Annotated in this window: 36 protein-coding genes and 1 pseudogene; 17 read left to right on the forward strand and 20 right to left on the reverse strand. The window is 67.3% G+C overall.

Features of this window, described 5'->3' with window-relative positions; all coding sequences use genetic code 11:
• Window positions 1-90: 90 nt before the first annotated feature.
• Window positions 91-720 carry a hypothetical protein gene (locus GGR89_RS20145; RefSeq protein WP_125977012.1) on the reverse strand — a complete coding sequence of 210 codons (630 nt, stop codon included), beginning with the start codon at window positions 718-720 and terminating at the stop codon, window positions 91-93.
• Window positions 721-916: 196 nt separating this feature from the next.
• On the opposite strand from GGR89_RS20145, the gene GGR89_RS20150 reads away from it, so the two are divergent.
• Entirely contained in the window at window positions 917-1,363 is a 447-nt protein-coding gene (locus tag GGR89_RS20150) for an RcnB family protein (protein WP_125977011.1), read from the forward strand.
• An 8-nt stretch (window positions 1,364-1,371) separates the two neighbouring features.
• Here GGR89_RS20150 and GGR89_RS20155 read toward each other — a convergent pair whose 3' ends face one another.
• Both GGR89_RS20155 and GGR89_RS20160 read right to left on the reverse strand, forming a co-directional pair.
• The gene (locus tag GGR89_RS20155; RefSeq protein WP_125977010.1) at window positions 1,372-2,718 is read right to left on the reverse strand and encodes an ATP-binding protein; all 1,347 of its coding nucleotides are present in this window, start codon (window positions 2,716-2,718) and stop codon (window positions 1,372-1,374) included.
• Window positions 2,715-3,431 (reverse strand): response regulator, encoded by a 717-nt coding sequence (locus tag GGR89_RS20160; RefSeq protein ID WP_125977009.1) that lies wholly within the window; start codon window positions 3,429-3,431, stop codon window positions 2,715-2,717. The genes GGR89_RS20155 and GGR89_RS20160 overlap by 4 nt, the downstream gene beginning before the upstream one ends.
• 159 nt (window positions 3,432-3,590) lie before the next feature.
• Here GGR89_RS20160 and GGR89_RS20165 point away from each other — a divergent pair, with 159 nt between their 5' ends.
• The 5 genes from GGR89_RS20165 to GGR89_RS20185 all read left to right on the forward strand — a co-directional run bounded on the left by GGR89_RS20165 (window position 3,591) and on the right by GGR89_RS20185 (window position 8,947).
• Window positions 3,591-4,076 (forward strand): hypothetical protein, encoded by a 486-nt coding sequence (locus tag GGR89_RS20165; RefSeq protein WP_125977008.1) that lies wholly within the window; start codon window positions 3,591-3,593, stop codon window positions 4,074-4,076.
• A 71-nt stretch (window positions 4,077-4,147) separates the two neighbouring features.
• Window positions 4,148-4,573: an EF-hand domain-containing protein gene (locus GGR89_RS20170; protein WP_125977007.1), complete on the forward strand. Its 426-nt coding sequence runs from the start codon at window positions 4,148-4,150 to the stop codon at window positions 4,571-4,573.
• Window positions 4,574-4,623: 50 nt separating this feature from the next.
• Window positions 4,624-5,679: a sensor histidine kinase gene (locus GGR89_RS20175; RefSeq protein ID WP_125977006.1), complete on the forward strand. Its 1,056-nt coding sequence runs from the start codon at window positions 4,624-4,626 to the stop codon at window positions 5,677-5,679.
• A complete protein-coding gene (locus GGR89_RS20180; protein ID WP_125977005.1) occupies window positions 5,676-6,416 on the forward strand; it encodes a LytR/AlgR family response regulator transcription factor in 741 nt (246 codons plus the stop codon). Before GGR89_RS20175 ends, GGR89_RS20180 begins: the two co-directional genes overlap by 4 nt.
• Before the next feature lie 68 nt (window positions 6,417-6,484).
• The gene (locus GGR89_RS20185; protein ID WP_209092429.1) at window positions 6,485-8,947 is read left to right on the forward strand and encodes a DUF6265 family protein; all 2,463 of its coding nucleotides are present in this window, start codon (window positions 6,485-6,487) and stop codon (window positions 8,945-8,947) included.
• A gap of 62 nt (window positions 8,948-9,009) precedes the next feature.
• Here GGR89_RS20185 and GGR89_RS20190 read toward each other — a convergent pair whose 3' ends face one another.
• Window positions 9,010-9,936, reverse strand: a complete 927-nt coding sequence (locus tag GGR89_RS20190; protein ID WP_206431279.1) for a LysR family transcriptional regulator — start codon at window positions 9,934-9,936, stop codon at window positions 9,010-9,012.
• A 106-nt stretch (window positions 9,937-10,042) separates the two neighbouring features.
• Between GGR89_RS20190 and GGR89_RS20195 the strand changes: the two genes are divergently transcribed.
• Window positions 10,043-10,867 (forward strand): oxidoreductase, encoded by an 825-nt coding sequence (locus GGR89_RS20195; protein ID WP_125977003.1) that lies wholly within the window; start codon window positions 10,043-10,045, stop codon window positions 10,865-10,867.
• A gap of 120 nt (window positions 10,868-10,987) precedes the next feature.
• Here the strand turns inward: GGR89_RS20195 and GGR89_RS20200 are convergent, their stop codons facing one another.
• From GGR89_RS20200 to GGR89_RS20250, 11 genes are all read right to left on the reverse strand, one after another.
• Window positions 10,988-12,424, reverse strand: a complete 1,437-nt coding sequence (locus GGR89_RS20200) for an efflux transporter outer membrane subunit (RefSeq protein WP_125977002.1) — start codon at window positions 12,422-12,424, stop codon at window positions 10,988-10,990.
• Complete coding sequence (locus GGR89_RS20205) at window positions 12,421-15,594, reverse strand: efflux RND transporter permease subunit (RefSeq protein WP_125977001.1); 3,174 nt, start codon at window positions 15,592-15,594, stop codon at window positions 12,421-12,423. Before GGR89_RS20205 ends, GGR89_RS20200 begins: the two co-directional genes overlap by 4 nt.
• Entirely contained in the window at window positions 15,591-18,707 is a 3,117-nt protein-coding gene (locus tag GGR89_RS20210; protein WP_241218031.1) for an efflux RND transporter permease subunit, read from the reverse strand. The genes GGR89_RS20205 and GGR89_RS20210 overlap by 4 nt, the downstream gene beginning before the upstream one ends.
• A gap of 8 nt (window positions 18,708-18,715) precedes the next feature.
• The gene (locus tag GGR89_RS20215) at window positions 18,716-19,861 is read right to left on the reverse strand and encodes an efflux RND transporter periplasmic adaptor subunit (RefSeq protein ID WP_125976999.1); all 1,146 of its coding nucleotides are present in this window, start codon (window positions 19,859-19,861) and stop codon (window positions 18,716-18,718) included.
• A 34-nt stretch (window positions 19,862-19,895) separates the two neighbouring features.
• On the reverse strand, window positions 19,896-20,717 hold the full coding sequence (locus GGR89_RS20220; protein WP_125976998.1) for a hypothetical protein: 822 nt from the start codon (window positions 20,715-20,717) through the stop codon (window positions 19,896-19,898).
• 105 nt (window positions 20,718-20,822) lie between these two features.
• A complete protein-coding gene (locus tag GGR89_RS20225) occupies window positions 20,823-21,296 on the reverse strand; it encodes an RcnB family protein (protein WP_164521910.1) in 474 nt (157 codons plus the stop codon).
• A gap of 80 nt (window positions 21,297-21,376) precedes the next feature.
• A complete protein-coding gene (locus GGR89_RS20230; protein WP_164521911.1) occupies window positions 21,377-22,003 on the reverse strand; it encodes a DUF4410 domain-containing protein in 627 nt (208 codons plus the stop codon).
• A 109-nt stretch (window positions 22,004-22,112) separates the two neighbouring features.
• A complete protein-coding gene (locus tag GGR89_RS20235) occupies window positions 22,113-23,468 on the reverse strand; it encodes an ATP-binding protein (protein WP_125976995.1) in 1,356 nt (451 codons plus the stop codon).
• Window positions 23,462-24,187, reverse strand: a complete 726-nt coding sequence (locus GGR89_RS20240) for a response regulator (RefSeq protein ID WP_125976994.1) — start codon at window positions 24,185-24,187, stop codon at window positions 23,462-23,464. The genes GGR89_RS20235 and GGR89_RS20240 overlap by 7 nt, the downstream gene beginning before the upstream one ends.
• 119 nt (window positions 24,188-24,306) lie before the next feature.
• Window positions 24,307-24,594: an EF-hand domain-containing protein gene (locus GGR89_RS20245; protein ID WP_125976993.1), complete on the reverse strand. Its 288-nt coding sequence runs from the start codon at window positions 24,592-24,594 to the stop codon at window positions 24,307-24,309.
• Between the two features lie 387 nt (window positions 24,595-24,981).
• Window positions 24,982-25,875, reverse strand: a complete 894-nt coding sequence (locus GGR89_RS20250) for an AraC family transcriptional regulator (protein ID WP_125976992.1) — start codon at window positions 25,873-25,875, stop codon at window positions 24,982-24,984.
• 195 nt (window positions 25,876-26,070) lie between these two features.
• Between GGR89_RS20250 and GGR89_RS20255 the strand changes: the two genes are divergently transcribed.
• Window positions 26,071-26,802 (forward strand): SDR family oxidoreductase, encoded by a 732-nt coding sequence (locus tag GGR89_RS20255; RefSeq protein WP_125976991.1) that lies wholly within the window; start codon window positions 26,071-26,073, stop codon window positions 26,800-26,802.
• A gap of 885 nt (window positions 26,803-27,687) precedes the next feature.
• On the opposite strand, the gene GGR89_RS20260 is transcribed toward GGR89_RS20255, so the two are convergent.
• On the reverse strand, window positions 27,688-27,861 hold the full coding sequence (locus GGR89_RS20260) for a hypothetical protein (protein ID WP_164542697.1): 174 nt from the start codon (window positions 27,859-27,861) through the stop codon (window positions 27,688-27,690).
• A 30-nt stretch (window positions 27,862-27,891) separates the two neighbouring features.
• Here GGR89_RS20260 and GGR89_RS20265 point away from each other — a divergent pair, with 30 nt between their 5' ends.
• From GGR89_RS20265 to GGR89_RS20295, 7 genes and pseudogenes are all read left to right on the forward strand, one after another.
• The gene (locus tag GGR89_RS20265) at window positions 27,892-29,421 is read left to right on the forward strand and encodes a ShlB/FhaC/HecB family hemolysin secretion/activation protein (RefSeq protein WP_167713061.1); all 1,530 of its coding nucleotides are present in this window, start codon (window positions 27,892-27,894) and stop codon (window positions 29,419-29,421) included.
• On the forward strand, window positions 29,418-43,829 hold the full coding sequence (locus GGR89_RS20270; protein ID WP_125976989.1) for a two-partner secretion domain-containing protein: 14,412 nt from the start codon (window positions 29,418-29,420) through the stop codon (window positions 43,827-43,829). The genes GGR89_RS20265 and GGR89_RS20270 overlap by 4 nt, the downstream gene beginning before the upstream one ends.
• 6 nt (window positions 43,830-43,835) lie before the next feature.
• On the forward strand, window positions 43,836-44,153 hold the full coding sequence (locus tag GGR89_RS20275; protein WP_125976988.1) for a hypothetical protein: 318 nt from the start codon (window positions 43,836-43,838) through the stop codon (window positions 44,151-44,153).
• A gap of 119 nt (window positions 44,154-44,272) precedes the next feature.
• Window positions 44,273-44,866, forward strand: a complete 594-nt coding sequence (locus GGR89_RS20280) for a hypothetical protein (protein ID WP_125976987.1) — start codon at window positions 44,273-44,275, stop codon at window positions 44,864-44,866.
• A gap of 1,077 nt (window positions 44,867-45,943) precedes the next feature.
• Window positions 45,944-46,852 carry an ArdC family protein gene (locus tag GGR89_RS20285; RefSeq protein ID WP_125976986.1) on the forward strand — a complete coding sequence of 303 codons (909 nt, stop codon included), beginning with the start codon at window positions 45,944-45,946 and terminating at the stop codon, window positions 46,850-46,852.
• Window positions 46,849-47,058 (forward strand): sigma factor-like helix-turn-helix DNA-binding protein, encoded by a 210-nt coding sequence (locus tag GGR89_RS20290; RefSeq protein ID WP_125976985.1) that lies wholly within the window; start codon window positions 46,849-46,851, stop codon window positions 47,056-47,058. The genes GGR89_RS20285 and GGR89_RS20290 overlap by 4 nt, the downstream gene beginning before the upstream one ends.
• A gap of 71 nt (window positions 47,059-47,129) precedes the next feature.
• Window positions 47,130-48,052: pseudogene (locus tag GGR89_RS20295) on the forward strand (nucleotidyltransferase).
• 42 nt (window positions 48,053-48,094) lie between these two features.
• Here the strand turns inward: GGR89_RS20295 and GGR89_RS20300 are convergent.
• From GGR89_RS20300 to GGR89_RS20310, 3 genes are all read right to left on the reverse strand, one after another.
• On the reverse strand, window positions 48,095-48,604 hold the full coding sequence (locus GGR89_RS20300) for a Ros/MucR family transcriptional regulator (protein ID WP_125976984.1): 510 nt from the start codon (window positions 48,602-48,604) through the stop codon (window positions 48,095-48,097).
• Between the two features lie 100 nt (window positions 48,605-48,704).
• Entirely contained in the window at window positions 48,705-48,920 is a 216-nt protein-coding gene (locus GGR89_RS20305; RefSeq protein ID WP_084584657.1) for a conjugal transfer protein TraD, read from the reverse strand.
• Window positions 48,921-48,933: 13 nt separating this feature from the next.
• Complete coding sequence (locus GGR89_RS20310) at window positions 48,934-49,257, reverse strand: conjugal transfer protein TraD (protein ID WP_125976983.1); 324 nt, start codon at window positions 49,255-49,257, stop codon at window positions 48,934-48,936.
• Between the two features lie 171 nt (window positions 49,258-49,428).
• Here GGR89_RS20310 and traA point away from each other — a divergent pair, with 171 nt between their 5' ends.
• Entirely contained in the window at window positions 49,429-52,452 is a 3,024-nt protein-coding gene (gene traA / locus GGR89_RS20315; RefSeq protein ID WP_125976982.1) for a Ti-type conjugative transfer relaxase TraA, read from the forward strand.
• A 2-nt stretch (window positions 52,453-52,454) separates the two neighbouring features.
• Window positions 52,455-53,165, forward strand: a complete 711-nt coding sequence (locus GGR89_RS20320) for a DUF6118 family protein (RefSeq protein ID WP_125976981.1) — start codon at window positions 52,455-52,457, stop codon at window positions 53,163-53,165.
• Between the two features lie 187 nt (window positions 53,166-53,352).
• On the opposite strand, the gene GGR89_RS20325 is transcribed toward GGR89_RS20320, so the two are convergent.
• On the reverse strand, window positions 53,353-53,853 hold a 501-nt coding region (locus tag GGR89_RS20325), incomplete at its 5' end, for a hypothetical protein (RefSeq protein ID WP_167713063.1).

Consider the following 53,853-nt stretch of genomic DNA (forward strand, 5'->3'; position numbering starts at 1 on the left):
TGCTCCTCGGTGAAACGGCTCTTCCTCATTCCTCTGCTCCTTCCTTGGGGCAGACTCTACATCAAAGCGAGGGAGCCAACCGGGGGCAGGTCAGGCGGGATTATGCGCGACGATTCCCGCGCCGTTGGAAACATGGCTTAGATGGTAGTCGGCTTCAAATGCGAGGCAGTCGTTGAGCTTGACCATCGCGCCCGGTCCGGCCCGCAGATAGCCGTTGAAGCCGGTGCCCCCCGGCGGAAATTGAATGCCATGCGTCCAGAGCATGTTGACCGACCCGTCGACGAACAGGCGGACCTTGTCGAGCCGTAGCAGGTCGATCCGTGCCTCCACGCCGCCATTGAACCCCAAGACATCGACATTGCGCGCCGGGGCCGTGGAGAATGGCTCGGCAGTCGACCCCTTCGCATAGGTAATCCCGCCACCGGCGCGAAGCTCGAGCGGGCCGTGCAGCGTCCAGGCGCGTTGCACCTCGAGCCTCGCCAGGCCGATGTCGCGGAAGTCGCGGTTGAAGTCGTTGCGTGGCGCATTGTACTCGCTGCGCACGACCCAGCTTCGTTCGTCGACCGAGAAGAACCCTTTCTTCTCGGCGCCGGCTGATTCCTGCGCCGCTGCGGGGGGCGACGCCGCCAGCGCAGCCAGTGCCGACGCGGCGGCCGTCCGGGCAAGGAGGGAAAAGCGGCCATTTGCCTGTGGCCGATGACGATCGATGATCCGATGCATAACACTTCTCCTGGACCCGGACAGTAGGCGGCCGGGTGCTCGGCAGGAGCACTAGGATCTGGCAGTAAGCACAACATTGCTTCGCCGTAACGGAGTGTACCCGCCGGCTCGGCGCTTACAAAAGCTTACAGAGGCACATTCCAGCGTTGCATTCGGGGGCAAGAAGAAGCGCTTTCTTCTTGCGGAGTCAGAGCACATGATCCTCGAAATCGTCATCGCCGGCGCGCGCCAGGCGGGCATGGCAGCGATGCTGCTAGCGTCGTCCGTTGCGAGTTCGCAGCCGGTGTCCGCTGCGCCGGTGCAGGTCTCCCGGCCCGCCCCGCGCGTGGTGGTCGTCGATCCTACCCGTCCCGGCTGGTGGCGTGGTCGGCCGGAATTCACCGTCTATGCCGGCCCGCGCCGAGGCTATTACTTCGCACCCGGCTATGGCTATTATCTGCCGCCGCGCGGGGTGTATGGACGCGTCTGGGTGGTGGGCGTGACCTTGCCGCCGCCGATGCGGCGCTATGTCGTCGTCGAGCCGCGCGCTTATGCGCTGCGGGTGCCGCCGGCGGGCTATCGCTGGTATTATGCGGGCGATCGCATCGTGCTTGCTGCGATCGCCACGGGCATCATCCTGGAGTCGGTGCCCGGCGGCTGGTAGCGGCGCGTTCAGCACGTCGCGCGGGGATAGTGCAGCACCACGCGGAGCCCGTGCGGCGTCGCCTGCTCGAACCGCACCGATGCCCGGTCGCGGCCGGCAAGCGCACGCACGATCGCGAGCCCCAGCCCGGCGCCGCCGGTCTCGCGGCTGCGCGAGGGGTCGAATCGCTGGAACGGCAGGCCCAGCCGCGACAGCGCCGCTGCCGGCACGCCGGGGCCGTCGTCCTCGACGGTGATCGCGACCGAAGCATCTCCCGCCGCCGCTGCCGTCACGACCACGCGGGTGCCGTGGCGCAGCCCGTTGACGATCAGATTGTCGAGCACCCGTCGCAGCGCCAGGGGGGTCGCGGCGATGGCCAGGTCGGCGGGCACCGGTGCCAGAGTCACGGCATCGCCGAGCTCGGCATGCGCTGCGACGATTTCGCCGAGCGCGGTCGCAAGTGGCACGGGCTCGGGCCGCGCCGGTGGTGCGCTGTCGCGATCGGCGAGGAACAGCGTATCGTCGATTAGCGCCGCCATCTCGTCGAGGTCGCGCACGGCGCGGTTCCGCTGCTCGCCATCGTCGATGAACTCGGCGCGCAGCCGCAGCCGCGTGAGATAGGTGCGCAGGTCATGCGCGATCGCGCCGAGCACCCGGGTGCGCTCGCCGACCAGCGCGCGAATCTGCGCTTTCATCTCGTTGAACGCGGCGGCGAGCGCGCGGATCTCCCGCGGCCCCCGCACCGGCAGGTCCGGCGCATCGAGATCGTCCGCGAATCGGCGAACGCCCCGCGACAGCTGCCCCAGCGGCCTCGTCGTCTGCCGTACCGCCAGCATCAGCGCACCGAGCAGCACCAGCGCCCCGGCCGCTCCCACTATCGCCCGGCCCTGGATATAGGCGCGCAGATCGTCCGAGGGCTGGCTGGTGAGCAGCAGGATCTCGCCGTCGCGCAACCCGATCGCCACGCGGATCGGCGCCAGGAAGCGTGCCGGTCGCGCCACATCGCCGATCCATCGGCCGATCCGCGGCCGCCGCCCGTCGACGCTGACCGCGCGGCCGTTCGCGGCGGCGCGATAGCGTGCGGCGAGCCCCTCCAGCTCGTCCGACGACCGCCAGCGTGGCGGAAGCGCGGACGCAAGCGATAGCGAATAGAGACCGCCATCGAAGGCGCCGACCAGCGCGCTCCGTTGCGCTGCCGGCGCGCGATCCAGCGCGTCGGCGATGGCGGCCGCTTCGGTGGGCTTCGGCAGACCATAGGAGCGGCCGGAATCGGACGATCGTGGCAACACCACCACCGCGATCACCAGCTGGACCAGCAGAAAGCCGATCAGCAGGATCGCCGCCAGCCGCAGCGAAAGGTTCGAGCCGATGCTCACAGCCGTTCCACCGCAAGGGTGAACTGATAGCCGCCGCCGCGCACCGTCTTGATGATGGTATCGCCGCCCGGCGCGCAGGCGAGCTTGCGGCGCAACCGGCTGAGCTGGACGTCGATTGCCCGGTCAAACGGTCCCGCGCTACGGCCGCGCGTCCAATCGAGCAGCTGGTCGCGGTTCAGCACCCGCTGCGGATGGGTGGCGAAACAATGCAGCAGGTCGAACTCGCCAGCGGTCAGTTCGATCTCACCGCCGTCCGGCGCCGCCACCGCCCGCGCGCCGACGTCGAGCGTCCATCCTCCGAAGCGATAGCGTTCGGTGGGGATCGGGGCGTGCACCCGGTGGCGCGGGCGGGTCCGGCGCAGGATCGCGCGCACGCGGGCGACCAGCTCGCGCGGGTTGAACGGCTTGGCGAGATAATCGTCCGCGCCGAGCTCGAGCCCCACGATCCGGTCGACATCGTCGCTTTTGGCGGTGACCATCAGCACGGGGATGTCCCCGGCCGCATGCAGGCGCCGGCAGAGCGAGAACCCGTCCTCGCCGGGCAGCATCACGTCGAGCACCGCGAGATCGACGCGGCGACGCTCGTTCAGCTGATCTAACTCGGCCGTCGTCCGGCATCCCACGGCTTCGAAGCCTTCGCGGTGGAGCAGGTCCACCACGAGCGCGCGGATTTCCCGGTCGTCCTCGACGACGGCGATGCAGCTGGTTTCCATGGCGTATCAATAGCGCCGCATGCGCTGCAGGTGAACGCGGCGAGGCGGCGGCGTTACACTCTGTTACCCTTCGTCACGCAGGGGTCGCAGGGGCATTACAGCCGCCCGCTAGACCCGATGCTAGCGGCGGCTTCCGTCGCCTGTGCAAGGAGTGACACGATGTACAAGCATGTTCTGGGCTTCGCCGCGCTCGCCGCGGGGCTGACGACCCTGGCCATCCCAGCCGAGGCGCAGGTGCGTCGCGGCCATGCCGTGGTCGGGAGGACCGCGTCGGGGCAGGGCTTTGCCCAGTGGCGATCGGCAACGCGCGCGCCTGGCGCGGCGACGGTCCGGCGTGGCCTGCAGTTGTCCGACGGACGCGGCTATCGGCACGAGCGGAGCCGCGACTATGGTCCGGGCCACGCTTCGGCGGATCGCAGCACCCAGTTCAACAATGGCCGTGGCGCCACCACGGCGCGCGACGCGAACTGGGGCGACGGCAGCTTCAGCGGCAGCCGCACGACCACGCTGAACAACGGCGACAGCTATCGCCGCACGACCAGCGCCACCGCCAATGGCGACGGCACAGCGAATTATTCCAGCAGCTTCACCGGCCCGCAGGGCGCGACCCGCACGGTGAGCGGCACCGTGCCCACCCGGCGCTGACTCTTTTCCCCCGCGGTCGCGTCTTCAGCCCCCTGGGCGCGGCCGCACCCACGCTTCGAGGCTTTCATCGCATGAAGACATCTCTGTTCCTTCCGATCGCCCTTCTGATGGCGAGCCCCGCACTGGCGCAGATGCAGCGCGATCCCGCTGCCGCGCTGGCCAATGCCGATGCCAATGGCGACGGCGTGACCACCCGCGAGGAGTTTCGCCAGTCGCGCGTCGCCCGGTTCGACAAGGCCGATCGCAACCATGACGGCGCGGTGAGCCATGACGATTTCAAGCGGCTGGCGCGGTTCCGGCCCGATGCCGTCGAGCGGCTGGACGCGCTGATTGCCGAGGCCGACGCCGATCACGACGGCCGGCTGACCCGCGACGAACTGGCACGGGCGCCGATGCCGATGTTCGATCGCGCCGACGCCGATCGGGACGGTAGGGTGACCCAGGCCGAACTCGCCGCGTTCAAGGCCAAGCTCGCCGCGCTGCGCGATCAGCGCTGATCGTCCCTTCCGCGGCGTTGGCGGTGATGGCATGATCGCGCGCGATCGTCATGCCCGAGCGCCGCCTTCTCCGCCTCGCCGCGATCTGGGTCCTCTGGCTTCTGGTGGCCCTGATCACCTCGGCGCAGACCTATGTCGCCGGCCTTGCCGCCGGAACGGCCCAGCCCTGGCATGTGGCGTTCGCCAACGGTGTCCTTTGGTATGCGCCCTGGGCGGTGCTGACGCCCGCGGTAGTGGCGGTGGCGCGCCGCTTCGCCGGCGAACGGCGCGTGCCGCTGCTCGCGGCGGTCCATCTGGCGGCAGGCACCTGCATCCCCGTCATGCACGCAGCGCTCTACACAATGTTGAACGCGGTGATCTACGGCAGGACGGCATGGGCCGCCTGGAGCACGGAGCTGCTGCTGCGCAAGCTGACGAGCGCTGTTCACGTGAACCTGATGATCTACGCGATTCTCGTCGGCATCGTGCTCGGCGCCCGTGCCTATCGGGCGCTGCGCGACCGCGAAGTCGCCGCGGCCCGCCTCCAGGCGCAGCTTGCCGAGGCGGAGACGGCGGCACTGCGCGCGCAGCTGCAGCCGCACTTCCTGTTCAACACGCTCAACGCCATCTCCGCCTTGGTGCCCGACGACCCGGTGACCGCGCAGCGGCTGATCGCGCGGCTCGGCGATCTGCTGCGGCTGTCGATCGACGCGCGACGCGCCGAGCAATCCCCACTCGCCGACGAGCTCGAATTCGTCGACGCCTATCTCGCCATCGAGGAGGCGCGGCTGGGCGACCGGCTCCGCGTCGTACGCCGTGTCGATCCGCAAGCGCTCGCGACCAACGTGCCGGCGCTGCTGCTCCAGCCGCTCGTCGAGAATGCGGTGCGCCACGGCATTGCGCCGATCGTCATGGGCGGCACGATCGACATCCGGGCCGCGTTGCTGGGCGATAGCGTCCAGATCGTCGTGGCGGACGATGGGGCCGGGGCGGGCGCGGTGGTGGAAGGGATCGGGCTGGGCAATGCGCGTCGGCGCCTCCGCCGGTTGTACGGCGAGCGGCAGTCGCTCGAGATCGAGAGCGCACCGGGAAACGGGTTCCGCGTGATGCTGGTGGTGCCGCGATGATCCGGACCCTGATCGTCGACGACGAACCGCTCGCGCGCCGCGCCATTCGCGCGCCGCTGGACTTGCAACCCGATGTCGAGGTGATCGGCGAGGCGGGGCATGGCGCCGCCGCAATCGCGGCGATCGAGGCTCTGCGCCCCGACCTGATCTTTCTCGACGTGCAGATGCCCGAGATGACCGGGTTCGACGTGATCGAAATGATCGGTGTCGATGCGATGCCGCTGATCGTGTTCGTGACGGCATTCGACGCCTACGCCCTCCGCGCCTTCGAGGCGGAGGCGTTCGACTATCTTCTCAAGCCCTTCGACGATCTTCGCTTTGGCCAGGTCCTCGATCGCGTCCGGCGGCAGCTTGCCGCCAAGGACGCGCATGGCGATCGGCTGCGATCGATGCTGCGGACGCTTGGCGAGGCGCCGAAGCTGGTGGTCCGCTCCCATGGCAGCGTCCGGCTGGTCCGGCTCGACGAGATCGACTGGATCGCCGCGGCCGGGGACTATGCAGAGGTGCATTGCAACGGGCGAGCGCTGCTCCTCGGCGAGTCGATGGCGGCGCTGGAGCGCAGTCTTCCGCAGGAGGCGTTCGCGCGCATCCACCGCTCGGCGATCGTGCGCCTGGACCGCGTGGCCGAGATACGTTCCGGGGCCCATGGCGACGGCGTGTTGCGGCTCGCCTGCGGTACGGAGCTGCGCTTCAGTCGACGCTACCGGCAGGCGATCGACGCCTATTTGGGGCGCTGATCCCGCCTGCCGAGGCGGCCGTCCCGCTCGCCGATGATGTGTTGCTTCCACCTATCGTTCCGGGCCGGATGTCGGTGCACCGGAACGGGAGGGTGAACATGGGGTGGGCAAAAGCGCCGTCTGCGCGGTTTCGATTTCTGACGGCGGCGCTCGCGCTGGCCGCGCTGTTCTCGACGGGACCGTCGGGGGCGCAACCCGCCGCGCGGGCGATGATCAAGCTACGAACCGAAGGCAGCCCGGCCCCGCGCGCGACAATCGCCGACATGGCGTGGATCGAGGGACATTGGATCGGCGAGATGCCGGACGGCCCGGTGGAGCATGTGGTGCTCAGCCCCCGCTTCGGCCACCTCCCCGGCTTCGTACGGGCGCTCGGCGACCGAAGCCCGGTGTTCTACGAGATCAGTGTATTCGCCGAGGCGGGCGATTCGCTGACGGTGCGGGTCAAGCACTTCACGCCCGAGCTTGCCGGCTGGGAAGCGCAGTCGGGCTATGTAGACCGCCCGCTGGTTGATCGCGATGCGACCAACTTCTACTTCGACGGGATCACCTTCTCGAGAACCGGGCCGGACAGCTTCACGGTCTATTTCCTCAATCGTTCGGAGGGCCAGGAACGCGAGACGCTGGTGATTCCCTTCCGGCGCAAATCCGCGTCCGCGGGCACGGAGCCTGGCGTACCGGCGGGCGCCGTGCAACAGCAGGGCCGGCTGGTCAACGAACAGCTGCAGTCGGCGAGCTTCGCCAGCAGCAGGATCGGCATCTCTCCGATCCGAAACGTCACCGTCTATCTGCCGCCCGGCTATGCGCAGGTCGATCGCCGCTTTCCCTCCCTCTATTACCTCCAGCACTTCTTCGAGGACCATCGCGAGCCCTTCGCCAGCCATGGCGCGAAGCAACTGCTCGACGCCGCGATCCGGGCGCATGTGACCGGCGATGTGATCATCGTCGCCGCTGACTTCTCCACGCCCGCAGGCAGCTCCTGGTACGTGAACTCGCCGGTGACGGGAAATTGGGAAGACTTCCTGGTGCGCGAGTTGGTGCCGCATGTCGACGCCACCTACCGCACCCTTGCCAGCCGCGATGCGCGCGGCGTGGTTGGGGACGGGGTCGGCGGCTATGGCGCGATCCGCTTGGGGATGCGCCATCCCGAGCTGTTCGGGGCAGTATATGGCATGCATCCGGTCGGGACGGGGCCCAGTATCCAGCCATCGCACAGTCGCCCCGATTTTGATCTGCTGGCACGCGCCCGATCGCTCGAAGACCTGGGCGACGACGGGTACTCGCGCATTTTCACATCGATCTACCAAGCCTTTTCGCCGAACCCTGGCCGGCCGCCGCTTTATTTCGATCCCCCGGCGAGACGGGTGGTCGGTCGGCTCGCCGTGCACAGCGCGGTCACTGCGCGATTTCATCAAGGCTTTTCGCTCACCGAGCTGCTGCCAGCCTATGCCGACAATCTGAAGTCGCTGCGGGGCTTCAAGTTCGACTGGGGGCGGCAGGACATGCTTGCCGATCACGTCTATGGCGCCCAAGCACTCTCGCATCGCCTAGCGGAGTTCGGCGTACCGCATGAAGCCGAGGAACATGGCGGCGGCTTTCGCGACCGGCATTGGGGCGAACAAGGGCGGTTCTACACCGACGTGCTGCCCTTCTTTGCGCACCACCTGCTGTTCGGCCCGCCCAGCACGGTGCAGGATCGGGCAACTGCGGCGCACGGCCGACTGCGCGAGGCACTGATCGCGAATGATCCCGGCATGCTCGCCGCGCCATATCGCGCCGATGCGAGGAGCATGCTCGACTATCAGCCGGCGCTGTACGGGAGGGCGCAGATCACCGCCTATCACCGCGCCATGGGGAAACGGCGTCGCGTGACCGGCTATGTGCCCGTGGCCACCGAAATCCTCGATCTTGGGACAGCCCTTGTCGAAACGGGCATGTTCACGATCACCTGGTCGCTGGCGACCGGCGCCACCGAGGAAGAGCGGGGCAAATATGTTCATGTGTGGGGCGTGGAGCCGGATGGCAGCCTGCGGCTCGAATCGGATGTCCGGGGGTATTTCCGCCGATTGCCGGACCCGGCCGCATTCTTCGTCGATCTGCCACAGGGCCATACATCGGCCGACCACCCATCCGCCGCCGATTTAGCGCTTGAACGGACGCTGCACGCCAGGAACGCGCGCAACGCCGTCGCAGTGCGGACCCACGACGCGGAAACCCAGATCGCGGACTATTCCGAGGATGCCGTGGTCATGCCGTTCGCGGACACCAACAAGACCGGCATCGCTGAGATCCGGCCCTATCTCCTAGCCTACACGGAGGCTGGCCGCGGCGCGACCTTCGGCTCGGTGCGCGTCTGGAATGTCGGCTTCGAAGATTTCGGTGCCTACGTGATCGAGTACCCGAAATTTCAGGTAAACTGGCGATCTTCAACCGCTTCCGGCGTCGTGAAAGGGGGTGGCCTGCGCCTCTGGCGCCGCCGCGCCGACGGGTCGCTTGCGCTATTTCGGCAGATCGGCACCCATGACTATCGATGAGTCACATCCGTCAGGCTTGCCTTCGCGCCAGCGACGTCGGAACGGATCCCGGGAGTGCCAGGTCAGGCAATCGGCGCAGGTTGGCGCAGATCGGAAGCGGCATTGCGGATCAGATCGATCACCGCGCGCGAGGCGGGCGCCATCTGCCGCTGTTGGGGGTAGCAAAGATAATAGCCGGGGAAGGGGACGGACCATTCCTGCAACAGGGGAACGAGCGCGCCTCGGGCAAAGGCGTCGACGACCGATTCTTCCTTGAGGAAGCTGATCCCGACGCCGGCCAACGCCGCCTGCATCATCACCGCGCGGCTGCTGGTGATCAGCGGCCCGTTCACGGCCACCGAGAACCAGCGGCCCTGCTCGAAGAACTCCCAGGCATAGGGTCCCGGTTGCCCGGGCCAGCGCCAGCGGATGCAGCGATGGTCGAGCAGATCCTTGGGCGTCTTCGGAGCGCCGTGCTCGGCGATATAGGCAGGCGCGGCCACGGCGAGCTGACGGATATCCCCGCCCAGCCGGAGCGCGACCATGTCCCGCTCGATCACCTCCCCGATGCGGATGCCGGCATCATAGCCGCTGCCGACGATGTCCAGAACTGTGTCGTCGATCGTGAGATCGAGCGTGATGTCGGGGAAGTCGCGGGCGAGCTGCGGCAGGATCGGCACCACGAAACTGTCCGCCGCAGCATGGAAGCAGTGGAGGCGAACGGTGCCCTTTGGCCGCCGGGCGGCATCGCGCGCCCTTGCGAGCGCCCCGGTCAAGCCATCGATCGCCGGGTTGATCTCGGCGAGCAGCGTCTCCCCAGCCTCGGTCAGCGAAACGCTGCGGGTGGTTCGGTGCAGCAGCCGGATGCCGAGCCGCTCCTCGAGGCCGCGGATCAGCTGGCTCAGCGCCGAGGACGACACCCCCAGCTGCTCCGCCGCCCGGCTGAAGCTGCGCTGCTCGGCCACGGCGGCAAAGGCGCGCAGGGCACCGAACTCACTGGGATGGATCATACGTCGCATCTCAGCATTGTGAAGCTGATCTTACAAGCCCGGGTAGCAAGCGCCCGATTATCCGACCCGGCTGAAAGGCTATGTCTGGCGGCGAAGGAGAACAGCTATGAAGACCTGGTTCATCACCGGCATTTCCCGCGGCCTTGGCAAGGCCCTTGCCCAAGCGGCGCTTTCGCGCGGCGACACCGTCGTCGGGACCGTCCGTGAAGGCGTGCCCGACCTCGTGGCGGGGAAGGGTGCGCTGCATGTCTTGACCGTCGACCTAACGGACAAGGCTGCGATCGCGCCGGCCGTGCGCGACGCATTCGAACGGACGGGCCGCATCGACGTGCTGGTCAACAATGCCGGGTACGGCCTGTTGGGGGCACTGGAGGAGGCGACCGACGCGGAGTTCGAGCGACTGTTCGCGGTCAACGTCTTCGCACCGTTCGCCGTCATCCGCGCCGCGCTACCGACACTGCGCCGGCAGGGCAGCGGCCATATCCTTAACATCACGTCGATCGCAGGCCGCGCGCCGGCGGGATCGTCCGGCCTCTATTCCGCAACCAAGTCGGCGCTCGAAGGGCTGACGCAGAGCTTGGCACAGGAAATCGCCCCCTTCGGCCTCAAGGCCACCGCGATCGCGCCGGGCGCGTTCCGTACCGACTTCCTGAGCGAGCATTCGATCCGGCGCAGCCAGGGCGGTGAGCAGTATGCGGAAAGCGTCGGAACCGCGGTTGCCCGCCTCAATGCCATGGCCGGCAGCCAGATCGGCGACCCGGACAAGGCGGCGGCTGCAATTCTCGAACTGGTCGACGCGGAAAATCCGCCGCTGCATCTGCTGCTGGGGAGCGATGCGCTGCGGCGCGCGCGCGAGAAGCTCGACACCGTGATCGACGAAATCGATCGCTGGGAGACGGTGACCCGCTCGACCGATCATCCGGTAGGATAAAGGCGTAGGCGGCTGGGAGCGGGTATCGTTGTGGCGAGTAAGTGGAAGTTGCAAGGTGCGCGGTTCTCGACGCCGGACCATGCGCCGGTGGGTGCGCGCTTGCACGTCCGATTACTCCGCTTACTCCGCTTGCGCAGCTCCCCAACCGCCACCAATCGCCTGGATCAGCGAGATCGTCGCCACCTGCCGGTTCGTCCCCGCCTGCACCTCGGCCTGGCGCGCGGAGAGGGCGGCGGTCTGGGCGGTGACGACGGCAGTATAGTCGGTCTGGCCGGCGAGATACTGGTTTATCGCGATTGCCTGCGCCTGGACCGCCGCAGTGGCGGCTGCGCCGCGCTCGTCGGCGACGGTGGCCAGCACCCGCACGGCTGCGAGGGCGTCCTCGGTCTGCTGAAACGCGGCCAGCACCGCCTGGCGATAGGCGGCCGCCGCCTGGTCATACGCGGCAAGCGCCTCCCGGACACGTGCCGAGCGCGCGCCGCCATCGAAGATAGTCTGGGCGGCGCTCGTGCCCAAGGACCACAGGCTGGCGGGGGCGGAGAACAGGCTGCCTAGCGCACCCCCGCTGGTCTGGGCGGACCCGGAGAGCGACAGGGTGGGGAAGAACGCCGCCCGCTGGACGCCGATCGCGGCGTTCGCCGCCGCGACGCGTCGTTCGGCGGCGGCAACGTCCGGGCGGCGCTGGACGATCGCGCCGGGCAGCACCGCGGGTACTTGCGGCACGGTGCGGTCCCATGCTGCCGGCGCGATCGAGAAGCGCGAGGGGTTGGCGCCGACCAGCACGGCGATGGCATGCTCGTAGATCGCCCGCTGCCGTGCGAGATCTGCCTGTTGCGCCCGGGCATTGCGGAGCTGGGTTTCGGCCTGGAAGACATCCGCCTGCGAGACGATGCCCTCGCGGAAGCGGTTCCGGGTGATCGTCAGCGATCGTTCGTAGGCCGCGCTGGTTTCCGCCAGCAAGGCCGCCTGGGCGTCGATCCCGCGCAGCTGGAAATAGTCGCTGGCCAGCTCGCCCTGCGCGGCCAGCGTCGCGTTGCGCAGGTCGCCCGCGCTCGCCTGCGCCGCCGCGCCGGCCTGCCGGGTGGCGTTGCCCACCCGGCCCCAAAGGTCCGGCTGCCAGGTCGCGCCGAGCGCCAGCGACGAGGTGGTGCCGCGACTGAGTGTCGCGGTGCCGCCCGATCCGCCCGGCACGATGCCGGTCGTTCCGCCGTCGAAGCTTTCGCTGCGGCTGGCGCTGCCATTGAGGTCCAGGCTGGGGAACAGGCCGGCCCGGCTTTCCCGCACCGCTGCCTGCGCCTGGCGATAGGCGGCGGCATAGGCGGCGACGTTCTGGTTGGAGATCGCGACCCGGGCCTCCAGCGCGTCGAGATCGCGATCGCCGAACAGTTTCCACCATTCGCCCTTCGCCACGTCGTCGGCCGGCGCGGCGCTGGTCCAGCCTGGCGCTTCCTTGAAGGTCGCGGGCAGCGCCATTGCCGGGCGCTGATACTCGGGCGCGAGCGAGCAGCCGGCCAATCCGGTCAGCGCGAGTAGCGGGAGGAGGGAGGCGCGGTTCATGCGGGCGAGGTTTCCTGTGGCGGCACGGTGCGCGCCGGGCGGGGGCGCTCGCGCCGGGCGAACCGGTCGAGCACGACATAGATGACGGGCGTGGTGAGCAGCGTCAGCACCTGACTGACCATCAGCCCACCGAAGATCGCTGCGCCGAGCGGCCGGCGCAGCTCCGCGCCGGCGCCGAAGCCGATCGCCAGCGGCACCGCGCCCAGCGCGGCGGCGAGCGTGGTCATCAGGATCGGGCGGAAGCGCAGCAGCGATGCCTCGCGGATCGCCTCGATCGCGCTCAGCCCGCGCGTCCGCTCTGCCTCGAGGGCGAAGTCGATGATCAGGATCGCGTTCTTCTTGACGATGCCGATCAGCAGGAGGATGCCGATTGCGCCGATCAGGTCGAACTGGAGGCCGAACAGCATCAGCGTGGCGATCGCGCCCAGCCCGGCGGGGGGGAGGGTGGAGAGCACCGTCAGCGGGTGAACCCAGCTTTCGTAGAGCACGCCCAGCACGATATAGATCGCAACGAGGGCGAGCCCGATCAGCAGCGGGATCGACGCCATCGAGCGCTGGAACAGCTGGGCGGTGCCGGCAAAACCGCCATGGACATCGCCGTCCTTCGCGCGGATCCCGCCCATTGCCTGCTCGACCATGCGCGATGCCTGGCCGAGCGAGATGCCGGGCGCGAGGTTGAACGCGATGGTGGCGGAAGGCACGCCCCCCTGGTGATTGACCTGCGCCGGGGCCGAGGCATCGCTCCAGCGCGCAAAGGCACCGAGCGGGATCATCGTTGCCGCCTTGGTGTTGACGGGTGCGCCGCCGGCGGCGTCGCGATTGGCGCTCGGCCCCTGCTGGCCGCTGCCCGTAAGCGGGCCGGTGGGAACATGGATGTGCGACAATCCGTCCGGGGAGGCCGCGATGCCGGGCGCCACGCCCATCACGACATGATATTGGTTGAGCCCGCTATAGATGATCGACACCTGACGCTGGCCGAAGGCGTCGTACAGGGTCTGGTCGACCGCAGCCGGGGTAATGCCCAGCCGCGCAGCGGTATCGCGCAGGACCTCGACATAGGCGCTCGCGGCGCCCGCGCTCATGTCGTTGTCGACATCGGTGACGAGGTCGGGCCGGGCGCGCAGCACGGCGGCGAGCTGGTCGGCGGCTGCTTGGAGCCGGGGAGCATCGGGGGCGGTCAGCGTATATTGATAGGTCGCGTTGGATTGCCGGCCGCCGGTGCGCAGATCCTGGACGGGGTTGAGGAAGGTCGTGGTGCCGGTGAACCTGTCGAGCGCGGGGCGCAGCCGTTCCACCACGTCGCGGGCCGAGGCCCGGCGCTCGCTTTGGGGCTTGAGCGTCAGGAAGAGGAAGCCGCCGCCGATGCGCTGGCCGCCGGTGAACGCCACGACGTTCGCAACCGCCGGATCCGCCTTGATCGTCGCGGCGATGCCGCGCAGCCGTTCGTCGAGGGCGCCGAACCCCATCGCCTGATCCGCGCGGACGGCGCCGAGAGTCGAGCCGGTATCCTCATCGGGGAACAGGCCCCTGGGGACGCCCGCCATCAATGCGACCTGGAGGAGCAGCGCCGCGATCAGCATCAGGATGGTGACGGCGCGATGGGCGAGCGCCCAGTCGAGCAGGCAGGCATAGCCCTGCTGCACCGCGCCGAACAGGCGATCGAAGCGGCTCTCGCGCGGTCGCCGCACCGGGCGCCCGCGCAGGAGCAGCGCGCTCAGCATCGGCGTGGTGGTGAGCGACAGCACCAGGCTGATCAGCACCGCGATCGTCATCGTCTGGGCGAATTCGTTGAACAGGCGCCCGGCCAGCCCGCCCATGAAGAGCAGGGGGATGAACACCGCGACGAGGCTCAGCGAGATCGACAGCACCGTGAAGCCGACCTCGCCTGCCCCGCGCAGGGCGGCTTCGAACGGCTTCATCCCGTCCTCGACATGGCGCTGGATATTCTCCAGCACCACGATCGCATCGTCGACGACGAAGCCGGTCGCAACCGTCAGCGCCATCAGCGACAGATTGTTGAGGCTGAACCCCGCCAGGTACATCACCGCCAGCGTGCCCGCGAGCGACACGATCGTCGCCACCGCCGGCACCACGGTCGCCCGCCAGGATTGCAGGAAGATCCCGACCACCGCGACCACCAGCAGCACCGCGATCACCAGCGTCAGCTCCACTTCGTGCAGCGACGAGCGGATGGTGATCGAGAGGTCGGCCGCGGGGTCGAGCCGGATGTCGGCGGGGATCGAGGCGCGCAGCGCGGGCAATTGCGCATTCACGAGGTCGATGGTGCGGACGATGTTGGCGCCCGGCTGGCGGCTGATCAGGATGTCGAGCGCGCGGCTGCCGTTGAAATAACCGGCGGTGCGGACGTCTTCCGGGCCGGTGCGCACCTTGGCGACGTCGGACAGGCGCACGGCTGCGCCGCCCCGCCAGGCGACGATCAGCCCGGTATAATCCTCTGCCCGCAGCGTCGGCGTGGCGGTGGTGAGCAGCCACGATGTCCTGCTGTCCTCGATCACCCCCTTGGGGCGATTGGCCGCGCTCGACTGAATGGCGGTGCGCACGTCCTCGAGCGGAATGCCGTAGCGGTTGAGCGCATCGGGATCGAGATCGACGCGCACCGCGGGCAGCGAGGCACCGGCCAGCTGCACGTCGCCGACCCCCGGCACCTGAAGCAGCCGCTGCTGTACGGTTGCCGCCACCGCATCATAGACCTGTGCCGGCGAGCGCGTGCTGGAGGTGAGCGACAGGATGAGGATCGGTGCGGCAGCGGGGTTGATCTTGCGATAGCCGGGGTTGGTCCGCAGGGTCGCGGGCAGGTCGCCGCGTGCGGCGTTGATCGCCGCCTGCACGTCGCGCGCGGCGCTGTCGGCATTGCGCGAAAGGTCGAATTGCAGGGTGATCTGGGTGATGCCGACGTTCGAGCGCGAGGTGAGTTCGGTGAGGCCCGCGATCGACTGGAAGCGCTTTTCCAGCGGTGCGGCGACGCTCGACCCCATGGTTTGCGGGCTGGCCCCGGGCAGGGTGGCGGTGACGTTGATCGTCGGCAGGTCGATATCGGGCAGCGGTGCGACCGGCAGGCGGAAGAACGCGACGATCCCGGCGAGCAGGATGCCGAGCGTGAGCAGCATCGTCCCCACCGGCCGGCAGATGAAGGGCGCGGCGATATTCATGCGGCGGGCACCGCCGCCGGCTCGCCACCGGGCCCTGCGCTCCAGCGCCTGCGCAGCCGCTCGAAGCCGAGGAAGATCACCGGCGTGGTGAACAGGGTCAGCGCCTGGCTGACGATCAGGCCGCCGGCGATCGCGATGCCGAGCGGCTGGCGCAGCTCAGTGCCGATGCCCTGGCCGAAGATCATCGGCAGCGCAGCCATCAGCGCGGCGAAGGTGGTCATGATGATCGGGCGGAAGCGCAGCCGCGCCGCCTCGCGGATCGCGCTTTCCGCATCCTTGCCTTCGGTCCGTTCGGCGTCGAGCGCGAAGTCGATCATCATGATCGCGTTCTTCTTGACGATGCCGATCAGCAGCACGATGCCGATGATCCCGATCACCCCCAGGTCATTGCCCGTCACCAGCAGCGCGAGCAGCGCCCCCACGCCCGCCGACGGCAGCGTCGAGAGGATCGTGACGGGGTGGATGTAGCTCTCATAGAGCACCCCCAGCACGATATAGACGACGATGATCGCGGCGAGGATCAGCCAGCCCTCATTGGCCAGGCTGGCGCGGAAGGCGTCGGCCGAGCCGATGAACGTCGTGTCGATCGTCGCGGGCATCCCGATCCGCCTTTCGACGCGCTGGATCTCGGCGACGGCGTGGCCGAGCGACTGGCCGGGCGCGAGGTCGAAGCCGATCGTCACGGAGGGGAACTGGCCGATCCGATTGACCGCAAGTCGTGCGGGATGGGCTTCGAACCGCGCAACGGTGGACAGCGGCACCTGCGTGCCCCCGCTGGTCGGCAGGTAGACGCGGCCGAGATCGACGGGCGCGGTGACGGCGCCGGGCGCGCTTTCCAGGACCACGCGATACTGGTTGGACTGGGTGAAGATCGTCGAGACGATCCGCTGGCCGAACGCGTTGTAGAGCGCGGCATCGACCGCCGCCGCGCTGACGCCCAGCCGCGCGGCGGAATCGCGGTTGACGGCGACGGTGATGCCATTGCCCTGCGCCTGCACGTCCGAGGCGACACTGGCGAGCGCGCGGTCGCTGCGCAGCGCGGCAACGAGGCGTGCGGACCATTGGTCGAGCGCCGCCTGATCGCCGCCCTGCAGGGCGAAGCGATACGCAGTGGGCCCAGTTTCCGTGTCGATGGTCAGATCCTCGACGGGCCGTACATGGAAGGTCAGCCCCTGCAGCGCCGCCGCGCGCCGCTTCAGGTCGCCGACCACCTGGTTCAGCCGGGCGCGATCGCCCTTGTTCTTTAGGTTGATCAGCATCCGGCCCTGGTTGGGCCCGGCATTCTGGGGATCGACGCCGATGGCGGCACTGATGCTCGCCACCGCAGGATCAGTGAGCAGCGCGCCGGCGAGTCGCTGCTGCATCGCCGCCATCGCCTCGAACGACGCGGCCTGATCGGCGACGAACACGGCCTGAAGCTGGCCGTTGTCCTGCTGGGGAAACAGTCCCTTGGGGATCGCGACGAACAGCAGCGCGGTGAGGCCGAGACTGGCGGCGAACACGACCAGCGTCAGCGTCTGCCGTACCAGCACCCAGTCGAGGGCCCTGGCATAGCCATTGGCGAGCCGGTCGAACTGGCGCAGCGTCCAAGTGGAGACATGCGAGCGGCGTTCGCCTTCGTCGCGCAGCCAGCGCGCCGAGAGCATCGGCGTCAGCGTGAGCGCCACCACCGCCGAGATCAGGATGGTGATCGCGAGCGTGACGGCGAATTCTCGGAACAGTCGCCCCACCACGTCTCCCATGAAGAGCAGCGGGATCAGCACGGCGATCAGCGAGAGGGTGAGCGAAACGATGGTGAAGCCGATCTCGGCCGATCCGCGCAGCGCAGCCGCCATCGGCCCGGCGCCGTCCTCGCGGTGGCGCTGGATGTTCTCGATCACCACGATCGCGTCGTCGATCACGAAGCCGCTGGCGATGGTGAGCGCCATCAGCGTCAGGTTGTTGAGGCTGAACCCCAGCAGCTGCATCGCGGCGAAGGTGCCGATGATCGAGAGCGGCACGGAGGCACTGGCGACCAGGGTGGCGCGGAGGTCGCCCAGGAAGAAGAAGATCGCCAGCATCACCAGCAGCACGGCGAGGACCAGCTCGACCTGCACGTCGTGGACCGAGGCGCGGATGCCGGTCGTCCGGTCGGCGAGCAGGTGCGCATGCACGTCCGCCGGCAGCGCCTGTTGCAGCGCGGGCAGGGCTCTCTTGATTGCGTCGGTGGTGGCGACCACGTTCGCCCCCGGCTGGCGGCGCACGTCCAGGACGATCGCGGGCTTGCCGTTCATGAAGCCGGCAACTCGCGCATTCTCCTGTGCCTGCACCACCTTGGCGACATCGCCAATGCGAACCGCCGCGCCGTTTTCATGCTGGATGATCTGGTCGCGATAGCTTTCCACGGTCTGCAACTGATCGTTGGAATCGATGATCCAGGAGCGCGCGTCGCCGTCGAAGCTGCCCTTGGCTGCGTTGACGCTGGCATTGGTGATCGCGGTGCGCAGCTGGTCGAGCGACATGCCGCGCGCGGCGAGCGCGGCCATGTCGGCCTGGATCCGCAGCGCGGGTCGCTGTCCTGCCCCTAATGTAACCTGGCCGACGCCGGACATCTGCGCGATCTTGGTGGCGACGCGCTGGTCGACCAGGTCCTGCACCTCGGGAATCGGCCGCACGGTCGACGTGAAGGCGAGCGTGAGCACCGGCGCGTCGGCCGGATTGACCTTGGCATAGCTGGGCGGGGCCGGCAGATCGTTGGGCAGCAGCGCATTGGCGGCGTTGATCGCTGCCTGCACTTCCTGTTCTGCCACGTCGAGTGTCTGGTCGAGCCGGAATTGCAGCGTGATGACCGAGCTGCCGACCGAGGAAACCGACTTCATCCGCGCCAGCCCCGCCATCTGGCCGAACTGGCGCTCCAGCGGCGCGGTGACGGTGGCCCCCATCACGTCCGGCCCGGCGCCGGGATAGCTGGTGGTGACCTGGATCGTCGGATAATCGACCTCCGGCAGCGCCGAGAGCGGCAGCGCGCGATAGCCGATCAGCCCGGCGAGCAGGATCGCGATCATCAGCAGCGTCGTCGCCACCGGGCGCTCGATGAAAAGCCGCGACGGATTGGCTCGGCCTTGATCGGCCATGGCGTTGCTCATTTGCGCGCGGCGTCCAGATCCGCCAGCGGCGCGACCTTCATGCCGTCGTCCAGCGCATCGGCGCCGGTGCTGACGACCGTCTCTCCGGCAGTGATGCCCGACAGGATGGCGACCTGGTTCCCGAGCGAAGGGCCGGTCTTCACGCGCTGCAGATGCACCACCTTGTCGCTGCCGACCACGAACAGGAAGTCGCCCTGGTCGCCGTGCCGGAGCGCGCTGACCGGCACGGTAACGGCATCGGCGATGGTGCCCGTCCGCACCGAGACGTTGACGAACTGATTGGGAAACAGCTTGGCGCTCGCATTGGCGAAGCGCGCCTTTGCCGTGACCGTGCCGGTGGCGGGATCGGCCTGGTTGTCGATCGCGAGCAGCGATCCTTCGGCCAGCGCCTGCGACGATGCCTGGTCGAGCGCGCGCACCGGCGCGCCTTGCGCGCGCATCAGCAGGCCGATCTGTGCCTGCGGCACCGCGAACGACACGTCGATCGGATCCTCGACCGTCACCACGAATACGCCATTGCTGTCGCTGGGGCTCACATAGGTGCCGATATCCGCCTTGCGCAGGCCGACACGCCCGGCGACCGGCGCGACCAGATCGGTGTAGCGCAGGTTCAGCCGCGCATTGTCCACCGCCGCGCGATCGGCGGTGACGGTGCCCTCGAGCTGGCGGACGCTGGCCTGCTGGCTGTCGACTTGCTGTCTTGCGATCGAATTTTGGGCGAGCAGCCGCTGATAGCGGGCGAGATCGAGCCGAGCGTTGGCAAGCTGTGCCATGTCGCGCGCCAGATTGCCCTGCGCCTGCGCAATCGCGATCCGATAGGGGCGCGGATCGATCTGCGCGAGGCGCTGTCCCTTGGCGACCATCTGGCCTTCCTTGACGTCGATCGCGAAGATCGTGCCCGAAAGCTGCGCCCGCACCGTGGCGGAGACCACCGGCTGCACCGTGCCGATCGCCGAGAGGGTCTGTGGCACGTCCTGCCGGGCCGCGCGGGCAACGCCGACCCGCGGCGGTGCGCCCGCCACCTGCTCCGACTTGGGGACGCGCACGAGCATCACCGCGCCGACGATGAGAAGGATCGTGACGGCGCATGCGATCAGAATGATGCGCCGGGACGTGCGGCGCGTGCGAGGCTGGTCGGTCATTAGCTGGGCGGTTTCCGGACTGGATCGAGCAGGATCAGGGGCGGGGAGGCTGCGCGGCGTCCACGGGGATCGTTTCGCCGCGCGGCGTGGCGGGGAAGGGACGTGGCACCGCGACGCCCTGTGGCGAGAGGCGAAACGCGAAGGGATAGCGCGTGCCGTTCCATTCGATCTGCATCCGGATCTCTGCCGGTAGCGGCATCTTCTTGTCGAAGGGGACCACCACGGCCCCGCCAAAGCTGTTGCCCGGGTCCACCGTCGTCGTCTCGAGCACGCTGCCGTCGATCCGGTCGAGCGTATAGTCCAGCTTGCGGTCGATGCCGTGGATCACGATCGCGCCGGCTGCCACCGCGGCGGTGGCGCCGATGATCCCCGGCGTATCGTCTTCCCATCGGATGGTGCGGCCATAGGCGCCATGCGGCGTGTAGACGCGCTGCTGATAGCTGTAGCTGTTCGACATGGTCGATGCCGCGCCCGCCACCACGCCGGTGATCAACGCCGCGGCGATCTTGCGGTCGCGCGCCTGGTCGCGCGCCTGCGCCATCAACTGATCATGCGTCGGCAGATAGGTGGGGACGCCATTGATGCTGACGTCGACATTCTCGATGCCGAAATTGCCAGGCCATCGGCTCTTGTTGAACACGGCGATCCCAAGCGTGATCTGGCCCTTCTCGATCGACAGCGGCCGGACCTCGACCGCGCCTTCGGGCAGTTCCAGATTGACGGTTACCCGCCCTCGATCATAGCGGGCGGTCTCCGCGCCGATCTTCACCGGATACAGCGCGAGCGGCGTCGCCGCGATCGCAGTGCCGGTCACCGCCAGAGCCGAGGCCGAGGCTACCAATTTGCTGAAAACCATGGATGGTCCTTTTGTATCGAAGGGGGTGGGCGCCGCGCCTCCGGAGTTCGCGGCGCCCCGCCGGGCCGGTTCGGGGTGGGGGGCAAGCCGGCCAGGCGTAGGAGATCACCAGCCGCCGGCCACCGATTGCACGATCACGCCGGTGGACGTGGCGGCGAGCACCATACCGGGCCCTGCATAATACCAGGCATAGCCGGCGGGGGCGGGTGCCAGGCCATATGTCGCCGGCGCAACCACCACATAGGCGCGCATCGGCACCGGCAGGACGACGCCCGCAACGAAGGGCCGCTGCCAATAGCCGCGCGGTATCGCGTAATAGCCATAGCCGGGCGCGAAATAATATCCTCGGCGCGGGCCGACATAGCCGACAAAGGCAGGCTGGCCGCGCCACCAGCCGGGCCTGCTGCGATCGACCACCACCACGTGCGTGCGGGCGGGACCCCGATCGACGATGATCGCGCGACCGGATGGCGGGCCTTGGCGATGGATCTGTGCATTGGCACCCGTTGGGAACAGGACTGCCGCACCGCAGCCGGCGAGCAGCGCCAGTGCCAGGCGTGTCGCATAAAACCGCTTCATGACAGGGCTCCTTCTTTCTTCCTGCCCCGGTTCTACCGTGCCATTGCAAGGCACCTTCGTGGGGTTTGTCAGCGATTGTGTCATGCGCCGGTCCCGTGCTGGTCGCCGGCCGCCCCGGAAGGCCAGGTCCAGCCCGCTTCGCCGTATCGGCGCTTCAGCTGCTGGAGGATCGACCTGTCGAGCCTGGCGACGGCACGGCCCAGCCCTTCGCGCAGGCCCAGCGTCCCGCTGGCTGCCAGCGGGATCAGACGTACCGACCCGGCTGTCGCCAGCCCGATCCCGACCGGCAAGACCAGTCCGGGACGGGGCTGGGTCCAGGCGTGACCGTCGAAGGCGAGCTGTGGTTGGCTATCCCCGTTCACTGTAAATCGCACTTTTGCCGACAATGTCGCGCAGCCCGCGCCAAAGCCGATGGCCAGGCGCTTGACGAAACTGCCCCGGTCGGTCGCGTGGACCGATACGCTCAGAAGCGCAGGGGCGACGTTCGACGGCGCGCGATCATGATCGACCACGCGGAGCCCTGCCTTGCGCAGGCGCTGGGCAAGGTCCCGTCCGATCTGCGCGGCAGCCCAGCGTCCCGCCGCATCGGCCTTGGCGTCGCCGGTCGGCGCGTACACGGCATCGACCGTGATCGCGGCGGGCGCGGCAGGGATCGTCGCGGCGCGCTGGACATTGCTCACCCGGCTGGTCGCGCACCCTGCGAGCATGCCGGCAACGGCCAGAGAGGCGCATGCGCGCAGGCAAGCGCTGGGATGGGTCTTCATGGGAGCGACCTTTGCCACTCCCACGCCGCATCCATATGCGCGGATTGTAAGCTTATGTAACGGCCGTGGCGTCCGCGTCCGGCAGGGTGAGAATGGCGCGCAAGCCGCCTTCCTGGCGGTTCTCCAACCGCAGGGTTCCGCCGAAGCGATGCGCGAGCGCTTGCACGATCGAAAGCCCCAATCCGACGCCCCCGGTGTGCCGCGCGCGCGAGGATTCGAGCCGCATGAAAGGCTCCACCAATTCCGGCAGTCGGTCGTCGGGCACGCCGGGGCCGTCGTCCTCGACGCTGAGGAAGATCGTCCCGCCCGCGCGCGCAACCGCGATGGTGACGGCGGTGCCGCCATAGCGGTCCGCATTGTCGAGCAGGTTGGCGAGCATCCGCCGCAGGGCCAGCGGCGTGACCTTCGCCCGCCAGCCGACGCAATCTCCGACCAGCCGGATCTGCTCGCCCATCTCCCGGCGCGTGTGCAGGACCTCGGCCAATTGCGCATGCAGGTCGATCACCGCGCCTTGTCCGCCCCATTCGGGGCCCGGCCGGGCAAAGGTCAGCGCATCGTCGATCAGGTTGCGCATCTCGAGCAGGTCGCGCTCGGCTAGTGCGCGCTGCTCCTCGTCGTCGATGAAGTCGCTGCGCAGTTCCAGCCTGGTCAGGTACGTGCGGAAATCATGCGCGACCGCGGCGATGATGCGCGTGCGCTCATCGAGCAGCGCGTGGAGGCGCATCCGCATCTGGAGAAACGCCCCGCCCAATTCCTTCATTTCGCGCGGACCGTGCGTCACCAGCCCGTCGGGATCGTCCTGCCGCACTGCCCTTGCCAGCCGCTCGACGGGGCCGGTGGTAAGCGCCGCGAGCCAGAAGATCACCAGAATGTCGAGCACCAGCACCGCGACGCCAACGATCGTCAGTCGCTTGAGAAATCGACTGACCGGCGTGGGGATGGCCCTCTGGATCTCCACTGCGCTGCCATTGGGCAACGCGACGATCACGCGGAACGGGCTGTTCGAGAATAGCGGCTGTTCCGCCAGGCTCCCCAGGATGTCATGGCCATTCGCCTCGATACGGAACGGTCGTCCACCCAGCGCCTGGCGATAGCGTGCGGCCGCGTCGGATCGGGCCGTGTCCGCATCGGCGCGGACGAACGGCGCGCGGTCCTCCAGCAGTCGCACATTCTGCCGGTCGTCCTGAAACGCGCGGACGAGATCGGGGTAGGTCTCCGGCGGCGCCCGCTCGAACGCAGTGACGATCGCGGCGACTCGATCGGGAACCGGCATCATGTACAGCCGGTCGTGGTCCTTCGGCCCCAGCCGTACGAACGCGACCAGCATGCCGGTAAGGAGCAGCGCGTGGAGCAGGATGATTGCGCCGATCCGCTGGCGCAGCGTCGTGCGCCCCAGCCAGCTCAGCATCGCGTCACCGACGGCGCGAACAGATAGCCGTCGCCGCGCACCGTGCGGATCAGCGCCGGCTCGCGCGGATCGTCGCCCAGCTTGCGCCGCAACCGGCCGATCTGAACATCGATCACGCGATCCGTCGGGGCCGCCAGGCCGCCGCGCGTCCAATCGATCAGGAACTCGCGGGACAAAATGCGCTGGGCGTTCTGCACGAGCGCGTTGAGCAAGTCGAACTCGCCCGTCGTCAGCGTTACGGGATTGCCGGCAGGGTCCAGCAGGTCGCGCGGCGCGACGCGCAGCAGCCAGCCGTTGAACTGGAAATTCTCCCCGATGCCGCCCGCCGGGATCGCCGCAATGTCGCGCGTGCGCCGGATGATCGAGCGTACCCGCGCAAGCAGCTCGCGCGAGTTGAACGGCTTGGCGAGATAATCGTCTGCGCCGAGTTCGAGCCCGACGATGCGGTCGATCGGGTCGTCTTTCGCCGTGACGATCAGAATGGGAAGCCGCGGCCAGTGTGCCCGCAGCGTCCTGCAGATGTCGAGGCCGTCCTCGCCGGGCAGCATTAGATCGAGGATCAGGCAGTCGATCCGCTCGAGATTGCCCATCGCGAGCAAGGTCGCCGATCCGGCATGCGCCGACACGTCATATCGCTCGCGCTGCAACAGCTTGGCGACCAGATCGCGTATGCCTGGATCGTCTTCGATGATCGCTACGGTGCCGGCGCTCTCGGACATGCTTTTCCAGTTGTTTCGGGAGAATGTACGGCAAGCCGGGTCGCTTTTGAACGGGAGAATGGAACGCCCGGCGCGGCAGCCTCGCCAGCCTCGTCCTTGCAGCCGCGCCGGCGCTACGCTCAGCCGCCCCGGCCGTATTTGGCGCGCGCAGCCTGCAGTTCGGCAATCGTTACCTTCCCATCGCCGTCGGCGTCGATCATCTTGAAGCCGCGTTCGCGCCGCCCAGCGGCTTTCCATTCGTCCAGGCTCAATGCGCCGTCGTGGTTGAGATCCATCTCGGCGAACTTTGCCTTGGCCTGGTCCGGCGAAGCCGCCGTCTGGGCGCTCGCCGTGCCGGTGACGAGGGCCATCATGAGGGCGGTAAGGAGTGTCGCCATAAGGGCGATAAGGACGTACAGGTGTCGCATCGACTTGCTCCGAAAATGCAATCGAGCCAGATCATCCGGCCTTGGTCCTCCGTAGCAGGGCGGCGTATCGGGCGTTCGCGTGCGTTATGTTCCATTGTGACAAATTGTGAAATCTCGTCCTCTTGAATGCTGGTTTCGGCGCGCCGCTCGCGCCAGCTGCTTTCGGGCAGTCCTGCATGGGTCTGTTGCAGCTTCGGAAACGCGGCAATGAACCGACGCTGTTTCGCGCGACGAGCGTGCGCATCCGGCCTTGCAGCCGACTGTTCCATGGCGGCGGAAGGTGGCGCGGAAGGTTCACGCCTCTCGGAGGCGTAGCGCTGCAAGCGACGACGAGCAGCCGGCGCAGCCGATCGCTCCACGCAGGATCGAGAGTCCTCCGAACCTCACTCAAATCGCGACCGCCATCTGCGGCCTCGCCCGCAACCGCCCAACGTCGCGGACGGGCGGGGCGCCGAAGAGGCGACGATATTCGCGGCTGAACTGCGAGGGGCTGTCATAGCCGACGCGGAAGCCCGCCTCTGCCGCGTCGAGCCGATCGGCCAGCATCAGCGCTCGCGCTTCCTGCAACCGCAGCTGCTTCTGATATTGCAGCGGCGTCATCGCGGTGGCGCGGCGGAAATGGTCGTGGAAGCTCGACAGGCTCATGCCGGCAAGGGCGGCGAGGTGGGGCCCGCTGAACGGCTCGCGGAAATGCGCCTTGAGCCAGGCAATGGCCTGGGCGATCTGTCCGGTGCGGCTTTCACTGCTGGCGATGGCGCGCAGGGCGCCGCCGCCCGGTCCGGTCATCAGCCGCACCAGCAATTCCCGCTCGACCAGCGGCGCGAGCAGCGGCGCGTTCGCCGGATCGCCGAGCAGCGCCGTCAGCCGCGTCGCAGCGTCGATCAGTTCCGGCGTCATCGGGTGGAGCGTCATTGCGGCGCCATCCTCCGCGCCCGCCAGGGGCGGCAGGGTCAGCGCGATCTCCGAGAGCAGGGAGGGGTCGAGATAGAGGCAGAAGCAGAGATAGGGCGCATCCGCGCTCGCCTGCGTCACCGCGCCCGTGATCGGCAGGTCGAGCGAGGCGACGAGATAGCGGGCGGGGCCATAGTCGATCACCGCGTCGCCGAGCAGCACGCGCTTGCCCCCTTGCGCGATGATGCACAGCGCCGGGCGTTGGACCATATGCACCGGCTCGCCGCTCCGGCTCGAGCGGACCAGCGCAAGGCGCGCGATGGACGTGTCGAGGATGCCGTCGCGCTCGGCATATCGGGCAATCTGCTCCGCCAGTTCCCAATGCGCCATCACCGCTTCTCTTGCTCGCCTTTAGGTTCGAATCGGCAACCTATAGGGCTGATGGCAAACGATCCAGTTCGGGGCTGCAGATCTGGAAGATCGTGCAATCATTTCGCACGACCGTTCTACCGCCAGCCGACCAGATCGCGGCATCCACGAATCATCGGATCGAGGGTTCGGTCCGTCTGAACCGGAGCGACTATCATGGGTATCGAGAACAAGGTCATCGCGATCACGGGTGCCAGCAGCGGCATCGGCGAAGGCACGGCGCGGCTGCTGGCGGCGCGCGGCGCGAAGCTGATGCTGGGCGCGCGCCGCACCGATCGGCTCGCCGCGCTGGCCGAGGAACTGAACGCGGCGGGCGGCACGGTTGCCTTCCGGTCGCTCGACGTCACCGACCGCGCCGATTTCGAGGCGTTCATCGCCGCGACCGAAGCTGAGTTTGGCCGGGTCGATGTGCTGGTCAACAATGCGGGCCTGATGCCGCTGTCGCGCTTCGACAGCCTGAAGGTGGACGAATGGGACCGGATGATCGACGTCAACATTCGCGGCGTCCTCCACGGCATCGCCGCCGCGCTCCCGCGCTTCAAGGGGCAGGGCGGCGGCCAGTTCGTCAACATCTCCTCGATCGGTGGCTATGCCGTGTGGCCGACCTGCGGCGTCTACAGCGCGACCAAATATGCGGTGCGCGCCATCTCCGAGGCGCTGCGGACGGAGCATGACGACATTCGCGTGACCATCATCGCGCCGGGCGTGGTGGAATCGGAGCTGGCCCATACGATCACCGATCAGGTCGCGGCGCAGGCGATGGTCGATTTCCGTGCGATCGCGCTCACCCCCGACGCGATCGCCCGCGCCATCGCCTATGCGGTGGAGCAGCCGGCGGACGTGGACGTCAACACCCTGATCGTCCGGCCGGTTCGCTCGACGATCTGACGGGAATCGGGCATGCGCTCAAAGGTCGGGTACAGATGTGCCCGACCTGCCGAGCAGACCAATTTGCTTGAAACGTCGGCTATCGCGGCTTGATGCCGAAGGCTTCCAGGCCGCACCCGGTCTACGTTCGTCCATCCTCGAGTATACGTCGTGGCAGCGGGTGACAACTTCGTCCCACAAGCGTCATTCGCAATTGTGCTTCCGAACGACAGGATCGTCCCATGGCCGGTCGACCTCGCGATCAGGCTCGACCTCAGCGATAGCCGCTTTCCAAGCTCCACCCATTGAAGAGACGAACGGGCGAACCTCCTAGGTGAGGATCATTCTAACTGCTGAGGACGCGTCACATCATGCCGCTAAAGCAACCAGAATGTGTGGGACCAATTGTGGGGTGCCATCAAGCCAAATTGCCCAAAAGGGCTATATTTCGCCATTTTCTGCTTGAAAATGGTGACCCCTACGGTCGCTGTGAAAATGACCTATCCCATTGATAAAAAATGCAAACCTATGGGTGGTAACGGGCTCGTACCAGCAAAAGTACCATCAGCATTTCGGGTTTATTTTATCGCGATGAGCGGGAACGGGTCCAAAGATCAGACTGGAGCTAAGAGGCAAGTCCACTTTCGCGGATCGGTCGGGGCTGCTGCTCTTAGGCATGTCCGTCGAGATGGCTATGTGACGCTGAGTTTCTGTCCGCTGCTGGTCCCGAACAGTCCCGCTCGCAGAGATGTGGTGAACCGCAAGTCGGCCGGGGTAAATCTGGATCGGCTATCGCCGACCCTAAGGCGTCGGTCCTTTGATATGGGGATTGGTTACTGCTGAATTAAGCACGAACATATTGGAATATATAAATAAACCTCTCTAAATCTCCAATTTGTGGGGAAGTTATCGACACTGGAGGGGCAGTGGTCGACGACGCGTATAGTCGTTGTATCGCTCGGGATATTGCTGCCACAGGCGGCGATGGCGCAATCGGCCGGTCAGGTCGATCGCGAAGCGCAGCGTATCCTTGAACAGCAGCAGCAACAGGCGCGCGATCGTGCCGAGCAATTCGAACAATCGCGCTCCCGGCCGCCAGCTGGCGACACCATGGACTCCCAAACCGCTCCGGTGGCGGACGACGGGGCCTGTGTAGCGGTTCGCGACGTGCGCCTTGCCGGTGCCAGCCACTACCGCGCCGGCACCTTCGAGGGCGTGCTCGCAACCCTGCGCGGCGACTGCGTCACGACCGGCGCGATCGACGGCGTGCTGCGCGCGATCACCGATCGCTATGTGCATGACGGCTTCGTGACGAGCCGGGCGGTGGTCGGACCGCAGGATCTGAAATCGGGCATCCTCACGATCACCGTCATCGAGGGCCGCCTCGGCGGGCTGAAGGACAAGGGCAGCGGCAAGCACTATGGTAGCGGCGAGATCGCGGCGGCCTTTCCGGCGCGACCAGGCGACCGGCTCAACCTCCGCGCGCTCGAGCAGGGGGTCGACCAGCTCGGCCGGATGGCCAAGGGCGATCCCAAGATCGACATCGCACCCGGCGAGACGCCGGGTACCAGCACCGTCCTGATCACCCGCCAGCCGTTGTGGCGGTGGATCCGCCCCTCGATTTCGATCAACAACGAAGGTGCGGCGAGCACCGGACGCTGGCAGGCGACCAAGAGCCTCGACATGGATTCGCTGCTCGGCATAGCCGACAGCTGGTCGCTCTATCACCAGGGTGCCGCCAGCGACGATGGCGAGCGGCGCAACCTCGCATATGGCGGCTTCGTATCGCTGCCGCATGGTTGGTGGACGCTGTCGCTGTCGAGCGGCTTTTCCAGCTATCGTTCGGTGCTGTCCGGCAACGGGCTGCGCTTCGCGACGCGCGGCCGCACCTATACCGGTGCGGCGACGCTCGAGCGGATGGTGTTCCGCGACGCCAAGACCAAGCTCTCGCTCACCGGCGGGCTGGCGCTGCTCGACACGCGCAACTTCGTCCAGGGCATTGCGCTGCAGTCCAGCAGCTACCGGATCGTCACCGGCACGCTGGGCGCGCGCTGGCAGCGGCGGCTGGCCAGGACCCAGCTGAGCCTCTCCAGCGGCTATGACCAGGGGCTGGGGCTGCTCGATGCGCATACCGTCGACACCGGACCCGGGGGCGCCACCGGACGCTACCACCGGGTGACCCTGGATGCGGCGGCGCAGACGCCGCTGACGATTGGCCCGTCCCGGCTCACCAATACGCTGGTGCTTCGCGGGCAATGGGGGTTCGACAACCTGTTCCCCGCCAATCGCTTCAGCCTGGGCGGCAGCTCCACCGTGCGCGGCTTCCGCGACGACGGCATTTCCGGGCGGACCGGCGCGTCGCTGCGCGAGCAGCTCGGCTTCGGCATCGTCGATGTCCTCAAGGCCGAGCCGCATCTCGCCACCAGCCTGTCGGGCTACCTCGCCTATGACGTGGGCGGCATCCGCCCGGTCGCGGGCGACCCGTTCGAGCGCGGCCTGCTCCAGTCGATGAGCGCCGGGCTGATGGCGCGCAGCCGCCACGTCCAGGCCGAACTCACCGTGGCCGTGCCGGTCACCGCGCCCGCCTGGGTGCGCCATCCCCAGGCCTTGTTCAGCTCCAGCATCAGGATCCTGCTGTGAAGACGATCGTCGCCCATACCGCTTCCGCCCGTGCACGCCGCGGCGCCCTGCGCACGCTGATCCTGGCGGCGCTCGCGACCTCCGCGCTTTCGCCGGCACGGGCGCAGACCAGCGCGCCCGTCGCGACGCCGCCGCTGCAGCCGGCCAACAGCCGCACCGGGCTGGACGTCACGCAGGCGGGCACGCCGATCGTCAACATCGCCACACCCGATGCCAGTGGCACCTCGTACAACGTCTTCACGCGGCTGTCGGTTGGCAAGGAAGGCCTGATCTTCGCCAACAGCCCGACGACGGGCAACAGCGCGATCGGCGGCTTCCTGATCGCCAACCCGAACCTGAAGGACGGGCGATCGGCATCGCTGATCCTCAACGAAGTCACCGGCGGCGCGCGCACCACGCTGGCCGGGCCGATGGAGATTTTCGGCCAGCGCGCGGCGCTGGTGATTGCCAACCCGACCGGCATCACCTGCGACGGCTGCGGCTTCATCAACACCAGCCGGGTGAGCCTGGCGGCGGCGAGCTTGCGCTTCGGCGCCGACGGCGCGTTCAGCGGCTTCCGCATCGCCGACGGCGGTGACGTGACGGTCGAGGGCAAGGGGCTGCTCGGCGGCAATGTCGATTATTTCGACATCATCGCGGCGGCGACGCACATCAACGCCAGCCTCTATGCCAAGGACCTGCTCGTCGCGAGCGGCAGCGGCACGGTCGACTATGCGAGCCGCACCACCAACGCCGAAGGCGCGGGGGCGCGGACCGGCGTGGCGATCGACTCCTCGGTGCTCGGCGGCATGTACGCGAACCGCATCCGGCTGGTCGGCACCGGGGCGGGGCTGGGCATCAACCTGCAGGGCACCGTCGCGGCGCTTGACGGCACGCTGACGATCACCAGCGACGGCGCGATCGCGCTTGCGGGGACGACGGCCTCGGGCGACGCGGCGATCACCGCGCGCGGCGGCGGCGTGACACTATCGGGCCAGACCTATGCCGGCGGCGCGCTGACCGTGAGCGGACAGGCGATCCGCCAGCGCGGCGATTTTGCCGGTGCGCTCGGTGCGGTGACATTCAGCGCGGGCGGCGACGTCACGCTCGATCCCGGCACCGGCATCTATGCGGGGCTCGACGCCAACGGCGCGCTGACCGGGACCGGTGCGCTGTGGATCGATGCGGCGGGCACAGTCGACATGGCCACCGCGACGCTGGCCGCGGGCGGCGCGTTGCGGCTCGACGGGGAGGGCGTCCGGCAGGCGGCGGGCGGGCGGCTCGCCGGTGCCGCGGTTACCGTGCGGACGCGGGGAAGCCAGGCGCTGGGCGGCGCGGTGAGTGCCGCAGGCGACGTCGCCCTGGCCGGCAATGCCATCGACCTTAGCGGATCGCTGGTAGCGGGCGGCGCCGCGCGGTTGGCCGCGGCGCGCGAGCTTGCGATCGGCGGGCAGATCGGCACGAACGGGGCGCTCGCGCTGACGGCCGACACGCTACGCATCGGCGGCAGCGTCGGCAGCAATGCCGATCTCACGCTCGGTGCCGCCAGCACGATCATCTCGACCGGCACGCTGCAGGCGCAAGGCGCGCTGCAGCTCACCGCGCCGTCGCTCCGCCTGTCGGGGACCACGGCCGCGGGCACGGGGCTGCGGATCACCGGTACCGACCTCGCGCTGTCCGGGTCGGCGACCAGTCTCCACGACATCGACGCGAACGTCACGACCCTGACCCTCGCCACCAGGGCGGTGCTGCAGAGCGCAGCCACGTCGCGGCTCGGTCTGGGCCAGCTCGACAATGCCGGGCTGATCGCCAGCGACAAGGACCTCACGCTCGCGGCGACGGGTGCCGTCACCAATCCAGGCCAGATCGCGGCCGGCGGCGCGCTGCGCGTGTCGAGCGGCGCCGGGTTGGCCTCCACAGGGCTTCTCCAGAGCGGCGCTGCGCTCGACGTCCGGGTCGGCGGTGCGGCTACGCTGGCGGGTACCGTCTATGCGGGCGGCAGTGCCACGCTCGCTGCGGCTTTGCTGCAATCGGCGGCGGCACTGTCGGTGCAGGGCGCGCTCACCGTCGCGGCCACCGGCGATGTGGCGCTCGCATCCGGTTCGACGACCTATGCCAAGGGCGGCATGGCGCTATCGGGCGCAGGTGTCTCGCTGTCGGGCGCGCTGCAGAGCGACGCGACGCTGGACATCCACGCGGCCCAATCGCTGGCCTTGGGCGGCCGCGCGACCGCCAGCGGCGCGACCACGATCGACGCCGCGGCCGGGGCGGTGCTGAGTGGCACCTTGGCAAGCGCCGGTGCGCTGACGCTGAACGCCGCCACCGTCGCTATTCCCGGGCAGATCCTGGCCAACGACGCGGTCTCGATCACCGCGGCGACCGACAATCTCAGCCTGGCCGGCACCATTCAGGCCGCGAAGGACGTGACGCTCACCGCGGCGATGCGGCTGCGCATCGGTGCGGAAGCGCCGGTCGGCGGCGGCGCGGGGGGCACGCCGCCGGGCACCGTGCCCGGTAGCGGTGGCGCTGATGCCGGTAGCGGCGGCTCGGGCAGCGGGGGGGCTACTGGCGATAGCGGCACCGGCACGACCACGCCGCCCGCATCCGCCACGCCAACTGGCGATGTTGCACTCAATCTGCCGTCGATCGGTGCCACCACTGCGCCATCCGCGGGATCGCTTGCGTCGAGCGGCGCCGTCACGCTGACGGCCGACGAGATCGAGATTGCCGGTACGGTCGCAGCAAAGGGCGACCTCACCGCGCTTGCCGCGCACGTTCTGACGGTGCGCGGCACCGCCTGGAGCGACGGCGCGCTCACCGCCCAAGCGGGGTCGCTGCAGGTCGGTTCGCTCGCCAGCCTGGCGGCGGCGGGTCCGGTTGCGATCACGGTGCAGGACGATCTCGCCAATCTCGGCACGATTTCGTCGAACGGCGGCCCCCTGTTGCTGGGCGTGGGCGGCGCCTTCAGCAATGCGGGCACGCTTTCCGCCAAGACCGGGCTGCAGGTGCAGGTCGCGGGCGATGTGCTGTCCTCGGGCACCTTTTCCGGCGGATCGTTCAAGCTCGACGCGCGCGACGTGACGCTCACCGGCGCAACGGTCGGCACCGGCGGCGTGGCGATCACCGGTCGGACGCTGCTGCTTGGCGTCGGCAGCGACACCCAGAGCGGCGGTGCGCTGGCGCTCACCAGCAGCGGTGCGACCACCGTCGGCGGCAAGCTGCTCGCCACCGGCGCCTTGTCGATCGACGCGACCGGCTCACTGGCGATCGGCGCCGCTGCGGACATCGAGGCGGGCGGCACGGCGCGCTTCCATTCGCTCGACGCGCTGACCGGCGCGGCCGACAGCAGGATCGCCGCCAACGGCGCGCTGAGCCTTACCGGCACGACGTTGGCGCTTGCGGCAATAATCGCGGGCAACGGTACCCTCGACCTCTCGGCCGGCGACGCAATGACGCTGTCGGGGACGACCACTGCGCTGGGCGACATCACCGCCTCGGCAGGTGCGAGCGACATCGCCGGAAGCCTGGCCAGTGCGGGCAAACTCAGCCTCACCGCCGGGGCGACGGTGCTTCGCGCGGGCTCAACCGTCCAGGCGTCGGGTGCGCTCGCTCTTTCTGCGACCTCGCTCGCGGCGAACGGCACGCTGCTGGCCGGGGGCAAGCTCGCGCTCACCGGCACCGGCGACCTGCATCTCGCGGGCACCATTGCGGCCGGGTCGGTCGACGCGCAGGGGCAGGTGACCAGCGTCGGCGACCTGTCGATCCGAGCGGGCGGGGCGTTGCAGCTTGCCGCCGTGTCGAACGCCACGGGCGCCGTCGACCTCGCCGGGCAGGAGGTGACGCTGGGCGGCACGCTCGTGGCGCTGCGCACGCTGCGCGTCGACGCGGCGACGCTCAGCACCACCGGCGATGCCAAGGCCAATGGCGGCGTGATCCTGGCCGCGCTGGGCGATGCGACGCTGGGCGGCACGGTCACCGGCCTGGGCGGCATCGACGTGACGAGCGGCGGAACGCTCGTGCAGAGTGCGGCGCTCGCCTCCAACGTCGGGCTGCGATTGTCGGCGGCAGGCATGCTCAGCCATGGCGGGACCAGCAGCGCGCTGGGGGATGTCGCGCTGCAGGGCGGCGGGCTGTCGCTGGGCGGCACGATCCGCGGTAACGGCCTCGTGTCGCTGGCCAGCACCAGCGGGGATATCGCGCTGCTCCAGGGCGGGCAGGCCTCGGGGCAGCGTGTCGAGCTGCGTTCGGCGAACGCGGTCACGGTGGCCGGGACGCTCGCCGCCGCGCAATCGCTCACCGCCGAGAGTGCGGGTGCCTTCGCGCTGCGGGCGCAGGGTGTGCTGCAGGCAGGCACTACCGCGAGTGACGGACAGGTCACCGCAGTCGGGGCGATGACGCTCACCGCTGGTGGCGCGTTCACCCATGCCGGCGCGATCGGATCGACCGGTGGCCTCTCGCTTACTGCTCAGCAGCTGTCGAGCAGCGGCACCATGTCGGCGGGCGCGGACATGGCGCTGGTCGCGGATAGCGGCACGATCGGCGGCAGCCTGGTCGGTCTGGGCGCGGTGTCGGTACGCTCGACGGCGGGGGGGCTCGACCTCACCGGCACCATTGAAGGCCGGAACGTTAACGTCTCGGCGACCGGCGGCGATCTGGCCTTGGGCGGCGCGTCGCGCGTCACCGCCTATGGCACCGGCAGCGACGGCCTGCTGACGCTGGCGAGCAGCGGCGCGATCGGTGCGCTGGGCGTGCTCGCCGCCAACAACGACGTGTCGGTCACGGCGGCCGGCGACCTCCATGTCGGCGCCGACCGAACCGGCAGCGATGCGGCGCGGGCGCTGTCGACGCTGGGGGCGGTGACGCTTCGCGCGGGCGGCGCGCTGGTCAATGACGGCAGCGTCGCGGCGGGGCGCAGCCTGTCGCTGACCGCGCAACGCCTGACCAGCACCAACCTGTCGGCGGGCGAGGGAATCGTCGCCGACATCGCCGGCGCGGCGACGCTGAGCGGCCTCACCAGCGCGCGCGACGTCGCGCTGACCGCAGGCGGCAATATCGCGCTGGTGCAAGGCGCCAAGCTTGAGACGCTGGGTGATCTCCGTCTGTCGGCGGGCGGCGCGATCCGTAACGACGGCGGGATCACCGCAGGGTCGACGGCAGCCGGCGCGACGGTGGGCAATATCACGCTGACGAGTGCGGCTGCGCTAACCTCCACCGGCGCGATCGTGGCCAATAACGGCGCGGTCATGCTCGGGGGGGTGAGTGTCGTGCTGGGCGGCGCGCTTGATCAGCGCGGCGGCGTCTATGCGGCGGGTGCGCTGACGCTGAACACGGCCGTGGCGACGGTGCTTGACGGCGGCCAGGCCATCTCGAACGCCGACTTCAACTACACTGGTACCAGTCTGACGTTGGGCGCCGGAAGCCTGCTCCAGTCGAACCACAACCTCGGCGTCGCGCTGAACGGTGGCGGCTATCGCTCGGGCGGCAGTCTCGTCGCGCTGGGCGACCTGACCCTCGGGGTGGCCGGGGGCGGCATCGACAATCTTGCCGGCAGCGGCATCTTTGCCGGCGGCTCGGGCGCGAGTGCGGGCGGCGGCTCGCTGACGCTCAGCGCCGATGCCATCGCCAACGCCGGTTCGATCGTCGCGACCGCCTCGGCGGGCGGGGTGGGGGGCGACGCGACGCTGCGCGCTGCGACACTGACTGCCGGTGGTCTGCTCCATGCCGACCGCACGCTTGGCGTGACGGCAAGCATGGCGACCATCACCGGCACCGCCGAGGCGGGCGCGGCGATCCACTGGACGATCCCGGCGCTTACCGTGGCGAGCGGAGGCACTCTCAAGAGCGTCGGCAACGTAACGCTCTCCGGCGCCAGCTTCTCCAACGCCGGTACGGTCGCAACGGGCGGGGCGCTGGCGATCACCACCAGCGGCGACCTCGCATCGTCCGGCATCTTCTCGGCACCAGGGGCGATCGATCTCTCCAGCGGTGGCAACGTCACCCTGGCCTCCGGCTCCCAGACCTGGGCGGGTGCGACACAGGCCACCCCGGCCATCGCCGGCGGCAATGTCAGCCTGCGCGCCGTAACGGTGGCGAGCCTCGGCACCCTTTCGGCAACCGGCGCGCTTGCGCTCACCGCGGACAGCGTGACGGTGGGCGGCGCCAACGTCGCCAATGGCAACCTTAGTCTGTCGAGCTTCCACGGCGGGGCACCCTCGCTGACGGTGAACGCCGGGGCGACGCTCGCCACCTATCTCGGCGATGCGACGCTCGGCAGCCTGGCGTCGTTGAACCTGCAGGGCGCGCTGACCGCGAGCAACGGCAGTGTCTCGTTCACCGCAGCCAACACCAGCATCGGCGCGAGCGGCCGGCTCGCCGCCGGGCGCGACGTGACGATCACTACCGCCGGCGGCGCGCTGTCGATCGAGGGGCAACTCGTCGCGAGCAACGACCTGAAGCTCGTCGACGGCACGCTAACGGTGGGGGCCGCCGGACTGGTGCAGGCCGGCCACGACGTCACCTTCACCAGCGGCAACGCTTTTGCAGGCAGCGGCACGGCGAGCATCAATGGCATCGGTTATGCGGTGGACGGCATGCCGATCTCGGCGCGGATCGCGGGCAAGATCAGCGCGGGCAACAACCTCCTGATGACACTGCCCGGCGCGGTGATCGTCGATGGCTCGGCCCAGCTCGTCGCCACCAACAATCTGTCGCTGACCGCCGGCAATTTCCTGATCGGCGCACGTTATGTCGGCGACAGCGCGGGCAATGCCGTACAGATGGGGGTGATCGCCGGGGGCGACCTGAACCTGACCGCTAATGGCGCCGGCGGGGTGATGCTGGATGGCTCCGTGCAGGCGGGCCGCAGCCTCACCGTGGGCGCGGGCGGGGCGATCCGGTCTACCGGCGCCGCGCAGTTCGTCGCGGGCACCAACCTGTCGCTCAGCGGCTCGGCGCTGAACCTCGCCGGGTACAATTCGGGCCAGAGCCTCGTCTCGCTGCACGCGGGCGGCGACATCACGCTGTCCGGCGCGACCGCGTCCAACGGGCGGGTGACGATCGCGGCGAACACGGGGACGGTGACGGGCAGCGGCTCGATCACGGTGCGCGGCGGCGCGGGCAACACGACCGTCGTCGGCCGCGACATCGGCGGCTCGGCGAACCTCGACATCCAGACCGGCGGCAGTTTCACCAACCAGGGCAGCCTGTGGTCCGACGGGGTGGTGTTCCTCAAGTCGGCGGGCGGCAGCATCGTCAACGATGCCCGCGGCGCCAATGGTGGCATCACCGCGGCGACCATCGTGACGCAGACCGATGCCGGTGCCTTCACTAACGCCGCAGGCGCGTTCAAGGCGGACAATGCGGGCATTTTCCTCGGCGGCGATTTCAACAACAGCGGAAGCTTCGCGCCTTCGGGCAATTACTGGATCAGCGCGGCGAACATCCGCAACACCGGGCTGCTGGCGACCTCGGGCAACCTGACGCTGCAGGCGGCGGGCGAACTGTACAATGTCGGCACCATCTATGCAGGCAACCGCCTGACCCTCACCGCCGGGGGAGCGCTCACCAACGACTATATCGGCGACAACCAAGGCAATGGCAGCCACGGCCTGATCCTGGCGCAGAGTGACATATCCATCACCGCGCATGATGTGGCGAACCTGTCGGCGACGATTCAGTCGCTGGGGGGCGGGGTGCAGATCGCGCTGACCGGCGGAAGCCTCTCCAACGCCGTCAAGAAGCTGGATATAGCCACGTCCTCGGGCGGTGGAACGTCGTTCGTCGACCGCGCTACGGGTGCCTCGATTTCTTCTGCAGATTTCTACGCAAAACCTGTAGGGAAGCGGGGTGTTCTGACAGAGGACAATGTAGGCATTGTCATCACATCGGATCCAAATCCTAATGAGGCAAATAGCGGGGCTAAATGCCTTGCCTCGGATGGTGATTTTTTAAGTAACTTCCTCGGATGTATTGCGCATGGGCGGTGGGGTTCGTCCATTACCTACATTGTATATGACATAAAGGCCGGTGGAAGCAGCAACTCGACAGTAAATGCCGTGACGGGTGCGGCGACTATATCCGCCGCTGGATCGGTAACCGTCCAAGCGGGCTCGGGCAGTGTCACCAACAGCAATTCGTCGATCCTCGCTGGCGGCAACATAACGATCAATTCCGCCGGCACCGTCACCAATGTTTCGGACCTGCTCGTTTCCAACGGCACCAATACCGGCGTCTCGGGCGCCACCGCGATCATCCGGGCGGGCGGTGCCGTGACGATCAACGCCGGCAGCTTCAAGAACGTCGCGAACAATCTGGTCGGCGCAGATACGTTCACCGCCTCCCAGCTTGTCCAACATGCCTCTCCAGGTTCGGCGGGAGCCGGAGCGCCCGGTACGGGCAGCGCTGGCAACGGCGCGTCGGCATCTGCGGCCAACGCGAACGGTGTCTCCGGCGGCGGCGTCGCGGCAGGCGGTGCGTCCGCCGCGGGCCGTGGCGGCGCGGGCGGGCTTGCGGGGAAGGGACTGGGCGGTCTCGCCGTCTCCCTTGCGGGGCTCGCGGGCGGCGGCAGTGTCGGGGCTGCCAGCCGGACGAAGGAGGGCATGCGCGTCGGCGACCTCTCTGGCCTAGATCCGTCCGCGGGCGCCGCAGGAGAGCTGTCCGGCCTCGGCACCGGCAACATCCAGGGCGCGCAGGTCGTCGGCCAGGTGCGTGACGGCGCGGGCGGCGCGGCGGCGATCGGGCTGGGCAACCAGACGATCGGCGGCGGCGCGCTCGGCAGCGGCGGTGCCGCGGGCGCGATGCGCCCCGGCGCCTCGGCGATCGTCCCCGGCCTCGTCGCCGGCCTCAACGGCAGCGGTGCGCCGACGCTCGCCAACCAGGCGTTCGGCAGCTTCCTCGGCGGGTTCCTCGCCAGCTTCAACCTCACCGGCAATTCCCCCTCGCTGTTCACCTACAACACCAACCCGGCGTCCGGCCCGCTGTTCAGCAGCAACCCCGCGCTCTCGTCCGAAGCGGCGCTCTACGATTCCAAATGGTTCTTCGACCGGGTCTCGCCCGACCGCGCGACCACCTACACCCGGCTCGGCGACGGCTTCTTCGAAGCGCTGCTCGTCTCGCGCGAGGTGCAGGCGCAGAGCGGCCAGGCGCAGCTTTCGCAGTTCGGCTCGGCGCTCGACCAATATCAGGGCCTGCTCAAGAATGCCGAGAAGGCGCAGGCCGGGCTCGGCCTCCAGCTCGGCGTGGCGCTGACCGCCGAGCAGGTCGCCGCGCTCACCGAGCCGATGGTCTGGTACGTTCAGAGCAAGGTCGAGGGGCAGGACGTGCTCGTCCCCGTCGTCTATCTCGCCGCCAACGATGCCAAGGCGATATCGGGCGGCGCGCTGATCGCGGGCAGCAACGTCTCGATCACCGCCAGCGGCGGCATCACCAACAGCGGCACGCTGCAGGCCAAGGACATCGTGGCACTCGCGGCCAAGGGCGGGGACATCGTCAACGCCAGCGGCGCGACCATCGCCGGCGGCTCGGTGATCGCCGATGCCGCGCGCGACATCCTGCTCGCCGGGGGCAGCACGATCCGCGCCGATGCGGGCGTGACGCTCCAGGCCGGCCGCGATCTCGTTACCACCACCGTCTCCAGCACCAGCCACAGCGCGACCGCGAGCTATCAGGACAGCCGCCACTGGTCGAACAGCGCCACCACCACCGAGCAGATCACCGGCGCGACGATCGCCGCGGGCGGCAACCTGCTGCTCCAGGCCGGCGGCGACATGACGCTCACCACCGCGACGCTCAGCGCTGGGGGTACCGCCGCACTCGGCGCGGGCGGCAACCTGTCGCTCGGCGGCACCAGCGCGACGACCACCACCACCCAGTCCGAGCGCACCGGCAAATATACCAACGCCAGCAGCACCACGACCTCGACCGCGTTCGTCGGCACCAGCGTCACCGCGGCGGGCCCGCTGACGCTCGCCGCCGGTGCGGCGCTGACGATCACCGGCAGCACGGTGAAGACCACCGACAAGGCGACGGGCGACATCACGCTTTATGGCGGCCAGGGCGTGGCGGTCGTTTCGGCCGAGGAGACCGCGTCGCTCGACAAGCGCGCGCAGACGGGCAAGAAGAGCAACACCACCACCAGCGCAACCAGCACCACCAACCAGCTCGCGGCCATCGACGCGGCCGGGGACCTGAGCCTTCTCAGCCCCGGCGCGGTGAACATCGCCGGTGCGACGGTGACCGCCGGCGGCGCACTCGGCGTCGATGTCGGCAGCCTGACGCTCTCGGGTGTGGTGGACACAGTGGACGCCCGCGTCGACACCAGCTCGAAGAAGTCGGGCCTGTTCTCGTCCACCACCAAGCGTACCAGCACGACGACGCACGACGAGACCGCGGTCGCCTCCACGCTGACGGGCGACACCGCCGTGGTGACGGCGAGCGGCGCGGTGACGATCACCGGCGCCAACCTGGTCGCCTCGAACGGGCTGACGCTCACGGCCGGCGGCCCCGTGACGATCGGCACGCTCGCCACCACCGATACCGAGCAGAGCAGTTCTTCGGTCAAGAAGAGCGGCTTCTCGCTGGGCGGCGGCGGGCTGTTCCTGGGCGTCGCCAAGACCAGCACCACCGGCAGCACGACCGACGTGACCCAGGCCGGATCGGTGGTGGGCACCAGCGCGGGCAACCTCACGATCGACACGAAGGGCGTGCTCGGCATCACCGGCAGCACGGTGGCGGCGGGCGGCGACGTGCTGCTCAAGGGCGCCTCGGTCAGCATCGCCAATGCGCTCGACGTGCGCGACACCACGCAGACCACCAAGACCTCGAGCGTGGGCGTCACCCTCGGCGTGCAGAGCCAGCTGCTGCAGAGCGTCGGCAACCTCGCCGACATGGCGCAGCTCGCGACCAGCACCGGCAACGACCGCGTCGCCGCGGTGGCGGGGCTCGCCGGCGGCATGGCGGCGGTCAACGCCTATCAGGCAGGCGAGGATCTCGCGAGTGCGTGGAAGAAGCGGGAGGGCGACCTCGGCATCTCGGTCGGCGCCACTTTCGGCATCTCCAAGTCGAGCTCGACCAACACTACGCACGACGAGACCGTGGTCGGCAGCGCGGTGAACGGCCGCGACGTGACGATCGTCGCCAACGGCACCGGCGCCAGCGGCACGATCGACGTGCGCGGCTCCACCGTCGACGCCAAGGGCAACCTCACCCTCGCGGCGAACGGCGCGATCACGCTGGCGGCCGCGACGGAAGAAGACCGCCAGAGCGGCAACGCCAAGAGCAGCGGCTTCACGCTGGGCGTCACCTCCGAGCTCAAGCTCAACAAGAATGGCGACCAGCGCAGCCTCGCCAAGCTCAGCCCCACCATCTCGGTGGGCCTCTCCTCGTCGAACAGCAACTACACCGGCACCCAGGTCACCAATGTCGAGAGCGTGCTGACCGCCGGCGGCACCGCGACGCTGGTGACGCCGGGGGCGCTGGGGCTGGACGGGGCGATCGTCTCGGGCGGGAAGGTGGTGGTCGATGCCGGCAGCCTGGCGATCGCCAGCCGGCAGGACACCAGCACCTACCAGTCCAGCTCGCACAGCGCCTCGGTAGGGGCGAGCTTCGCGTTCGGCACGGGGCAGATCTCGGTTTCGGGCAATCTCTCGAACGGCAAGCAGCAGGGCGATTTCGCCAGCGTGGTCGAGCAGGCGGGCATCTATGCCGGCGACCAGGGCTTTGCGATTAAAGTCGGCGGCGACACGTCGCTGATCGGCGCGGTGATCGCCAGCACCGCGGACCCGTCGAAGAACAGCCTGACCACCGGCACGCTCCACGCCAGCGACCTCGAGAACCGGGAGACCTGGGACGCCAGCCAGACCTCGATCGGCGGCGGCATCGGCGGGATCAAGGCGGGCAAGGACGGGCAAGCCTCGCAGCAGGGCGCCACGCCGTTGCCGGGGCTGCCGATCAAGGGGTTGGGCACGGTGACCGCGACCCCGCCGATGGCGATGGGGGCGAGCGGCGACCAGTCCGGCACGACCTATTCGGCTATCGCGAACGGCACGATCACGATCACTTCGGGCGACGCCGCCAGCACCGCGCTCGCCCATACGATCAGCCGCGACACCAACGGTGCCAATGCCGGCGCGATCGTCCAGCAGTTCGACGAGGCCAAGCGGCAGGAAATCGCCCAGGGCTTCCAGGCGGCGCAGACGCTGGCGGCAGAGACGACGGCGTTCCTGAGCCATCAGGCGGCCGAGGGCGACAAGTGGACCAAGGAGCATCCTAACGAGGATCCAAAGTCGAACCCCTATGCGCTCTGGGGTGCCGGTGGCACCGGGCGGCTGGTGCTTACCGCGATCAACGGTGCCGCTGGATCGGACGTGAGTGGCTCGCTCACCAGCCTCGTGCAGGCCTCTGCGACCAACATCCTGCAGGGCCTTGCGGCACGAGAAGTCAAGTTGATCGCGGATCGGCTCAGCGATGACGCAGGTAACGCGTCTGCAGCAAGCGAGGCGGTGCGGTCCGCCTTGCAAGCCGTCGTAGGCTGCGCGGGCAGCACGGCCGGTGGAAATGGGAACTGCGGTGCAGCTGCGGTGGGTGCGGCAACATCCGTACTTACCAACTATTTGTTGACCAAGTTTATCGACGCCCCGCCCGAGATCGATCCTGCTACGGGGCGTCCGACTCCCCGTAGCTTGGCCGATCAACAAGCTCGGGAGAATCTGGTTTCGACGGTCGTCGCTGGAATCGCCGCAACGGCCGGGCTCGACGTTGGTGTCGCGGTTGTCGCCGCACAAACTGAAACAGAAAACAACGATTTGAACTGGCGTATCGTGCCTAGCCTGACGCTGGATCAGGCGCGGGCGAGCCTGGCGGCAGCAAGGAAGCAGATCGCGGATCATCCTGAGGATAGTGCAGCAAGCACGCGAGCCGCGGCGTCTTTGGCCGATTACATCGGTCGACTTGAAAGGAAGGAAGCTGCGAGCACTGCTGTTGCCAACAAGATTGAGGCAGCCATCGCCGCTAATCCCGCTCGTAGTGCAGAGCTTAGGGGCCTTTCGGCGTCGGAACGCGACAAGCTCGCGCAGGTCTACACCGAAGATCCCCAGCTAGCCGACGCGCTGATCGGCCAGAGCCAGGCGGTTCGGAACATCGTGTATAGCGACCTCGCAGCGGGACGTGGCGACAACATCTTGGGCCGCGCGGGGAATACTGTTCTCTCAGCGGTACTCAGCGAGGAGACAATGCTTTCCCTCTATCTTAGCAATGCGTCGGATCGTGCGGGGGAGCGTAAGGGAGGCTTCGACGAAGCGCTTCAGAGCGGCCGCGACAAGCTTGCGGCTAACGAAAAGGCAACACAGCAGGCGGCGGATCAAGAGGCCGAGCGAATGCGAGCGAAGGGAGAATCGGACCTCGCGATCAAAACCTACCTTTTCGTCCAGTACTTTAACGCGGCGACTAAACGTGAAGCTGGGACTGGCCTGCTCGACCAGCTCCAAGTCGTCGGGGACTATGTAACCGACCCTGCGCGTGTTTCGGACGCTGCTCTCAACGGCTTTGCGAAAAATCTCGACGGCGCATTCTTGGACGACAAAAGTGCGCTGGAACGGTTGACTTCACTGAAGGACGTGGCAGTCGACTTCGCCAATGCCGATGTGCGCACGCAGGCGACAGCGTCCGGCAAGATCGCTGGCAAAGCCGTCCTCGCGATCGGTGAGGTAGTCGTTACAAAGGGGGTATCCGCTACCGCCGGGCGGGCGACTGAAGCGATCGCTGCCGATGGCAAAGCCGTCGAGGCATTGGCTCCTGCGGATTCCGCGACGCCATCCGCTGGCAGCGCGGTAATTGATGCCACCTCGCCTAAGTCCGCTTCGAGCGGAGTCGTAAGCGGTGAGAGTCCTGACATATCGAAAGGTCAAGGCATAGGCACCGGTGAAACCGCCGAAGTGGTGGAGAAACCAAGCGCTGAGACAAGCCCTCCCCCTTTGATTGATGAGTTGGATGAAACTGGACCAACAGTTTTAAGGCCGAGGGACATTGTCGAATTCGACGAGTTCAATCGCCTCAACGTCATTGATCCAGCTACCGGCAAACCCAAGCCGGGTGAAGCTTCTGCGGCAGTAGAGCTTCAAAAATTGCTTGGAGGTCGCCTAGAGCGTCTTGAAGGATCCAGCGGAGCGGACTTTAAGTTTGTAAGCGGGCCTAAATCAGGGGAGAGTGTAGACTTTATGTTGACTCCCAGTAGCTTGAAAGAGGCGGCGGGAGTGAATCAGTTCTTTGAAAAAAATGCCGAAAGGTTTGCATGGCAACTCAGTGAGCACCTTGATAAAGCTGACATCGTTCCAATAGACACGAGATTTCTCACTGAAAAAAACAAAGAAATACTTTTCGAAATCATCAGGAAACAGCCGGTCGATAAGCAAGGTAAAATAATCCTTTTTAGGTGATATGGCATGGCGGGATCAATCATAATAGGCAAGGGCGCAGTTGTAGCGCTAAGTTCTAGAGGGTTTGAGGAAATATCTGAGAATATCAGGCATGAGCTAATCAAATATCCATCTTTAGTAGATAAAATATTTCAATCTAAAGATATTGAGTTCATGCCGTTTATCAGTGTTGACGACTTAGATAGCGTAAATTTTCTGAAGTTTTATGATGCGGTTGTGGAGTGTGTGCGAAAGAGAAGCGGAGGTGAGGCCTCTTTTCCTGAATGGGGCGAGCTCGTGAGGAAACTTGAAGCTGACAGACGATTTAGACATCAGTCTAGTTGATGACAGGCATATTTGGAATGACGAGGATGCGAGAAGCCCTATTGGAGGGCGGCGTGTCCCGAGAGCTTCGAGAGCAATATGATAGCGCACGTCCTATGGGTAACGCCGGGGCATGTAAGGTGGAGTTTGTTGTCCTGTCTTGGCTGGTCGGCCTCCAAAACGAAATTGCCCCTGTCCTGCCACGCGCTCTGGATTGGATCGACAAGGCGCTGGAGAATGGCGAGGTGTATCGCTTCGGTCCCGATCCCAACGGGCACAGCACGACGCTGCATTGGGCAAAGGCCATCGGCAGCTGGATGCTCTCCGGGAACGACAGCAGCTACGAATGGGATCTGGCCCGCTGCTTCGAAGAAGCGCGGTGGCGCTTCCCCGAGCGCCCCTGGCCGACCAACGAGATCGTCCTCGAAGGGCTGGACGACTATCTCGCGTTCGCGCTCGGGGCGGGGCCGCATGCCAAGGTCGAGTTCGGGCCTGAAAACGACATCTACATGGCCGGCATCGAAATGTACGAGCGATGGACCGGCAAGTCCGGGCCGGTGAAGCTTGGCGGCACCCTCAAGCCGCGCGACTTCGGCTATGCCCTGTGCCGGCACTATACCGCCATCCAGTCCTTCGACGAAGACGCGCTGGTTGCGGCGGGGCGCAAGATGCTGCGCGCCCGTCTCCAGGAGCGGTGGCTCGGCAGCGGGCAGTACATCCGTGCGGCCACCTAGCTCAAGATCGCCCATCATCAGCTCGGCGGCGAAGCCGATCCGCGCCAGTGCATCCTGCGCGCCTATGACTACATGCCCGATGTTGTGCGGTCTGCGTTCGTGTAGCGCCTCGCCGGCGTCGCGCTCGGCCTGCGGTCCGTCGCGACACAAGCGGCACCATTGCGGGCGCAATCGCCCAGCATTTCAACGAGGTCGAGCGCCAGTATTGCCGGATGTTTTCGAGCGGCGCAGGCCTTATCCCAGCTGGGCCAAGGTGGCCGAGTGCCTGGCATTCGGATGCAGAGGCCGCCATGTGCGGATTCCGTACCAGCTTATCGGATGCAGCTGAGGTCTCAAGATTGGCGCCCGACTCGCCACCGGCTGTTGGCTGGTTCCTGCCCAACCAGTCATTCTAGAGCTGGTCAGCGCACGACGGCCTAGTCTCACGTTCCGGCGCTAACTTGCGGCGGCTCGGCGCTAGCGCTGACGATGATAGCTTGAGGGCATCTCACGCCTGCGGTGTGACCGCGCTCGCACGCCGATGGTGCGGCGCCGAGTCGGCGTGACAGTTTCGGCCCTTCGGGTGTTGATCGCTGACGCGCCCGATCCTGCGGATAGATGGCCGGCAGGCCCCGGCAGCGGAACGCGGGTGTGGTGCGCGCACTGGCGCACGCCTGCGGCGACACCAGGGCGCGCTAGGTGTTGGTGCCCGCGTGGCACACTTGCCCGGGCGGGAGGGACGGGCGGCGGCTGGCGCACGGGCTGGCGCGCGCACGCCGCCCGTGCGGCCCTCCCGGTTGCAAGAGTGCGGTTCTTGGTCCGGGCGCCGGTGGCGCCCGGCAGCGCGGTCGCGCTGACAGGATGGTCGCCGCGCGGGTGCGCGGCGGCGTTGGTGCGCCGGCACGCGGACAGGGCAGGGGGAGCGTCGCTCGCCTCTAGTCCTGCCGCGGCATGCCGCAAGCCGGGCGGTGCCCGGCTCCTCCACGTTGTTTCGGCCTTCGGTGCGGCCTGCCTCTAACGGCAGGACTGCCGGTTCGCTCCTGCCGCTCCCCCCGCCCTTCCGGCGCCGGTTGCGGTGTTTTGGAAGGAGAGAGGATCATGGGTGTTGGACACGAGAACCGGGCGAGCCTCTATGCCGAGGTGACGGGCCGGGTGATTGCCGAACTGGAACAGGGACGGCTGCCCTGGGTGCAGCCTTGGGATGCTGCGGCGTGTGGATGCGCGATGCCGGCGAACGCGGTGACCGGGCGGCGCTATTCGGGGATCAATGTGCTGATCCTCTGGGCGGCGGTGATCGAGGGGCGCTATGCTTCGCAGCGCTGGTTGACCTACGCCCAAGCGCAGGCGGCGGGCGGGAGCGTCCGGCGCGGGGAGCGGGGGACGACGATCTGCTATGCGGATCGCTTCACCCCGAAGGACGAGGCCGAGCGGGCGCGGGATGAGGATCGCGAGGCGCGGCAGCTGGCGTTTCTCAAGCGCTTTACCGTGTTCAACGTCGACCAGTGCGAGGGGCTGCCGGAGCGGCTGTCTGTGGTGGCGCAGGACGCGCCGGTGGCGGAGGCCGACCGCATCCCCGCTGCGCACGCGCTGATGGAAGCATGTGGAGCGGATATCCGGATCGGGGGTGGCGAGGCCTATTACAGCCCGGACGGCGACCAAGTCGCGGTGCCACCGCAGCTGGCCTTCTACGACCGCATCAACTGGTATCGCACCGTGCTGCACGAGCTGGGGCACTGGACCGGGCATCGCTCCCGCCTCGACCGCGATCAGTCCGGGGCTTTCGGCAGCGCCGCCTATAGTCGGGAAGAACTGGTCGCCGAAATGGCAAGCGCGTTCACCTGCGCATCGTTGGCGATCCGGCCTACCGTGCGTCATGCCGATTATATTGGCAGCTGGCTGGCGGTGCTGCGCGAGGATGAAAAGGCGATCTTCCGGGCGGCGAGCGCGGCCAGCAAGGCGGCCGATCACCTGCTTGGGTTCGTCTCGGACGGGGAGGCGGGGCAATGATGCGCTGGCTTCGCCTGCGGCGGATGCGTCGCGCCTTTCGTGCGCTGCCGGAGCGAGATCGGGCCATCTTCGGATCGGTGCGGTTCGATGACCGGGATTACGTCGAAACGGCCAGGCGGCATGGCTGCACGGTAGCGGAGGTGGAAGAGACCGTCGCCCGCGTAATCATCGCGCTCGGTCGAGCAGAGCGGGGCGAACGACCTTGAGCGATGCGACACCTCGCCCGGCGAAACCGGGCGAGGTGTACGCCGCCGCATCAGCGCGTTAGGATCGATCCATGAGGACCAGCCTCGACCATTTGCCCCCAGCCAAGCAGCGCGAGCTGGAGCGCGTCGTCCAGATCCTGTTCGAGGAGTTCGGCGACGCGATCGCTATCGCCACGTCGGATTGGAAGAAGCAGGCATGCATCCTCAAGGTCATCCTGTACGGCAGCTATGCGCGCGGCGGTTGGGTCGACGAACCGCACACCGCCAAGGGCTATCAGTCCGACTTCGACCTGCTGGTGATCGTCAACAACGACAAGCTAACCGACCGGGTAGAGTTCTGGGCGACCGCCGAGGACCGGCTGAACCGCGAATTGGCGATCACGAAGACGCTGCGCACGCCGGTCAATTTCATCGTGCACACCCTGCAGGAGGTGAACGATGGGCTGGCGCACGGGCGCTACTTCTTCATGGACGTCGCCCGCGACGGCATCGCGCTCTACGAGAGCGAACCGGGTGAGCTGCACCAGCCCAAGCCAAAGACGCCGCCGCAGGCGCTGGCGATGGCGCGGGAGTATTTTCTGAGTTTTATCCAGCAGCCGCGGACTTCAAGGAAAGCGCGGACCATCTGGCAGGGAAGGGGCGCCATAAGCGTGCGGCGTTTCTTCTCCACCAAGCTTCGGAACAGCTCTATCACTGCGTGCTGCTGGTTTGCACCTTCTACACCCCGCATGTTCACAACCTCGGATTCTTGCGCACGCAAGCCGAACGGATTGATCCGCGCCTGATCGACGCTTGGCCACGTGATCAGCGCGTCGATCGTTCGCGGTTTGAAAAGCTGAAAGAGGCCTATGTGAAGGCGCGCTATTCGAAGCACTACCGGATCAGCGCCGAGGAACTGGCATGGCTGGGCGAGCGCGTCGAGGTGCTGGGACAGGCGGTGCAGGTGATCTGCGAAGAGCGCATCGCGGCGCTGGAGCAAGCGGCTGCCGCGTGATCGCCGCGCGCCGAGGCATCGAGCCTCGGCGCGCGATTGAGTTCAGGCAGTCGGTGCCGCCTTCGCGCGCGGCTTGCGCGCGGGCTTCGGGGCAGGCGCTTCGGCAGGCGCATTCCGTGCTGCGCGGCCCTTGGCGCCCAGGCCGATCTTGTGCGCCATTGCGCGGCGCTGCTCCGAATAGGTCGGCGCCACCATCGGGTAATCCGCCTTCAGATTGTAGCGCGCGCGATATTCCTCGGGCGTCAGACCATGCGTGCTCAGATGCCGGCGCAGGGTACGATAGGGCTTGCCGTCGATCAGTGAAATAATGTGGTCTTTCGAGGCCAGCGATTTGCGGACCGACACGGCCGGCGTGAATTCTTCCGACGCAGGTTCTTCGCTCGCAACATCCGCGCTCGCGACACCACCCGAAAGTTCAATCACATCTGCATGCATCTTCCGCAGAAACGTGGAGACATCGTCCATCGCCGCGCGATTGTTCGGGTTCGATAGCCAGGCAATGGTGAGGTCACTTGCGAGTTCAACGGGATCGGTATTGCTCTGCTCAGACATTCTGCGTCCCTGCTCCTTGTTTTTCGGCATGCTGCCGACAACAGGATTATAGGAGCGTATGTAATCCGTCTGCTAAAATATGTTGGAAGATGCGGCGAGATTACTCATTCTGCAGCTGCTCGAACGCGCGACGTCCACGTCTTCGCCATAAGGTCAGCGCCTGATCGCGTTGTTCGCTTTTGAGCGTGGCGGCAGCATCGATCATCACACCGAACAATACGGCGCGATCATCGTCGGTGAGTTCGACCAATCCGGCTTTAGCAACCAGGCCGCCCAGCTCGATCAGCTGGCGCGTTCTTTCGCGACGCTTCACCATCCATTCTCGCGTATCATTCCGCGCACACTGCGCCTCCGCTCGGTGCCGCGCCGCTGTCAGCTGCCGCAGCCGATGCCGCACGCGAACGAGCGCCGCCGCGAGCTTTGCCCTGCCGCTGAAAGAAGGCCGCGCCACGCAGGCGCCAGTCCTCCCGTGCGATCATGTCGGGCGTGCCGACAGCGGCGAGCAATGCGCCGGCCAACTGCTCGACGGGAAGTGCATCAGCACCCGTCGCGACCACCAGCTCGCCGAGTTGCTGGAGCTTGGCTTGTTTGAGCCTCCGCGCCTTGCTGTCGAGCGCCTTCAGTTCCGAATCGAAGTCGCGTGGTTTGCGCATCGATCCCTCCGTAGTTGATGGATAATGTTCGGTGATTTAGGAACTGCATCGATCAGCGCAAATGTTGTGAAACGTCTTGGGATGTTCACGTCACGAAAAAGATGAAATCTTTTGAGGGCGCGCTTATACGTCGTGCCGACGTCGCTTGTTTGGTGTAAATGGATTGCCGCTATGGCGATCTACCATTTCTCGGCCAAGATCATCAGCCGCGCCAGCGGATCGTCGGCGCTCGCCGCTGCTGCCTATCGCTCCGCCTCGCGGCTGCACGACCAACGGCTCGATCGGCACCATGACTTCTCGAACAAGGCCGGCGTCGTGCATTCCGAAGTGCTGCTGCCGGACGGCGCCCCCGAGCAGCTCGCCGATCGGGAGAAGCTGTGGAACGCGGTCGAAGCCGTCGAGCTGCGCAAGGATGCGCAGCTTGCCCGCGAGATCGAATTTGCGATCCCACGCGAACTGAACCAGGCCGAGGGCATTCGGCTGGCGCGCGACTTCGTCCAGGAAGAGTTTGTGAACCGCGGGATGGTCGCTGATCTCAATGTGCATTGGGATGTCGGTGCTGATGGCGAAGCGAAGCCGCATGCCCATGTCATGCTGGCATTGCGCGAGGTGGATGCCGAGGGTTTCGGCAAGAAGAGCCGCAACTGGAACCGGACCGACCTTCTGGAGAAATGGCGCGAGAGCTGGGCCGGCCACGTCAATGCGCGACTGGCGGAACTGGATATCGATGCACGGGTCGATCACCGCTCGTTGGAAGCGCAGGGTATCGATCTCGAACCGCAGCACAAGATCGGTCCGGCAGCGGCGCGGATGGTCAGACAGGCGCTCACCTCCGAGCGGCTGGAAGAGCATCACGAGATCGCGCGCGCCAATGGCGAGAAGCTGCTCGCCAACCCGGCGCTGGCGCTCGACGCGATCACCCGCACCCAAGCGACCTTCACCACGCGCGATCTGGCGATGTTCGTGCATCGCCATAGCGAAGGGAAGGAGCAGTTCGATCAGGTGATGGCGGCGGTGCGCGCGGTGCCCGAACTGGTGAAGCTGGGCAAGGACGGACGCGGCGAAGACCGCTTCACCAGCCGCGACATGATCGAAACCGAAGCCCGGTTGGAGCGGGCAACCGTAAAGCTCGACGCCAGCCGTAACCATGGCATGGACGAGCAGCATCGCAAGCTCGCCTTGGCGCGCGCAGAGATGCGCGGACTGGTGTTGTCGAGCGAGCAGCGCAGCGCCTTCGATCATGTCACCAGCGGCAAGGACCTGGGCGTTGTCGTCGGCTATGCCGGCACCGGCAAATCGGCGATGCTTGGCGTCGCCCGCGAAGCGTGGGAGCGCGCTGGCTATCAGGTGCAGGGTTTGGCGCTTTCGGGCATCGCCGCGGAGAATCTGGAAAGCGGCTCAGGCATCGCGTCGCGCACCATCGCCAGCATCGAGCATCAATGGGAGCAAGGGCGCGAACTGCTGACCGACAGGTCGATCCTGGTGATCGACGAAGCTGGCATGATCGGGTCGCGCCAGATGGAGCGGGTGATCGCCGAAGCCGAGAAGCGCGGCGCCAAGGTGGTGCTGGTCGGCGATCCCGAGCAGCTCCAGGCAATCGAGGCCGGCGCCGCGTTCCGCTCGGTCGCAGAGCGGCACGGCGCCATCGAGATCACCGACATTCGCCGGCAGCGCGAAGACTGGCAGCGGCTGGCGACGCGTCAGCTCGCGACCGGGCGCACCACAGAGGCGCTGGAGGCCTATGCCGGTGCCGGCATGGTCGTCGACTCGGACACGCGAGTCGAGGCTCGAACGGCGCTGATCGCGCGCTGGGACCAAGAGCGGGTCGCCGATCCGGGTGCGTCACGCGTGATTCTCACGCACATGAACCAAGAATGCGATGAACTGAATGCGCTGGCCCGGGATGCGATGAAACGCAGTGGGTCCTTAGATGCTGATATTGCTGTCGAAACCACCCGCGGAGAACGCTTGTTCGGGGCTGGCGACAGGGTCATGTTCCTGCGCAACGAACGCAGCCTGGGTGTGAAGAATGGTAGTCTCGGCACCATCGAACAGGTCGATCACGCCCGCATGGCGGTGCGGCTCGACGATGGCCGCCAAGTCGCTTTCGACCACAAGAACTATGGCGACGTCGCCCATGGCTATGCTGCAACCATTCACAAAGCGCAGGGTGTCACCGTTGACCGCGTCCATGTGCTGGCGACGCCAGGGCTCGACCGGCAAGCTGCCTATGTCGCCCTGTCGCGGCACCGCGATGCGGTGCAGCTCCATTATGGCCGTGACGATTTCGCTGACCAGCGCAAACTGGCACGCACGCTGTCGCGCGACCGGCCGAAGGACAATGCGCTCGACTATGAGACCGCCGCCGAGCGCTTCGCCGCCCGGCGCGGTGTCAAACGGTCGCGCATCCTCGACACGCTTGCCAAGGAGCCTCTGGCCGAACCCGAGCGTAGCGCGCCTGCGCCAGCACCACGTCGCGGCATGTTCGACGGGTTGCGGCTGTCCATCCCCGAGCCCGAACGGGTGCCCACCAAACTGCGCTTCGATGGGCTCAAGCTGTCGGTGCCGGTGGCTGCTTCCGAGGCATCCGCAACCCAGAAGCTGGAGCGGGCGGTCGAAGGCTATGCGCGTGCTGTCCAGGATGCTGGCCGTATGACGGGGCAGGGTCACACGCCGCTCGAATACCAAAAGGCGGCGCTTGCGCGCACTGCCGAGGTGATCAACGCGCTGCATCCCCACGGTGCCCACGATCTCGATATGGCGTTCGAGCGGACGCCGGGCCTGGTCAGCGAAGCGGCCAATGGTCGCACCGCCAATGCGATTCGTCAGATGCAGCTCGAAGCCGAAGTGCGCGCCAACCCCGAGCTGCGCGCTGACCGGTTCGTCCAGGCCTGGCAACAGCTGCAGGCGCGTCGGGGCAAGCTGAGCGGGTGGGAGAATGAAGCGAAGCGTGCCGGTGTCGAGAACGCCATGCGGTCGATGGCGAAGGGGCTGGAGAAGGATCCGGCACTAGGCGCTGCGCTCAGCCGCAGGGGTAGTCAGCTGTTCGGTCGGCAATGGTCTCCGGAATGGACGCCGGGCAGCCGTGATGGCGGTGTCGCCCGCGCGCTCGGCGACGATGCCCGTACCCGTTCGATCATCCGGCAGCTCACCTTCTCGATCGACCGTGATCGGGGCCTTGGGATTGGAATGTAGCCATGGGTATCCAGGAACCTCCCGCCGAAGCGGACCAGACCGTCCAGGCGTTCAACGACATGTCACGCAAGCTGGCGGGGTTGACTGCTGCGGTCGACGGCTTTGCCGCGCGGCAGCAGGAATTGCATGCGCGTGACTATGGACCAGACCTGGAGAAGATCCGCGACAGCTACGAGAAGGTGTGCGGCGCGATCAATGTCCTTGCCAAGCGCCCAGCTATGACACTGACGCCGCAGGATGTCGCGAAGCAGATCGAAGCGGCCGGCACGCAGGGGCGTGCGGACGACCATCGGGCATGGACCGCCGCCAGCCATGCCCTTGGCGGCACAGTCCAAGAACTGAAGGGGATGGTTGTATCCGCCCACTCTGCGGAGACCCAGCAGCTGTGGATCGCGGGAGCAGCCGCTTTGGCACTAGTGATAGGCTTCGCGTTTGGCACTGTTGTGCCACCGGCTATCGCTCAGCTCGCGCCCGAGAGCTGGCATTGGCCAGAGGAGCGGGCTGCAGCAATGCTCGGGCGCACACCTTGGGACGCGGGCGTGCGCCTCATGCAGGTTGCCGACCCGCAGCAGGCGCGGACACTCGCCGACGCCGGCCGGCTCACGAAGGACAATGCGGATGTGCTCTCGGCATGCAGAGACCGCGCAAAACGGCTCAACGCCCCCGTGAAGTGCTCAGTCTCGGTTTTGCCCGTGGCGAATAGCCGTTCCTGAAAGCCAACCCTTCGGGGATCTGGCCTCTACAGATTTGAGGGCCGTCTCTGAGGACAAAGCCACCATTCGCGGTGTCGCTACTGAACGGCTGTTTAGGCCATTTGCTGGCGCTCGGGTATTGCTTTAAGATCGGTTATTCAATCTGCGGCGGGGGCGCTTGGAAGCTGTCATACAGCCTGCGCGGCCCTTATTCCTCGGCGGCTTCGCCCGTCGCGGCCTGTTCTGACTTGGGCGGCATTACCACGTAGTTTAGGGACCAACGGAGCAGCAGCTTGCCGCCACACTCGCAGGGAATGGTACCCCACTCTTGCCTATCCATTTTCTCAGTAGAGGTGGAGGTCACAAAGTGCGTTGTTCCGCACAGGCACTCCAGGTAGTGCCCCCGTCTGGCGAACTCATATTCGCCGTCGCTGATCTCGACATCCCATGTCTCGGCGCATTCCGGATTGATGCAGCTCACGATCTTGCCCTGTGGAAGGCATCGCATCCGGCGCTTGTTGGTCGCCCCGCACACGCACTCGAACTTGACCTCTTTACCAAGCCCTGTGGAGGTCATCGTGCCGGTTGCGATGCGCTCGATCTCGGCTAGCGCCTGACCTGCTCCCCAGAAATCATGCCATTGGTAAGTTAGCTCGTCAGATGGAGACGAGTGATGCGGCGAAGCCGATTTACCGAGGATCAGATCATT

It is taken from the genome of Sphingomonas trueperi (genome assembly GCF_011927635.1).
GTDB lineage: Bacteria > Pseudomonadota > Alphaproteobacteria > Sphingomonadales > Sphingomonadaceae > Sphingomonas > Sphingomonas trueperi.

Excerpts from the sequence above, each read along its gene's own strand:
- GGR89_RS20170 (WP_125977007.1), top strand. The coding sequence starts at position 4,148 with ATGAAGACATCTCTGTTCCTTCCGATCGCCCTTCTGATGGCGAGCCCC.
- GGR89_RS20285 (WP_125976986.1), top strand. The coding sequence starts at position 45,944 with ATGGGTGTTGGACACGAGAACCGGGCGAGCCTCTATGCCGAGGTGACG.
- GGR89_RS20250 (WP_125976992.1), bottom strand. The coding sequence starts at position 25,875 with ATGGCGCATTGGGAACTGGCGGAGCAGATTGCCCGATATGCCGAGCGC.
- GGR89_RS20305 (WP_084584657.1), bottom strand. The coding sequence starts at position 48,920 with ATGGTGAAGCGTCGCGAAAGAACGCGCCAGCTGATCGAGCTGGGCGGC.
- GGR89_RS20255 (WP_125976991.1), top strand. The coding sequence starts at position 26,071 with ATGGGTATCGAGAACAAGGTCATCGCGATCACGGGTGCCAGCAGCGGC.
- GGR89_RS20310 (WP_125976983.1), bottom strand. The coding sequence starts at position 49,257 with ATGCGCAAACCACGCGACTTCGATTCGGAACTGAAGGCGCTCGACAGC.
- GGR89_RS20190 (WP_206431279.1), bottom strand. The coding sequence starts at position 9,936 with ATGATCCATCCCAGTGAGTTCGGTGCCCTGCGCGCCTTTGCCGCCGTG.
- GGR89_RS20265 (WP_167713061.1), top strand. The coding sequence starts at position 27,892 with ATGGACTCCCAAACCGCTCCGGTGGCGGACGACGGGGCCTGTGTAGCG.
- GGR89_RS20160 (WP_125977009.1), bottom strand. The coding sequence starts at position 3,431 with ATGGAAACCAGCTGCATCGCCGTCGTCGAGGACGACCGGGAAATCCGC.
- GGR89_RS20230 (WP_164521911.1), bottom strand. The coding sequence starts at position 22,003 with ATGCTCGCAGGGTGCGCGACCAGCCGGGTGAGCAATGTCCAGCGCGCC.
- GGR89_RS20150 (WP_125977011.1), top strand. The coding sequence starts at position 917 with ATGATCCTCGAAATCGTCATCGCCGGCGCGCGCCAGGCGGGCATGGCA.
- GGR89_RS20290 (WP_125976985.1), top strand. The coding sequence starts at position 46,849 with ATGATGCGCTGGCTTCGCCTGCGGCGGATGCGTCGCGCCTTTCGTGCG.
- GGR89_RS20195 (WP_125977003.1), top strand. The coding sequence starts at position 10,043 with ATGAAGACCTGGTTCATCACCGGCATTTCCCGCGGCCTTGGCAAGGCC.
- GGR89_RS20275 (WP_125976988.1), top strand. The coding sequence starts at position 43,836 with ATGGCGGGATCAATCATAATAGGCAAGGGCGCAGTTGTAGCGCTAAGT.
- GGR89_RS20145 (WP_125977012.1), bottom strand. The coding sequence starts at position 720 with ATGCATCGGATCATCGATCGTCATCGGCCACAGGCAAATGGCCGCTTT.
- GGR89_RS20220 (WP_125976998.1), bottom strand. The coding sequence starts at position 20,717 with ATGGTTTTCAGCAAATTGGTAGCCTCGGCCTCGGCTCTGGCGGTGACC.
- GGR89_RS20245 (WP_125976993.1), bottom strand. The coding sequence starts at position 24,594 with ATGCGACACCTGTACGTCCTTATCGCCCTTATGGCGACACTCCTTACC.
- GGR89_RS20225 (WP_164521910.1), bottom strand. The coding sequence starts at position 21,296 with ATGAAGCGGTTTTATGCGACACGCCTGGCACTGGCGCTGCTCGCCGGC.
- GGR89_RS20320 (WP_125976981.1), top strand. The coding sequence starts at position 52,455 with ATGGGTATCCAGGAACCTCCCGCCGAAGCGGACCAGACCGTCCAGGCG.
- GGR89_RS20300 (WP_125976984.1), bottom strand. The coding sequence starts at position 48,604 with ATGTCTGAGCAGAGCAATACCGATCCCGTTGAACTCGCAAGTGACCTC.
- GGR89_RS20165 (WP_125977008.1), top strand. The coding sequence starts at position 3,591 with ATGTACAAGCATGTTCTGGGCTTCGCCGCGCTCGCCGCGGGGCTGACG.
- GGR89_RS20215 (WP_125976999.1), bottom strand. The coding sequence starts at position 19,861 with ATGACCGACCAGCCTCGCACGCGCCGCACGTCCCGGCGCATCATTCTG.
- GGR89_RS20200 (WP_125977002.1), bottom strand. The coding sequence starts at position 12,424 with ATGAACCGCGCCTCCCTCCTCCCGCTACTCGCGCTGACCGGATTGGCC.
- GGR89_RS20175 (WP_125977006.1), top strand. The coding sequence starts at position 4,624 with ATGCCCGAGCGCCGCCTTCTCCGCCTCGCCGCGATCTGGGTCCTCTGG.
- GGR89_RS20180 (WP_125977005.1), top strand. The coding sequence starts at position 5,676 with ATGATCCGGACCCTGATCGTCGACGACGAACCGCTCGCGCGCCGCGCC.
- GGR89_RS20205 (WP_125977001.1), bottom strand. The coding sequence starts at position 15,594 with ATGAATATCGCCGCGCCCTTCATCTGCCGGCCGGTGGGGACGATGCTG.
- GGR89_RS20240 (WP_125976994.1), bottom strand. The coding sequence starts at position 24,187 with ATGTCCGAGAGCGCCGGCACCGTAGCGATCATCGAAGACGATCCAGGC.
- traA (WP_125976982.1), top strand. The coding sequence starts at position 49,429 with ATGGCGATCTACCATTTCTCGGCCAAGATCATCAGCCGCGCCAGCGGA.
- GGR89_RS20235 (WP_125976995.1), bottom strand. The coding sequence starts at position 23,468 with ATGCTGAGCTGGCTGGGGCGCACGACGCTGCGCCAGCGGATCGGCGCA.
- GGR89_RS20210 (WP_241218031.1), bottom strand. The coding sequence starts at position 18,707 with ATGGCCGATCAAGGCCGAGCCAATCCGTCGCGGCTTTTCATCGAGCGC.
- GGR89_RS20185 (WP_209092429.1), top strand. The coding sequence starts at position 6,485 with ATGTCGGTGCACCGGAACGGGAGGGTGAACATGGGGTGGGCAAAAGCG.